This window comes from Paenibacillus amylolyticus, from assembly GCF_050990605.1.
GTDB classification, from domain to species: domain Bacteria; phylum Bacillota; class Bacilli; order Paenibacillales; family Paenibacillaceae; genus Paenibacillus; species Paenibacillus amylolyticus_H.
The window spans coordinates 6339619-6397289 of sequence record NZ_CP158832.1 but is presented as its reverse complement, the minus strand read 5'-3'; the positions used below and the strand labels follow the sequence as shown (position 1 = coordinate 6397289).

General features: G+C 48.2%; 51 protein-coding genes and 1 pseudogene (2 of these 52 only partly in view). 38 read left to right on the top strand and 14 right to left on the bottom strand.

The genetic code is table 11. The annotated features are described in order from the left end of the window. From ABTV53_RS28190 to ABTV53_RS28170, 5 genes are all read left to right on the top strand, one after another. Nucleotides 1-46, top strand: partial view of a zinc ribbon domain-containing protein YjdM gene (locus ABTV53_RS28190; RefSeq protein ID WP_433748938.1) — the 3' end only. It extends 296 nt beyond the left edge of the window; only the last 46 of its 342 coding nucleotides appear in the window; its start codon lies off the left edge, out of view; the stop codon is at nt 44-46. A 147-nt stretch (nt 47-193) separates the two neighbouring features. Continuing rightward, nucleotides 194-1006, top strand: coding sequence for a class I SAM-dependent methyltransferase (locus ABTV53_RS28185; protein WP_433748935.1), 813 nt, complete (start codon nt 194-196; stop codon nt 1004-1006). 112 nt (nt 1007-1118) lie between these two features. Continuing rightward, nucleotides 1119-1376, top strand: a complete 258-nt coding sequence (locus tag ABTV53_RS28180; RefSeq protein WP_433748932.1) for a hypothetical protein — start codon at nt 1119-1121, stop codon at nt 1374-1376. Next, nucleotides 1373-1534: a hypothetical protein gene (locus ABTV53_RS28175; protein WP_433748929.1), complete on the top strand. Its 162-nt coding sequence runs from the start codon at nt 1373-1375 to the stop codon at nt 1532-1534. Before ABTV53_RS28180 ends, ABTV53_RS28175 begins: the two co-directional genes overlap by 4 nt. Before the next feature lie 155 nt (nt 1535-1689). Then, a complete protein-coding gene (locus ABTV53_RS28170) occupies nt 1690-2751 on the top strand; it encodes an LLM class flavin-dependent oxidoreductase (protein ID WP_091035571.1) in 1062 nt (353 codons plus the stop codon). A 132-nt stretch (nt 2752-2883) separates the two neighbouring features. Here the strand turns inward: ABTV53_RS28170 and ABTV53_RS28165 are convergent, their stop codons facing one another. Then, a complete protein-coding gene (locus tag ABTV53_RS28165) occupies nt 2884-3543 on the bottom strand; it encodes a TetR/AcrR family transcriptional regulator (RefSeq protein ID WP_133386313.1) in 660 nt (219 codons plus the stop codon). A gap of 249 nt (nt 3544-3792) precedes the next feature. Between ABTV53_RS28165 and ABTV53_RS28160 the strand changes: the two genes are divergently transcribed. Then, nucleotides 3793-4608 carry an SDR family NAD(P)-dependent oxidoreductase gene (locus tag ABTV53_RS28160; RefSeq protein WP_433748924.1) on the top strand — a complete coding sequence of 272 codons (816 nt, stop codon included), beginning with the start codon at nt 3793-3795 and terminating at the stop codon, nt 4606-4608. Nucleotides 4609-4763: 155 nt separating this feature from the next. Here ABTV53_RS28160 and ABTV53_RS28155 read toward each other — a convergent pair whose 3' ends face one another. Together ABTV53_RS28155 and ABTV53_RS28150 are read right to left on the bottom strand one after the other, a co-directional pair. Further along, nucleotides 4764-6071 carry a VWA domain-containing protein gene (locus ABTV53_RS28155; RefSeq protein ID WP_433748922.1) on the bottom strand — a complete coding sequence of 436 codons (1308 nt, stop codon included), beginning with the start codon at nt 6069-6071 and terminating at the stop codon, nt 4764-4766. A gap of 102 nt (nt 6072-6173) precedes the next feature. Further along, on the bottom strand, nt 6174-6638 hold the full coding sequence (locus tag ABTV53_RS28150; protein WP_433748919.1) for a DUF4385 domain-containing protein: 465 nt from the start codon (nt 6636-6638) through the stop codon (nt 6174-6176). Nucleotides 6639-6734: 96 nt separating this feature from the next. Between ABTV53_RS28150 and ABTV53_RS28145 the strand changes: the two genes are divergently transcribed. The 3 genes from ABTV53_RS28145 to ABTV53_RS28135 all read left to right on the top strand — a co-directional run bounded on the left by ABTV53_RS28145 (nt 6735) and on the right by ABTV53_RS28135 (nt 9182). Next, complete coding sequence (locus tag ABTV53_RS28145) at nt 6735-7202, top strand: YfbM family protein (protein WP_433748916.1); 468 nt, start codon at nt 6735-6737, stop codon at nt 7200-7202. Nucleotides 7203-7337: 135 nt separating this feature from the next. After that, nucleotides 7338-7466 (top strand): hypothetical protein, encoded by a 129-nt coding sequence (locus tag ABTV53_RS28140; RefSeq protein WP_433748914.1) that lies wholly within the window; start codon nt 7338-7340, stop codon nt 7464-7466. A 258-nt stretch (nt 7467-7724) separates the two neighbouring features. Beyond that, complete coding sequence (locus ABTV53_RS28135) at nt 7725-9182, top strand: copper amine oxidase N-terminal domain-containing protein (protein ID WP_433748911.1); 1458 nt, start codon at nt 7725-7727, stop codon at nt 9180-9182. Nucleotides 9183-9305: 123 nt separating this feature from the next. Here the strand turns inward: ABTV53_RS28135 and ABTV53_RS28130 are convergent, their stop codons facing one another. From ABTV53_RS28130 to ABTV53_RS28120, 3 genes are read right to left on the bottom strand one after another with little or no spacing between them, the layout of a single operon-like run. Then, nucleotides 9306-9764: an N-acetyltransferase family protein gene (locus ABTV53_RS28130; RefSeq protein ID WP_433748908.1), complete on the bottom strand. Its 459-nt coding sequence runs from the start codon at nt 9762-9764 to the stop codon at nt 9306-9308. Then, nucleotides 9761-10681 carry a D-alanine--D-alanine ligase gene (locus tag ABTV53_RS28125; RefSeq protein WP_433748906.1) on the bottom strand — a complete coding sequence of 307 codons (921 nt, stop codon included), beginning with the start codon at nt 10679-10681 and terminating at the stop codon, nt 9761-9763. Before ABTV53_RS28125 ends, ABTV53_RS28130 begins: the two co-directional genes overlap by 4 nt. Before the next feature lie 12 nt (nt 10682-10693). Next, complete coding sequence (locus ABTV53_RS28120; protein ID WP_433748903.1) at nt 10694-12145, bottom strand: PLP-dependent aminotransferase family protein; 1452 nt, start codon at nt 12143-12145, stop codon at nt 10694-10696. A 672-nt stretch (nt 12146-12817) separates the two neighbouring features. On the opposite strand from ABTV53_RS28120, the gene ABTV53_RS28115 reads away from it, so the two are divergent. From ABTV53_RS28115 to ABTV53_RS28060, 12 genes are all read left to right on the top strand, one after another. Continuing rightward, the gene (locus tag ABTV53_RS28115; RefSeq protein WP_433748900.1) at nt 12818-13174 is read left to right on the top strand and encodes a nucleotide excision repair endonuclease; all 357 of its coding nucleotides are present in this window, start codon (nt 12818-12820) and stop codon (nt 13172-13174) included. 208 nt (nt 13175-13382) lie between these two features. Beyond that, nucleotides 13383-14129, top strand: a complete 747-nt coding sequence (locus ABTV53_RS28110; RefSeq protein ID WP_433754361.1) for a Bax inhibitor-1/YccA family protein — start codon at nt 13383-13385, stop codon at nt 14127-14129. Between the two features lie 297 nt (nt 14130-14426). Next, nucleotides 14427-15641 carry an AraC family transcriptional regulator gene (locus tag ABTV53_RS28105; RefSeq protein ID WP_433748897.1) on the top strand — a complete coding sequence of 405 codons (1215 nt, stop codon included), beginning with the start codon at nt 14427-14429 and terminating at the stop codon, nt 15639-15641. A 51-nt stretch (nt 15642-15692) separates the two neighbouring features. Next, on the top strand, nt 15693-16742 hold the full coding sequence (locus ABTV53_RS28100; protein ID WP_433748894.1) for an ABC transporter substrate-binding protein: 1050 nt from the start codon (nt 15693-15695) through the stop codon (nt 16740-16742). Between the two features lie 272 nt (nt 16743-17014). Further along, nucleotides 17015-17875, top strand: a complete 861-nt coding sequence (locus ABTV53_RS28095) for an alpha/beta hydrolase (protein WP_433748891.1) — start codon at nt 17015-17017, stop codon at nt 17873-17875. 14 nt (nt 17876-17889) lie between these two features. Next, nucleotides 17890-18675 carry a 2,3-dihydro-2,3-dihydroxybenzoate dehydrogenase gene (locus tag ABTV53_RS28090; protein WP_433748888.1) on the top strand — a complete coding sequence of 262 codons (786 nt, stop codon included), beginning with the start codon at nt 17890-17892 and terminating at the stop codon, nt 18673-18675. A gap of 26 nt (nt 18676-18701) precedes the next feature. After that, a complete protein-coding gene (gene dhbC / locus ABTV53_RS28085; RefSeq protein ID WP_433748886.1) occupies nt 18702-20045 on the top strand; it encodes an isochorismate synthase DhbC in 1344 nt (447 codons plus the stop codon). 3 nt (nt 20046-20048) lie between these two features. Beyond that, on the top strand, nt 20049-21665 hold the full coding sequence (locus ABTV53_RS28080; protein ID WP_433748883.1) for a (2,3-dihydroxybenzoyl)adenylate synthase: 1617 nt from the start codon (nt 20049-20051) through the stop codon (nt 21663-21665). Nucleotides 21666-21878: 213 nt separating this feature from the next. After that, on the top strand, nt 21879-22877 hold the full coding sequence (locus ABTV53_RS28075) for an isochorismatase family protein (protein ID WP_433748880.1): 999 nt from the start codon (nt 21879-21881) through the stop codon (nt 22875-22877). 14 nt (nt 22878-22891) lie between these two features. Further along, on the top strand, nt 22892-30118 hold the full coding sequence (locus ABTV53_RS28070; protein ID WP_433754360.1) for an amino acid adenylation domain-containing protein: 7227 nt from the start codon (nt 22892-22894) through the stop codon (nt 30116-30118). A gap of 12 nt (nt 30119-30130) precedes the next feature. Then, the gene (locus tag ABTV53_RS28065) at nt 30131-30367 is read left to right on the top strand and encodes an MbtH family protein (protein WP_433748877.1); all 237 of its coding nucleotides are present in this window, start codon (nt 30131-30133) and stop codon (nt 30365-30367) included. After that, complete coding sequence (locus ABTV53_RS28060) at nt 30364-31845, top strand: MDR family MFS transporter (RefSeq protein ID WP_433748874.1); 1482 nt, start codon at nt 30364-30366, stop codon at nt 31843-31845. The genes ABTV53_RS28065 and ABTV53_RS28060 overlap by 4 nt, the downstream gene beginning before the upstream one ends. A 147-nt stretch (nt 31846-31992) precedes the next feature. Here the strand turns inward: ABTV53_RS28060 and ABTV53_RS28055 are convergent, their stop codons facing one another. The 3 genes from ABTV53_RS28055 to ABTV53_RS28045 all read right to left on the bottom strand — a co-directional run bounded on the left by ABTV53_RS28055 (nt 31993) and on the right by ABTV53_RS28045 (nt 34314). Next, entirely contained in the window at nt 31993-32307 is a 315-nt protein-coding gene (locus ABTV53_RS28055; protein ID WP_124116796.1) for a DUF2628 domain-containing protein, read from the bottom strand. Between the two features lie 289 nt (nt 32308-32596). Next, on the bottom strand, nt 32597-33283 hold the full coding sequence (locus ABTV53_RS28050; protein WP_433748870.1) for a 4'-phosphopantetheinyl transferase family protein: 687 nt from the start codon (nt 33281-33283) through the stop codon (nt 32597-32599). Nucleotides 33284-33441: 158 nt separating this feature from the next. After that, a complete protein-coding gene (locus ABTV53_RS28045; protein WP_433748868.1) occupies nt 33442-34314 on the bottom strand; it encodes an arylamine N-acetyltransferase family protein in 873 nt (290 codons plus the stop codon). A gap of 286 nt (nt 34315-34600) precedes the next feature. On the opposite strand from ABTV53_RS28045, the gene greA reads away from it, so the two are divergent. From greA to rlmN, 3 genes are all read left to right on the top strand, one after another. Beyond that, nucleotides 34601-35077: a transcription elongation factor GreA gene (gene greA, locus ABTV53_RS28040; RefSeq protein WP_062836673.1), complete on the top strand. Its 477-nt coding sequence runs from the start codon at nt 34601-34603 to the stop codon at nt 35075-35077. Between the two features lie 237 nt (nt 35078-35314). Continuing rightward, nucleotides 35315-36670, top strand: a complete 1356-nt coding sequence (locus ABTV53_RS28035; protein WP_433748865.1) for a sodium-dependent transporter — start codon at nt 35315-35317, stop codon at nt 36668-36670. 178 nt (nt 36671-36848) lie between these two features. Next, nucleotides 36849-37943, top strand: coding sequence for a 23S rRNA (adenine(2503)-C(2))-methyltransferase RlmN (rlmN, locus tag ABTV53_RS28030; RefSeq protein WP_433748862.1), 1095 nt, complete (start codon nt 36849-36851; stop codon nt 37941-37943). Between the two features lie 161 nt (nt 37944-38104). On the opposite strand, the gene ABTV53_RS28025 is transcribed toward rlmN, so the two are convergent. Then, nucleotides 38105-38545 (bottom strand): GNAT family N-acetyltransferase, encoded by a 441-nt coding sequence (locus ABTV53_RS28025; protein WP_433748859.1) that lies wholly within the window; start codon nt 38543-38545, stop codon nt 38105-38107. Between the two features lie 186 nt (nt 38546-38731). Between ABTV53_RS28025 and ABTV53_RS28020 the strand changes: the two genes are divergently transcribed. Next, nucleotides 38732-39172, top strand: a complete 441-nt coding sequence (locus ABTV53_RS28020) for a MarR family winged helix-turn-helix transcriptional regulator (RefSeq protein ID WP_433754359.1) — start codon at nt 38732-38734, stop codon at nt 39170-39172. After that, on the top strand, nt 39169-39360 hold the full coding sequence (locus tag ABTV53_RS28015; protein WP_433748856.1) for a hypothetical protein: 192 nt from the start codon (nt 39169-39171) through the stop codon (nt 39358-39360). The genes ABTV53_RS28020 and ABTV53_RS28015 overlap by 4 nt, the downstream gene beginning before the upstream one ends. A gap of 198 nt (nt 39361-39558) precedes the next feature. Here the strand turns inward: ABTV53_RS28015 and ABTV53_RS28010 are convergent, their stop codons facing one another. Continuing rightward, the gene (locus ABTV53_RS28010; RefSeq protein ID WP_433748853.1) at nt 39559-40341 is read right to left on the bottom strand and encodes an ABC transporter ATP-binding protein; all 783 of its coding nucleotides are present in this window, start codon (nt 40339-40341) and stop codon (nt 39559-39561) included. Between the two features lie 78 nt (nt 40342-40419). Then, a pseudogene (locus tag ABTV53_RS28005) lies at nt 40420-40773 on the bottom strand (MFS transporter); the annotation flags it as partial. A gap of 316 nt (nt 40774-41089) precedes the next feature. On the opposite strand from ABTV53_RS28005, the gene ABTV53_RS28000 reads away from it, so the two are divergent. From ABTV53_RS28000 to ABTV53_RS27950, 11 genes are all read left to right on the top strand, one after another. Beyond that, entirely contained in the window at nt 41090-42007 is a 918-nt protein-coding gene (locus ABTV53_RS28000; RefSeq protein WP_339238694.1) for an ABC transporter permease, read from the top strand. A 29-nt stretch (nt 42008-42036) separates the two neighbouring features. Further along, nucleotides 42037-42918 carry a carbohydrate ABC transporter permease gene (locus tag ABTV53_RS27995; RefSeq protein ID WP_253441921.1) on the top strand — a complete coding sequence of 294 codons (882 nt, stop codon included), beginning with the start codon at nt 42037-42039 and terminating at the stop codon, nt 42916-42918. 68 nt (nt 42919-42986) lie between these two features. After that, a complete protein-coding gene (locus tag ABTV53_RS27990) occupies nt 42987-44582 on the top strand; it encodes an extracellular solute-binding protein (protein ID WP_433748851.1) in 1596 nt (531 codons plus the stop codon). Between the two features lie 39 nt (nt 44583-44621). After that, nucleotides 44622-45584, top strand: coding sequence for a LacI family DNA-binding transcriptional regulator (locus tag ABTV53_RS27985; RefSeq protein ID WP_433748848.1), 963 nt, complete (start codon nt 44622-44624; stop codon nt 45582-45584). 45 nt (nt 45585-45629) lie between these two features. Beyond that, on the top strand, nt 45630-46742 hold the full coding sequence (locus ABTV53_RS27980) for a glycoside hydrolase family 88/105 protein (RefSeq protein WP_433748846.1): 1113 nt from the start codon (nt 45630-45632) through the stop codon (nt 46740-46742). Further along, nucleotides 46739-47833, top strand: coding sequence for a pectinesterase family protein (locus tag ABTV53_RS27975; protein WP_433748842.1), 1095 nt, complete (start codon nt 46739-46741; stop codon nt 47831-47833). The genes ABTV53_RS27980 and ABTV53_RS27975 overlap by 4 nt, the downstream gene beginning before the upstream one ends. A gap of 343 nt (nt 47834-48176) precedes the next feature. Beyond that, the gene (locus tag ABTV53_RS27970; RefSeq protein WP_433748839.1) at nt 48177-49748 is read left to right on the top strand and encodes a chitinase; all 1572 of its coding nucleotides are present in this window, start codon (nt 48177-48179) and stop codon (nt 49746-49748) included. Next, nucleotides 49749-51848: a glycosyl hydrolase family 18 protein gene (locus ABTV53_RS27965; protein ID WP_433748836.1), complete on the top strand. Its 2100-nt coding sequence runs from the start codon at nt 49749-49751 to the stop codon at nt 51846-51848. It abuts the gene before it with no gap. Nucleotides 51849-51927: 79 nt separating this feature from the next. Beyond that, on the top strand, nt 51928-52299 hold the full coding sequence (locus ABTV53_RS27960; RefSeq protein WP_433748834.1) for a GNAT family N-acetyltransferase: 372 nt from the start codon (nt 51928-51930) through the stop codon (nt 52297-52299). 740 nt (nt 52300-53039) lie between these two features. Further along, nucleotides 53040-54449 carry a transcriptional regulator gene (locus tag ABTV53_RS27955; protein ID WP_433748831.1) on the top strand — a complete coding sequence of 470 codons (1410 nt, stop codon included), beginning with the start codon at nt 53040-53042 and terminating at the stop codon, nt 54447-54449. A 371-nt stretch (nt 54450-54820) separates the two neighbouring features. Further along, nucleotides 54821-54997 carry an aspartyl-phosphate phosphatase Spo0E family protein gene (locus ABTV53_RS27950; RefSeq protein WP_433748828.1) on the top strand — a complete coding sequence of 59 codons (177 nt, stop codon included), beginning with the start codon at nt 54821-54823 and terminating at the stop codon, nt 54995-54997. A gap of 139 nt (nt 54998-55136) precedes the next feature. Here ABTV53_RS27950 and ABTV53_RS27945 read toward each other — a convergent pair whose 3' ends face one another. Both ABTV53_RS27945 and ABTV53_RS27940 read right to left on the bottom strand, forming a co-directional pair. After that, nucleotides 55137-55994 (bottom strand): aldo/keto reductase, encoded by an 858-nt coding sequence (locus ABTV53_RS27945; RefSeq protein ID WP_433748825.1) that lies wholly within the window; start codon nt 55992-55994, stop codon nt 55137-55139. A gap of 194 nt (nt 55995-56188) precedes the next feature. Beyond that, a complete protein-coding gene (locus ABTV53_RS27940; protein WP_150365152.1) occupies nt 56189-57403 on the bottom strand; it encodes an MFS transporter in 1215 nt (404 codons plus the stop codon). A gap of 164 nt (nt 57404-57567) precedes the next feature. On the opposite strand from ABTV53_RS27940, the gene ABTV53_RS27935 reads away from it, so the two are divergent. After that, nucleotides 57568-57671 carry the 5' portion of a winged helix-turn-helix transcriptional regulator gene (locus tag ABTV53_RS27935; protein ID WP_017691613.1) on the top strand. 292 nt of this gene lie beyond the right edge of the window, so only the first 104 of its 396 coding nucleotides appear in the window; it begins with the start codon at nt 57568-57570; its stop codon lies off the right edge, out of view.

Genomic DNA, 57671 nt, shown 5'->3' with positions numbered 1-57671 from the left:
TCTAGGTGCAATGAAGTTGAAATCGGAGTTTGTGAAAAAGATATAAGATCGAGAAACGTTCCGTTCCGCATCCAATGGGAATGGAACGTTTTTTTGTTTGACAGGAAATATTTAGTAGATATATACTGGTTGGAATTTAATTTTTGAACATCGTTAGGTGGTCTACATATAAGAAAAGGCAGGTGCCAGAGCGATGAAGAGAGATCATATTATTAAATATTATTCCGGGTTTGATGAATGGGGCAGACTGGAGCGGGAACCAATTGAATTCATCATTAACATGCATTACATCAGGGAGCATCTCCCCGCTACTGGTTGTATTCTGGATAATGGCGCAGGACCAGGAAAGTATGCCATGGAGCTTGCGAAGCTGGGGTACCAAGTCACTTTATCCGATCTGACACCATCCTCCGTGGATACTGCGCGGCAAAAGGCTCAGGAGTTTGGTTTGACACAGCAATTCGATGGATTCCATGTTCTCGATGCAACTTCACTCTCCGGTATGGCTGACGAAACATATGATGCTACCCTTATGCTGGGGCCGTTGTATCATCTGCAGACAGAGGAGGAGCGGACGGCTGCTGTACGGGAATTGTATCGGGTGACCAAGCGAGGAGGCGTGGTATTTGTAGCGATGCAAAGCCGTATGCGCATGAGTATCAATTCGCTGCAATCCCCGCAGCATTGGAAGCCGAATGATCATATGGCAGCCATCCGTTCTTTTGTGGAAAAGGGTATATTCGATCATCAGGATCAAGGACGATTTACGGGAGCATACTATTTTAATATTCAGGACGTTACACCCTTCATGGAACAACATGGATTTGAAACCATTGATTTAATTGGTTCATCCAGTCTTAGAGCCATGCTTACCGAAGAGCAGTTGGATTACTGGAAAGAGCGTGGCGAGTATGATGAACTCATTCAATATATGATTGAAGCCGCCAAAAACCCTTCCATATTGGGAATCTCGTCTCATCTGCTGTACATTGGGAGAAAGAAATAATAGATTTACAGGCAATGCTCTAAAAAATGTATATAGTTTAGAAAATTTCAGACCATGGAATGCTGTTTGCACATGATATAATATTTCTATCAAATGGTCTGGAGGTGTCACTATGCAATGGAAGGAAGTTCAGGAGCGATTCCCAAATGAATGGGTCGTTTTTGAGGCAACCAAGGCGCATTCAAGAGAAGGCCAGTGTTATATTGAAGAGATGGCTGTTATTGATTCATTTGATGATTCTACAAAGGCACTAAAACGTTATGGTGAATTGCATCAGGAAGATCCCAAACGGGAATACTGCTTTTTTCACACTTCACGTCCAGAAGTTGTGGCAAGAGAACGATATGTTGGCATAAGAGGTCCTCGATGAAAATTTCAGATGGAACAACGATTAATAATTTTCAGATTGAAATAGGAAATATGGATTATGGTCTAGAGATTGACGGAATTCTGGGGTTTAATTTTATGAAACAGACTGGTGTTGTAATTAATGCCAACCTGATGGAACTAAGTATAGATAAGCCATAATTTATAGAAAATAAACATAAATGTGCCCTCTGGAAACAGAGGGTACTTGTGTTTTTCACCAAAATAGTTCAATATTAAGATACATAACAAAAGGTGATCTACTTACAATAGGTTAGATGAACGACGGATCGCTTCATACCAGGGAGGAACAGACAATGGAAATCGGAATTAGTACATTTGTGGAGACAAACCCGGATGTAAAAACAGGAGAACTTATCAGTCATGCGCAGCGTATTCGGGATGTTGTTGAAGAGATTGTTTTGGCAGATCAGGTGGGTCTGGATGTATATGGCGTGGGAGAACATCATCGTGCTGACTACGCCGCTTCATCACCAGCTGTCATTCTTGCAGCCGCAGCTTCACAGACCAAGAATATTCGCTTGACGAGTGCGGTAACCGTGCTGTCATCGCATGATCCGGTACGGGTATATCAAGATTTCGCGACACTGGACGGCATTTCGAACGGACGTGCAGAGATTATGGCAGGGCGGGGATCATTTATCGAATCGTTCCCACTGTTCGGCTATGATCTGAACGACTACGATGAGTTATTCGACGAGAAACTGGATTTGCTGCTCAAGCTGCGTGATTCGGAAAAAGTAACCTGGGAAGGCAAACACCGCCCTTCCTTTAACAATCTGGGCATCTACCCGCGTCCGGTACAGGAAAAACTTCCGGTATGGATTGGCAGTGGCGGTAATCAGGAATCGGTAGTTCGTGCAGGACTGCTCGGTTTGCCACTGGTGCTTGCCATTATCGGTGGTCGTCCGGTGCAATTCGCACCACTGGTGGAACTGTACAAGAAAGCAGCTGCACATGCAGGACATGATGCTTCCAAGCTGACCGTTGCTTCTCACTCTCACGGCTTCATTGCCGATACAACAGACGAAGCCGTGGAGAAATTCTTCCCGCCAGCGCAAGCGGTCATGAACATACTGGGTCGTGAACGTGGATGGGGACACTACAGCCGTGCGACATTTGATGCGGCGCGCAGCCTGGAAGGTGCATTGTATGTAGGTGATGTGGAGACCGTAGCTCAGAAAATTATTTACCTGCGTAAAGAAGTCGGGATCACACGCTTCATGTTGCACACCCCCCTCGGCACAATGCCGCACAACGAGGTTATGAGAGCAATCGAGCTGCTTGGTAAAGAAGTCGCTCCAATTGTGCGCAAAGAAATTGCACGTTGGGAAGCTGAGAACCAAGAGGCACGTTAATCGACTGAAACCGTTACGGAACTAGATAGAGTCAACCAAATAAAGGAGCATGCCCTAGGCGTATTACGCCAATGGGCCTGCTCCTTTTTCGTTTATCTTCTAAAAGTATCTAAAACAGCACAGGTTTAATGCCTATCCATTCGCAGATGTACTCACAAGGGAGTGTATAACCATGGATAACGTATGATCATAGAGGGTTTTGGCAGCTTCTTCGCTCTCAATATGGCCTCCCAAATACAGATGAATAACACCGTGTAAGGGAGCCCAGATCATCCGAACTGCAAGCATGGGATCTTGTACCTGAAGCATTCCCTGTTCAATGGCTAACTCCACTAAGGCAGACACTTGCTTCAGTGCAGTCGCTGTTCCCTGTAAGGTTTCTCCATCTGGTTTGAATTCGGAAAAAGATCCTCCAAACATCAGCTGATAGAAGCTGGATTGAGAAATGCCGAAGTCCCAGTAGACGTAGGCCAGATCACGGAAATACTGTTCGAACGATGCCTGCCGGGGTATAGTTTCAAATCGCTGGGCCATGAGGGAGCATCCCTCTAAATACAGATGTTTGGCTAACCCTTCTTTTTTGCCAAAAAGGTTATATATGATTTTGGTGGAGCACTCCATGCGTTCAGCTACACGGCGTACCGTGACGGCTTCTGGTCCATGCTCTTGCAGTAAAGCAGCAGCAGCATGCACAATATTTTGCCGCAGATTATCCGAGTGCTGGAGTCTGGCTTCCTGAAAGGTTGTTACCGTATGTGCAGATTCTGTGGAACCCGAATTAAGATCCTTCATTGATTTCATCCTCGTAACCGTATTGTTGTTGAACAGAAACTACGTTTCCTTTTCTTAAGGTCATTCTACTGTTTTACGCCGGATGACGTCAATTTAATCCGAATTTAATAAGTAAGCACCACGTTCTAGATTTAAATTTAACAAATGTATTTGACAGCGTCATGGATTTTGGTTACGATGATTCTATACAGAAACAGTGTTTCCTAATAAAAACAAGTGTTCAAATTATGCATAGAGGATGGATGAGAGATGATAAAAGAACAGCATCAATGGGTACTTATTACAGGTGCTTCTTCAGGTATTGGGGAAGTTTTTGCACTCGAAATGGCTTCCAAGGGTAAAAATATTGTGCTGGTGGCCAGAACAGAATCCAAACTGAATCAATTGGCAGAGCGTATAGAACGTACATATCAAGTAAGGGCTGAGGTGATCGTATCGGATTTGTCTCAAGTCGATGCACCTCAGAGGGTATATGAGGAATGTCAGAATCGGGGAATACACATCGATATGCTGATCAACAATGCGGGATTTGCTACCCATGGATGTTTTGAACAGGTGGATGGTTCCCGCCAGCAGGAGGAGATTATGTTGAATGTGCTCGCCTTGACAAACATGACGCATCTTTTCTTGCCAGGCATGTTACAGAAGCGAAATGGTGCTGTCATTAATGTCTCTTCGACGGCTGCCTTTCAACCTGATCCATATATGGCTGTGTATGGAGCGACAAAGGCATTTGTACTTTCTTTTACCGAGGCATTATATGAAGAAAACAGGAAGCGTGGCGTTCAGTTTTTGGCACTATGCCCAGGCTCAACCGAGACTTCGTTCTTTGATGTAGTGGGCGCTGATGAAGCTTCGGTGGGTAAACGTGATACCCCTGAGCATGTCGTGGCGGTGGCCATGAGAGCACTCGAGTCAGGCAAACCTTATGCTGTGCCGGGGGCCGGTAATTACTGGACAGCGCAGTTCACCCGCCTCGTGCCACGCAAGTTGATGTTGCGAATCGTAGGAAGCATGCTTCGTCCACGTTCCAAGGGGGGGAAAGCAGAAAAGGTACAAGCCTGATTAGTGGTGTGTGTGGTGGTTAAGTCCGAAAGTAAAAGTAATAGTAAAAGTAAAGTAAAAAGAAAAACGCTGTCAGTGAGGTATTCACTGGCAACGTCTTTTAATGAATCGAGATTTCGTTCAATCTGATATCGTGGATTATGTAATCGGAAGTTTTAGGCCAGAATACCTTTGGCTCGTGCTTCTTTAATCCAGCCTGGAAATTCAGTAAGCAGCCGATCATACAATTCTTCATCGCTGATCTTGGAGATGTCGTCCAGAGCAAAAAAGTCAGCATTATCGATGAAACGTCCAGTCATGTCATCGAGCTTCTCCAGAACACCGTAATTGGCTTGTCCCAGGCCAACGAATTGCCAGAACAGATTTTTGGTTGAGCTTTCGGTAATAAGCCGCATAATCTTCCCTTTTTGACTGACTCCGCCATCGCTAAAAAAGATAATATACGTTGGAATGTTCACATTGGGTTCCTCGATCGTGTATTTGCGAATGACATCCTGCATCACAGGAGGTTCATTGTTGGTACCGCCTTTGCTTCCCAGCGTATATGTGCGTTCAATATAATTCTCGAAATCCTTGGCGGTGACGCTAGGTGCACGCAAGAAGTCTTTGGCGAAGAACCAGACATCCAACTCTCCGTTATCGTCAAAAGCTGATGCAATCGCCAGGATACGTTCGAAGGCTTCTTGCACGATGCCTTTTCGATACAGATGGTACATGGAGCCTGATGCATCAAATACGACGGCAACACGTGCCTGTATTGGTTCGATCTTTTTCTTTTGCAGAGACAGGGTTACTTTATGCTTGAGGAGATCGATCTTGGTCAGGTTCAGCGGCGGATGATTCGTGTTTGGTGCAGCAACAGGTGCCAAGACTTCTGGAGAGGCCGCTGCTACTTCGGCTTGTGCGGTGAGAAGAACCTGTTCGGCTTCCGATGTGTCGTTACTCTCAATTTCAACACCGAATGACTCTGCCAGCGGCTGCAATCCACCAAAGAAACCACGTCCAATCGCACGAACTTTGAACCCGTCACGATACTTATAGATTTCAATAAAAATAAGAGCTGTTTCCGCAGTCACCTGCGTGATCTCATAGATGATTCGCTGGGAACCCGCTTGTACAATCGCCTGACATGTCTGAACATCGGTGAAAGTACCTCCCGCATCCATTGTAGCCGTGAACACACATTTTTCCACAGGAGCCTGCCGTAATTGATTTGTATCCAGTACAAACGAGGATTTCAGTTCCTCTGCCTGTTGCAAAAGCACACTTTGATGGGGATCGGCCTTCTGATTATAAAATACAAAATAGTCGTCAGATGGGACTTTTCCCTCTTCGTTCACCATAAAGCAGCTAACATCCAAGGGAGAAGGAGATGATGTACATTGAATGGTTACCTGAAGTTGGGTGGATTCGTTGATACTGATATTCTGGCCTGTGTTTAAATGGATGAACGAATCTGTCATAATCGGATGCCTCTCTTCTCCAATATAATGGTTGAAAATGAACAGTAATAAGATCGATTCTGAGACAAATGTTTCCATAAGTCAATCGTTTACCCGATGTTCTTACGTCTGCTCTGACTCGTACTTTTCCCGATGCTCCTTCTTCATCTTCACATAGTCTGGATCCGTCTTCGCAATCTCCCACTGCGCTTTGAATATAGCTGCCGATTCTGCCTTCACCTCATCATTCTGATAGGGCAGGATCGAGCCATCCTTCTTCGAATATTTGCGTCCTCCTTTGTGATTCGTATATCGTCTGGCCCGTGTATAGCCCATCTGGAGAAATTTACGAGCCATATCCATACCAACGAAATCCCCCTTTTTCTTATACTCCAAAAATAGTTCATAGATCTTCTCCGATGACTCTGTCGCAATCTCTGGTGTTTTGAATCGCCAGTGTGGCAGAATCTCCCCTTTGTATGGTTCTACCATCAGAACTCCCTGCTCACCCCGGCCTACGGTGTACAGCTCAGGATGTTTGCGCAGATCGAGCTCTTCATAATTGAGGCTGTAATCAAATTTTTTCATTTGTATGCCCTCCTTGATAAGAGTTACCCCGATTCTGATCCAACATGCAAGGTTAATGGGGAACAACAGAACCAATTACACAGGAGGGATAACGGTATGGGAATGTCCGGCAGATATCTTGTGGTAACGAAGGAGCTAGTTGAATCCATTAAGTCAGGTGAAATCAGTGTGCATGATTGTGCAGTAGATCTGGATATCGATAAGACATGGCAGATGCTGCAGTTCACGCTGAACGGTAACTTGTTAGAAGGGGAGCCTCCCCTGGGATATGTGGTGCCTCTCGCAGGTGAGCAATACGTGGGAAACTATTCGGACATGGATCTGTTTTTGCTTAGTAACGAGCAGGTGCTGGAAGCCTACATGGCGTTGGAGCAGCTCACACAGGAAGAATTAAAGCAGCGGTATAGTCTGGACCAGATGATCGCAGAAGGTGTCTACCCTGTTATGGAAGATTGGGATTCTGAAGAGACATTTCAGGAAATCGTTCAGACCGTGGATGATATCCAAGCCTTGTTTCAGGCCACGGCTGCAAGTGGGAACGGCATCATCTTTTATGTTTTCTAAATGAGCACTAAAATTATGATGGGGATTCTATGGCCCACACTGAGGCAGGTTTGAACTAAGCCTATTCGGGTTATTGATAGACACAAGGCCCAGGCCTGATAACATCACAATCCGGTAGAAGAGAGGGAATGCGATATGACACAGGATCAGAACGAAGAGAACAAAGCGATTCAAGAGGACGAGCCGGATCAATTCGAGACTCCCGCAACTGCGGAAGATGAAGAAACGGATGAGAAACTCGCAGAAGATCAGGAGCAAGACTAACTCCCAGCATTGCATAATGGAGCAGGATGTTTTATCGAAACATACGATATGATGAAATATAGATAGACCAGAGGTCGGACATGTTCCAGCCTTTTGGTTTATTTTTTGCGTATCCATTTACAAGAATTACCTATACCTTCATAATGGGAATGAACCATATTTTTCTAAGGAGGAGATCATATTACGAATCGAAAGTTAATCCAATGGATGGCAGTGCCACTAGTATTATTAATGGTTGTTCTTACAGGATGTCAGGCTGTGGGTGGAGTAGACGTTGGCAAAGCAATGGCCAACGGCGCGAGTATCAAGTCCGGTGAATCCAAACAATCCATGAATATAAACATAGAACCGGCTACGGAATTTGCCACAGATAAAGACCTTGAAATGATTGAACTCATTAATTCCATATCCCTGGATATTGATCAAGCCAAAATGAAAGATGCGAAGACAGCATCGATCAAAGGTACACTGAGCATGGAGGGAACGAAGTTACCTTTCCACCTGTCCATGAATGAGTCCCAATTGGTCATTGATCTGGACGGAGCCCAGAAACCTCTGTACATGTCTCTGGATACGTTCCAGAATGCACAGGCTCTTCCAATGGTGGATACGAAGGCTCTGGAGAAACAACTCGAGGAACTTTCCCCGAAACTGTTCTCTTTTGTCCTGAAGCATCTGTCCAATCCGAAGAACATCTCCGTAACACCGGTACAGGAATCCGTGAATGGCGAAGCACTTAGCCTCTCCAAGCTGCATCTGGAGATTAGTGGTGAAGAGATGCTTGCCATGGTTAAACCATTCCTGACGAGTATTTCGAAAGATGAGCAGGGACTGAAAGAACTGATCGGAGATCTGTATGATGTGTTCTACCCTGTACTGGAAGCTGTGAATGAGGTTGAAGGCGGGGGAGATGAAACGCTGAATTCGATCGTACCTGAATCGAAGGATGAAGCCGTTGCGTCACTATATGCCATCATCAAAGTGGGACTGGACAGTATGCTGGTCAATTATGATCAGGAGCTGAACAACCTGTTGAATGAGACACCTGAATTCAAAACGGTATTTGGCACAGGTACCACACTGAAATTGGATTTCTATCTCGACAGCAAGCTGGATATACGCAAGCAAAACTTTGAACTGAAGGTAGCGCTGCCGGCTTCCGAAGATCTGCCAGTGAACTCTGTAACCGTAAGTGGAGACAGTGAACAGTGGAATATCGGTGGAACGGTTGCAGTGGATGAAGTGGATGTATCGGGCGGCGTTATGGATCTGATGAAGGATGATATTACGCCTGGTCAGATGCTGCGTAATTTTGATTCCAATTCACTGGCATATCAATTGCTGAAAGATGAAGCTGGAATCACGAGTAAAAGTGTAGTGCTCTTCCCGGATGATGAATACGCTGGGGCGATCACTGTTAAGAACACAACATTTGTTCCGCTTCGCTACGTGTCTGAAGAATTGGATGCTGAAGTGAAATGGACCAAAGGCTCGAACCAAATCGTTGTCATTGACGACATCACTGGTGATGAGATTGTTCTGACTGTAGGTTCCAAGAAGGCAACTGTTGCTGGTAAAGAAGTAACCATGGTGGAATCCGCCTATGTTGGCAAGGACGGCAAGACGTATGTGCCGCTGCGCTTTGTGGCTGAATCTCTTGGAGCTACTGTAGATAAGGAACAAGAAACAGGTTGGATCTACATTGACCGTCCTTAAGTTCTTGAAATAATTAGTAAAGAAAGACCCGACATAGCTATACTGAAGAACGCCCTTAACTGGCCAATGTGCTGAGTGGGGCGTTCTTTTTGGTATGATGTTTGGGATAACGTATCCCGCAGGTTAAGTGTGCTGTAAGGTCTGAAGCTTTTTGCTAAACCCGGTACTTCCGGCTGTGAAGCCCATCTGGCGATAGAATTCATGCGCATCTTCCCGCTCCGGGCGATTGCCACTATTTAGAGACAGGGAGTCCACGTTATGCGTGGCTGCCCATTGCTCAGCTTCAAGAATGAGCTGACGGCCGATGCCTGAGCCCCTGAACTGATCGTGTACAACCAATGCCATGATGCGGCAGTGTCTTCCGTTCTTTTCATAGAGATAAGACGTCTGCAATCCGATCAGTCCAACGACACGTCCACGTGCTTCAGCAACCAGTGTGGTAAAGTTCGCGTCCGCAGAGATATGGGTATAACGCTCTTCCATCTCGGCGTAAGTGGTGGGATAACCGAGTTGGTCCATCAGAATGACCATATCTTGCAGATCAGTAGGGGAGCTGTGTCTAATGGTTACATCCAAGCTCATTGTGGTGTCGCCTCCCTGGGTCTCTCTTTCAATGAAAGATCAATAATGGTATCCAGTAGCTCTGCAAAAGAAATGCCTGCAGCAGCTGCACTTTTGGGCAGCAGACTGTTACGGGTAAGTCCCGGCAGCGTGTTCACTTCAAGCACATAAGGCATGCCTTCCCGAATCATCATATCCACGCGAGCGTAGACGCTGCATTTCAGCACCTGATAGCAAGCCAATGCCGCAGCTTCAACGCGATGATGGAGGTCCACAGGCAATTGCACAACCTGCTCATCGGCTCCGTGGTCATCGTATTTGGAAGAATAATCGAAAAACTCTGCGTTTGAACGAATGGAGATCACCGGCAGCATTTTACCATCCAGAATGGCACAGGTAATCTCTTCACCTTCGATATACTGTTCAATCATGACCGTATCATCCCAGGCGAGGGCAACCTCTACAGCAGCGGGCAGGGCGGAAGCTTCCTGCACCACTTGGGTACCAATGCTGGAACCGCCTGAATTGGGTTTGACCACCACGGGGTACATTAATTGTTGAACAGCAGTAGAGGACAATTCCTCCATATGGCTCACCCGCAGCCATTCTCCGGTAAGTACACCTGCATGCTGCATGAGTTGTTTGGACATGTCTTTATCCATGCATACACTGCTTGCTAGCACACCACAGCCTGTGTAGGGAATACCCAGGGATTCCAATGTGCCTTGGACAGTACCGTCTTCGCCGTATTTGCCATGCAGGGCAAGCAGTGCCACATCAATCCCCGCTGACTTGTCGATCAGATCGCGCTTGGTATTCAGCTCAATGGGCACAACCTCGTATTTGTCTCTATTCAGGTTTGCCATCATCTCCTGTCCGGTGAGCAGGGAAATATCCCGCTCTGAAGATGTACCGCCCATAATCACGCCAACTTTCATGTGAAATCCTCCTTATCTCATTTGAGCTGCTGTCTCGCCAATGATGCGAATGCCTTTACGTATATGCTCATCGCTGACTCTGGAGAAACCCAGACGCATCGTGTTTACACCCTGACCGGGTTCCAGATAAAAAGTATCCCCTGGTGTGAACGTCACACCTTTTACTTTACAGGCCGCCAGCAGATCACGGGTTCTGTATTGGGACGGGAACTGCACGAACAGATGCAGACCACCCGCACCGGAAATCCGGCACATTGGCAGATGCTGCTTCAGGCAACGCACAACCAATTCATATTTTCGCTTATACTCCGCGCGAGCTCGCTTCAAATATTTCTCGAAATTACCGTTGCTCAGATATTGATACAATAACGATTGATCCAGCGTGGAGGTATGGATGCTGCGTGCCCGTTTCATACTCTCCAGATAATCAATCAGCGCCGCATCCGCAATAATCCAACCTACCCGCAGACCAGGGAACAGAACTTTGGAGAAGCTGCCCAGATACACCAGTCCATTGCCTTTGCCCATGCTGGCGATCAGGGGAGATACGTGGGAACCGGAATAGCGTAATTCTTCGTTGAATCCGTCCTCAATAATTGGAACCTGATACTTGTTCATCAACCGGATGATCTCTACCCGTTTCGCAGGGGACGTCACAATCCCGGTTGGATTGTGATAGGAGGGCACGAGATATGCCAGATCATATGGACTTGCCTCAAGTTCATGTTCCAGCTGCTTCAAGTCCAAGCCATCCGGCTCCATATTCACACCAGTTAGGTGGAACTGGTGCAGCTTCAGGTTTTTGATTGCCGTGTGGTGCGTTGGATTCTCGCAGAGCGCTTTTCCGCTTTTTTTGCGTAACGCTCCAAGCACCAGATCGAATCCCTCTGTGAATCCGTTCGTGATCAGAATGTCCTTGCCACGGAGGTCGACACCTTTGTTCTCCATATAACGTAATAAATAGTTCATCAGCGGTCTGTATCCTTGCGCATATCCGTAATTCAGCAGTACTTCGCCTTCAAGTGACATGCGATCCAGAAAAGCTCGCTTCACATTGTGCAGATCGAACAGCTTCTCATCCGGAGCTATGCTGGTAAACGATATCTCGCCGCGCTCTGCTCCGGAGCCATGCTTCATCAGATCGTACTGCTCTGCCTGAATGGCATACTCGCTCATCTCGGTCGTCCAGTCCAATTGCCAGCTCGCTGTTGCCTCAGGTGTTTCAATGGAAGCACTGACGTAATTGCCTTTGCCTTTGACGGCATAGATCAGACCTTCATCTTCAAGCTCGGCATAAGCGAGCAGGACCGTGCTGCGACTAACCTTCATGAGTGTACTGAGTTCACGGGTCGAGGGCAGCTTTTGTTTGGCTTGCAGGCCGCCTTTGAGCATCAATCGCTTCATATAATCTTTGACTTGTATATATACAGGGCGGTCCTCCGTCAATTGCAGATCGGAATACATCCCATCACTCCCTCTACTGGTATCTTGCCATATTATAAACCCCGCAGAAAGAACCACGATACCTCTGTTTCCCTGCGAGTGTGGTTGGTCGTTCGCGCAAACGCAAAAAAGCCCTGGCATTATGCCGGGGCCTGGGGGTGAAACTTGATCCATCTTCTATAGTACTGCTGCTATAACTCTACAGTTGCATTGCATGACTAGTCTCTCTAGGATCGATAGCTATCTGACCTTCTACGTGTGTCTATTAACTTCAGTACGACTATAATTGCAGGCTTTCTAGGTGATACTTAAAATCTACAGTGAATCATGAATCTGGGTCTTTCTAGGTTTGCTTGCTGCAAGGGTCGATTAGATGATGAATCCACAATCTATAAGCTAAGGTTCTTGCTAACTGTACTCTTGTCGTGATCACGTAACAGAATTCAGCATGAAAAAGAGTTTCAATCATAGGGTACAATAGACGAAGGTAGATATAAAGACGTATGTCTCAGTGCCCAATTTCTTCCTCATACCCCTATAGTACCACTTTGAATCAGGGAAGTTAACCTTTTTTTTGAAATATTTGTCGTAATAGCGAAAATTGCGTGAATTGTACTTCTTATAGAATGAAATGGTGTCCCTTTATAATATGTGATAAGATCTAAACCTATAGATAATGAGGAAGTGAGCCTATTGATTAAAATTACGGTGCCCACACCGGATGTAACCATCACGAAGCAGGCTGATCCACAGCTTAGCCACATTTATGGATTTACTGATTTTCACCTGATTACCCGGGAACTGGGCGGGATTTTCATGTTTTACAATGCCGCTGGAGAGTTGTTATTTGTCGGGAAAGCACGTAAATTAAGACCACGTATCAAAAAGCATTTTGAAGACACAGTATCACCAATGAAGAATCACCGCGAGGAAGTAACAAAGATCGAAGTATGCCTGGTTGAAGATCCGGTAGATCGTGAAATTTACGAGACCTATATCATCAACACGATGCGTGCGAAATACAATGTAGATAAAGTCTTGTACAAATAAGACGTTTAAAAAGCACATGAACATGCAATATCTGGGACATATGTCCTAAGTGTCGCGCCAGTGGGTACGGATGTAATCGAAGGATTGCATCCGATTCCTTCTGGTGCCATCCCGATCTTTTCGAGGGAGTAGCTTGTAGATTTTGAAACGTAGTACACCCAAACTTAGTATCACAGATATACCAAATACATATGAAGAGGTGATTGTGTTGATCGGTCGTAGCGGTAACCCTACACTTAAAGACAGCACGTTTGAAAACAGAGGATATGGAGAAGATCGGTATCAGAATTACATGACGATCAACGGCACGGTGAATAAAGCGTTTATTACGCTGGTTATTCTGTTGGGCAGTGCGTTTGCAACCTGGATGATGTTCTTTAACGGACAACAAGTGATGCCGCTGGCTTATGGCGGATTGATCGTCGGTTTCATTCTGGCACTTGTGATTTCGTTCAAACCCGTAGCGGCACCGTATCTGGTACCCGTCTATGCCGTGGCAGAAGGCTTATTCCTGGGTGCACTCTCAGCAACCTATGAGTCACTGTATAACGGAATTACCTTGCAGGCTGCGCTGCTGACCATGGCTGTATTCATTGCCCTGCTGATGGCATACAAAACCAGATTGATTAAAGCTACGGAGAACTTCAAGCTTGGGGTCGTGGCTGCAACTGGCGGTATCATGATTATGTATCTGCTGAGCTTTGTACTTAGTTTCTTCGGAGTTTCGATTCCTTATCTGCATGATAACAGCTTGATTGGCATCGGTATTTCGGTCGTTATCGTCATTGTGGCTGCCCTCAATCTGGTCCTTGATTTCGACTTCATCGAGGGTGGTGCTGAACGTGGTGCGCCCAAGTACATGGAGTGGTACGGTGCATTTGGATTGATGGTGACGCTGGTATGGTTATACATTGAAATTATCCGTCTGCTTGGCAAATTGCGGAGCCGGGACTAGTCCTGCTTATACCGTCATAACAAGAGTATGAACTTCATTAAAGCTAACGCGTGATACTCACGTCGTTGGCTTTTTTGGTATATATGGAGGTAGTTTATAAGCAACTTTGTGAACAGTAGTAGAGGGAATAGCGAGGCTTGAGGTGTGTACATTTTACCATATTTGAATTGACGGTCTGGAAATGGTTATGGTATTTTATTGATAATGATTATCATTTTCGTTTAAATATTGCACAAGTTGCCGGACAGTTCTCTCTACCTTTAGCTACATATCAAGCAGATCGAAAGGAGTGGCCTCATGTTACTGGAAAATGATTCGCAGATTGCTGCGCACCTGCCGGTTTCCGGCCGCAGTCCCAAGACGGATCTTGCCAACGTTAAAACATACATGGACAAACATTACGACCAGCCTCTATCGATTGCAGATCTTGCCTCGGAGGCCGGGATCAGTCCAAAATATTTTGTGGATCTGTTCAAGAAAACGTACGGACAGAGTGCAATGGAGTATCTTACTGATTTGCGCATTAATCGCGCCAAGCGATACCTGAAGGAATCCAGATACAAACTTCGCGATATTGCTCTGAGGGTGGGATATAGTGATGAGTACTATTTTAGTCGTAAATTTAAAAAGGAAGTCGGCGTATCTCCTTCGGATTATGCTAAAAACGCCAGGAAACGGATAGCCACCTGCTCCTCCAGTGTGATTGGACAACTTCTGGCACTCAATGTCATCCCTGTGGCTGCACCCATCGATCCCAAATGGACCGCGTATTATTATAATGCACATCGTACAGAGATTCAGTCCCATCTGAAATTGACGGACCCGTACACGAGCTGGCGGTTTGAGGCCAATGTGGAAAGGCTGGTCCATATTCGTCCTGATGCCATCGTAGGTACAGATCAGATTAGTGAACAGGATCAGGCCCAATTGGCCGAGATTGCACCTTGTTGTTTTGTCCCCAAACATCATTCGGATTGGCGAACACAGCTACGCATGATTGGATCATTCCTGGAGCGGGAGGAACAGGCGGAGCAATGGATACACATGTATAACCAGCGAGCAGAGAAGGCACGGGAATCGGTACAGCGGGAAGTGGGCCGGGAGAAAGTGATCGTTGTGCGGATCTACGGGCAGAATCTCTACCTTTATAGCAATCCGGGTATTGAAGAAGTGCTATATGGAGCGCTGCAACTGGACACATTCTCTGATCTTAGTGCAAATAATCCGTTAACGCTAGAGCAGCTCGCTGCAATGAACCCTGATCGCATTCTCGTAATGGTGTGTCCCGAGGCGGCTTCAAGGGCGTATTGGCTAAGCTTGCAGCATTCGGTTACATGGCGTCAGCTCAAGGCCATTCGTCAGTACCAGGTCCATCTGATTACAGGCGACCCTTGGTTGGATTATTCGGCTGTAGGCGTGATGCGTATGCTGGATGAAGCGCTACTGATCTTCACGGGATATTGTCCAAACATTTATCTGGATAACGTCCATGGTGATTCCCGGGCGAGGTGACATATAATCCTTGTATCTAAATGAGAATTTTTATCAAGGGGGATCTCACACATGTTTTACTATATCAAAAACATCGGACAACGTTCCGTTGGTAGCAAATTCCGCAGTGCACGGTTCTTAGCCCTGATCCTGCTGATGTTAATTACAGGGCTGTTGTCTGCCTGTGGTGCAGCATCCGAGAATACAGGAGCGGCCCAGGAGGAGCAACCCGCAACGGAGACTTCAACCCCGTCTTCAACCGAGACGGCTGTGCAGGAAGAGCAAACGGAAGAAACGCCGGGTGAACGCACCGTAAAAGATGACTTGGGACATGATGTAATTATTCCAGCCAAGACAGAGCGCGTGTTTGCACCATATCTGGAAGACTCCCTGCTAACCCTTGGTGTTAAGCCGGTAGCCCAATGGGCAAGCGGGACAAAAGGACATGTCTATCTCCAGGAGCAACTCAGCGATGTGCCTACACTTGATTTCTCCAGTGGTTTGCCTTCGCCGGAAGCGTTGATGTCGTATAATCCTGATTTTATTATTTTGCATACGGCCCAATATGCCGAGAATGGGGTATACGAGAGTTATTCCAAGATCGCACCGACCTACGTATTTACGAACGCTTCGGGTGATGTAGAGAAGTCCTTGCAGATCATTGGCGATTTGCTGGGCAAAACGGCTGAAGCCGAAAAAGCCATTGAAACCTACCATGCCAAGGTTGAGTCAGCCAAAGCGGATCTGGCGAAAGTAGCCGAAGGCAAAAAAGCAGCCATTATTCGTTTTGCCCCACGTGGCATTAGTATGATGGGTGGTAACTACTTCAGCGGTTACGTCGTATATGAACAACTGGGACTAGGTAAGCCTAAATTGGTCGAGTCGGAAAACAGCGCCATTGTATCTACAGAGGTATTACCCGAGATTGATGCCGACTTTATATTCACCGTGGAACAGGGCCCAGGCAGCATGAAGGAAATGACGGCAACCAACGTATGGAACAGTATGCCTGCGGTGAAAGCAGGGCATGTGTACGCTGTAGAGCCAGCTCCGTGGCTGGGTGGTGGACTGATCGCATACGGTCATGTCATTGATGATACGCTCAAAGCATTAACACAATAATTGGAATAGTGCAGCTCCCTTTGGAGTGCCGGGAACCGGATGTTAATCCAACGTTTCCAGCACACCGTGAGGGAGCTTTTTTTACGATAGAAACGTGAACATTATATGACATAAATATGGAAATATGGAGATAATCAAAATGATTTCTGGATATCGTCCATGGGACAGCCGGATCGACTCTTTTATAATTGGTAATGAGAATCAATCTCATATATAAAGTGTAGTTCAGTATTTATCTTATATAAGCAGAACACGAGGAGGACCCATCCGTAATGACGTTTCAGCCCAACCCAACCACTCCTGGCAACCTTGAGCATATCGCACGCAGTACCGTTCAAATCCCGCATGCCGAACAATGGACCATGAAATCACGTTCAGGCCATCACGCCTATCAGATCATGGTATTCAAGCCTGCCGAACCTCCGCCTCAGTCCGGTTACCCGGTAATCTACCTGCTGGATGCCAATTCCGTATTTGGCACGATGGTGGAAGCAGTTCGTGTGCAGGGACGCAGACCCGAGAAGACAGGAGCAGTCCCAGCGATTGTCGTAGGCATTGGGTACCCGATCACGGGCCCCTTTTCCCCTCATCGATATTATGACTTTACTCCAAAGGCCACAACGGAATATACCCAAAAATCCGATGGTACATCTCTTCCGGAACAAGGAGGTGCCGATGAATTCTTGCGGTTTCTTGAAGAAGAACTGAAGCCGGATATCGAGCAGCAATATCGGATTGACCAGGACAGACAGGCTATATTCGGTCATTCGCTTGGCGGGTTGTTCGTGATCCATGCGTTGTTCACGAAGCCAGAAGCCTTTCAATATTACATCGCGGGAAGTCCCTCGCTGCACTGGAATCAGAAGGTCCTACAGGCTGAGGAACAGGAATTCGTCGCAAGACTGGAACAGCATCCAGTGAACGTCAAGGTGTGGATTGGTATGGGAGAACAGGAGAAGACCCACCCGGCTCGTAACAATGATAAGGCATCCAGTCTTACGGAACGCTTATCCGCATTGAAGCAGCCGGGGCTGGATATCGCATACACCGAGTTCGAAGAAGAGAATCATGTCTCGGTATTGCCATTTTTGATTAGTCGTACGATGCGTTTTGCCTGTAGTCCGGAGTCATAAGGGAGGTACACGAGGTGAGCTACACAGGAATTGATGGAAAAGTGGCCGTGGTCACCGGTGCTGCGCAAGGGATCGGTGAAGCGGTGGCGAGATTGCTTGCCCAACAAGGCGCTATCGTTGCTCTGGTAGATCGACAGGAAGATGCGTTGAATCAACTGGTCACCGATCTGCGCAGTCAGGGCCATCAGGCAACAGCACACGTTGCTGATATATCGGATCGTCAAGTCGTTGAGGATACCGTTCAACGGATCGAAGAGACCGTGGGTCCCGTTGGCATTCTGGTGAATGCCGCGGGTGTACTGCACACAGGGGCAGTTAGTGAGCTGACAGATGAAGAATGGACGAGGACGTTTGACGTGAATACACATGGTGTATTTTACATGTCGCGTGCGGTAGTGAGAAATATGGCTGAACGCCATACAGGTGCGGTGGTTTTTGTTGGTTCGAATGCTGCGGGTGTTCCGCGAATGCATTTGTCTGCCTATGCTGCCTCCAAAGCCGCTTCGACCATCTTCACCAAATGTCTAGCTCTGGAATACGCGGATCGGCATATTCGTTGCAACATTGTCTCTCCAGGCTCAACGGATACGCCAATGCAGCGTGCCATGTGGCAGGATGAGCAGGGCGCAGAGGCAGTCATTGCAGGCTCACAGCAAACCTTCCGCCTGGGCATTCCGCTGAACAGGATGGCATTGCCAGAGGATATCGCGGACGCGGTGGTCTACCTGGTATCGGATCAAGCCAGACATATAACAATGCATGATCTGTGTGTGGATGGGGGCGCCACGCTTGGTGCCTGAATCAAGAGATATGGAGATGATGAATCATGTCAAAAGCGGGTACGGTTACTGCAACTTCCGCCATACAACTCCTGAAGCAATATCGGGAGGGGACGTCTTTTTTCTGGTCTTCACCGCAACATACCTTGCTCGCGCAAGGAGAACGGATTCGTTGGTCTCCGCTACATGAGGAGCACGCAATTCAATCAGATTCCAGCGATTCTGCTGATGTTATTGAATATAAACATAAGGAAGGGATAGATTTTTTCATAGACTATATTCAACAGCTTATGGACAAGGCCAAACGAGCTGGTCAATCGAATCCGCTGGTGGTTGGCGCCCTTCCGTTTGATCCGCTGGACGCTGCTGCTGAGCTATATGTGCCAGAGACGGTGCAGTGGGCTGAACCGCTACCCTCGGAATCACGAGCATCAATTCAGAAGCTGCCAGCAGCCGTAGGTTGTGAAATCGTCGAGGCACCTGAGGGGACAGTATATGAGCAAAGTGTAGACAATGTATTGGTTGACCTGAATCAGGGTGATCTCCACAAAGTCGTGTTATCCCGTACGCTTGAGGTGACTTCACAGACCATCGTAGATACGCATCAATTGCTGCGTAATCTGTTCAGGGATAACACGCATGGATATACATTTGCTGTACCAATGAGGGGCGTAACCCAGTCCAAAAGTACTCTAACAACGAATAATCAACAAATGAAAATAGATGAACAATTTGAAAATAAAACGATTCGCACCTTCATCGGGGCAAGCCCGGAACTGTTAGTTACCCGGAAAGGGTTAAACGTACGCGCCAATCCACTGGCAGGCTCTGCTGCCCGGAGTGAAGATCCAGCGGAAGATCGCCGCCGCGCAGAGGCTCTGCTGGCTTCAGCCAAGGACCGGCATGAACATGCCGTAGTTATTGAGGCAGTTGTGGAGGCGCTGCGTCCATTATGCCGACAACTATCCGTTCCAGCAGAACCTTCGCTGATTCAGACGGGCACAATGTGGCATTTATCTACCGAAATCCACGGAGAGCTGGCGGACGCGGCCACAACGTCGCTGGAGCTGGCTTTGGCTCTTCATCCCACACCCGCCATCTGTGGAACACCTGTACAGGCTGCGCGGGCGGCGATTAAGCAACAGGAACCGTTCGACCGGGGATTATTTACGGGAATGGTGGGCTGGTGCGACAGTGAGGGCGACGGCGAGTGGGCCGTTACGATCCGATGTGCTGAAGTGGAAGGCACAGCTGTGAAATTGTTCGCGGGGGCGGGCATTGTAGCAGGTTCTACAGCAGAAGCAGAGCTGGCGGAGACTGCTGCCAAGTTCAGAACGATGCTGCTCGCAATGGGTTTGGATTCAACCGTGTCCAGTCGGAAGGAGGAATGAGCAATGTTGTCAGGATATCAGGCTTGGCCTGAGGAATTTGCAGAGCGTTATCGGCAAGAGGGTTGCTGGGAAGGGGGTACGTTTGGAGAAATGCTTCGCCAGCGTGCTGATCTATATGGCAATCGGGTAGCCGTTATTAGTGGTGAAGATCAATTCACTTATGCAGAACTGGATGACCGGGTAGATCGATTGGCTTCCGGTTTATATGCTACAGGCATACGACAGCATGACCGGGTTATTATTCAGCTGCCCAATATGACGGCGTTTGTTGAAGCGTGTTTTGCTTTATTTCGCATTGGTGCGTTGCCTGTATTTGCTCTTCCTTTGCATCGAAAGAGCGAAATCACATATTTCGCTCGTTTCTCCGAGGCCGTAGCATACCTGATTCCGGATCAGGATGGGGGATTTGACTACCGCACGTTGGCAGAGGAGGTACAGGCAGAGGTGCCGGGCCTTCGGCATATTTTTGTGGTGGGAGAGGCCGGGCCCTTTACAGCGTTAGAAGATGTCTATGTAGAACCTGTCACGCTACCTGATGAACCGACGTCTTCAGATGTTGCTTTTCTACAGTTGTCGGGCGGAAGCACCGGGTTATCCAAGATGATCCCACGTACTCATGATGACTACATTTACAGCTTGCGAAGAAGCGTTGAGGTGTGTGGTCTCAGTCCCGAAAGCGTCTATCTGGCTGCACTGCCTGTAGCACATAACTATCCAATGAGCTCACCAGGCATTCTGGGCACGTTGTACGCAGGTGGCACGATTGTGCTGTCACGTGGATCAAGCCCGGATGAAGCCTTTCCGCTGATTATGCGCCATCAGGTAACGATTACGGCTCTGGTGCCGCCGCTGGCTCTCGTCTGGCTCAATGCAGCGGCTGCCCGAGGAACCAAGCTTCCGTCGCTCCAGGTGCTTCAAGTGGGAGGAGCCAAATTCAGTGCAGAGGTGGCGGCACGTGTCAAACCCGTCCTTGGCTGTACATTACAGCAGGTGTTTGGCATGGCGGAAGGGCTGGTGAACTACACCCGTCTGGATGATTCGGAGCATGTCATTACCCATACACAAGGGAAACCAATGTCTCCCTATGACGAGGTGCGGATTGTGGATGACGAAGATGTTGAGGTGGAGCAGGGACAAGCCGGACACCTGCTGACACGCGGGCCCTATACCATTCGTGGTTATTACAAAGCGGAGGAGCATAACGCCAGATCGTTTACTACCGACGGTTTCTATCGCACAGGCGATATTGCAAGTCTGACGGCTGACGGATATCTAGTTGTCGAGGGGCGGGCGAAGGATCAGATTAACCGTGGCGGGGATAAGGTGGCTGCCGAGGAAGTGGAAAATCATCTACTGGCCCATCCCGGTGTGCATGATGCAGCTTTGGTCTCCATGCCCGATGAGTATCTGGGCGAGCGCTCTTGCGCCTTTATCGTGCCAAGCGGTGAAGCTCTGGCAGTGGGCGAGATCAAATCTTTTCTACGCAATCGGGGCCTGGCCAGTTATAAAATTCCGGACCGGATTGAGTTGGTGGATGCTTTTCCGAAGACACAAGTGGGCAAGGTCAGCAAAAAAGCACTACGGGAAATGTTGATTACCAAGCAACCTGTATCTAACTAAGAATTACTAACAGATAACGTTAAATTTTATCAATTGAACTAATCATTTACACGAGAACGTAGAGGGCAGAAATAACCTGAAGAAGCGAAGTGTTCGCCTTTATCAGCGATCGGAAGGTTATTCTGTCATCGGAGTGGCAAGTGTAAACATTCTTTAGTTCAACTGATATGGCTGAACATGATCTGATAAATATAGCTGAAAAGAGGGATATTCATGGCACTTCCAGTGATTCAACCATATGCAATGCCTGTAGCGTCGGAGCTTCCGGTCAACAAGGTAGCCTGGACACCGGATGCGAAGCGTGCAGTACTTTTGATCCACGATATGCAGAACTATTTCATGAATGCATTTACGGCGGGAGCATCCCCGGTGGTGGAACTGATTGATCATATTGCACAACTTCGTTCAACGTGTCATGAGCTAGAAATTCCCGTAGTCTACTCGGCACAACCGGGTGGACAGACACCGGAGCAGCGTGGGTTACAGCTGGATTTCTGGGGTGCGGGAATCGATGGCGGGCCTGTGCAAAAAGAAATTGTAGAATCGCTCGCACCCGCTCCACAGGACACCTTCATGACCAAATGGCGCTACAGTGCCTTCCAGAAGACGGAACTGCTTGAGTTGATGGAACGGCAGGGCCGGGATCAATTGATCGTCTGCGGCATATATGCGCATATCGGATGTCTGATGACATCAAGTGAGGCATTTATGAGAGACATTCAGGCGTTTCTGGTTGCCGATGCGGTTGCTGATTTTTCGGAGGAAAAACATCGGATGGCGCTGACGTACGCAGCAGAACGGTGTGCGGTAACACTAACGACTGAACGTTCGATTGCGTTGCTGAGTGCGTCAGCCGCAACCAGAACTGGAGGTACAGCTACATCCGAGGTGCAGCTACAATCGGCATCCACCGCGGAGACTGGGCATGTCGTGGAAGGACGAGAAGGCGTTGATCAGGCAAGACTGGCAGCATTAAGGACTCAGATTGCCGATCTGTTACAAGAGCAGCCCGATTCCATTGGGGAGCATGATGATCTGATTCAGAACTGGGGAATGGATTCCATTCGCATGATGAGTCTGGCTGAACGTTTTCGCGCGGAAGGCGCAGAGGTTACCTTTGTTGATCTGGCGGAGCAGCCTACATTGGCAGCTTGGGCAGGACTCCTCGATAATGCCCAACCGAAAGTACTGCCGAACGGAGACTACTTTTGAGCGGGGTGGTGCAGATGTCGCATAGTCGGAACACAGCTTGGCCTTTATCTTCTGCACAGTCTGGCATCTGGTATGCCCAACAGTTGAATCCGGACAACCCGATGTACAACACGGCCGAGTATGTGGTTATTGAAGGTCAGATCCATACGGGACGATTTGAAGAAAGTGTACGCCGTACGGTAATGGAGGCCGAATCGCTCAATATGGTGTATGGCGAAAATGAGCAAGGCCCGTGGCAATCACTGCGCACCAATATGAATGATTGGACATTTCATGTCATGGATGTGCGTGATCAGGCTGATCCTCATACGACTGCGCTCGAATGGATGAAGCAGGATCTGGCGCGGCCTGTTGATCTGGCGATTGGACCACTCTTCACAGAAGCTCTGTTCCGGGTGAGTGAGGATCGATATTACTGGTACCAACGCATTCACCATATTGCGATTGATGGGTACGGCGTATCCCTGATCACACGCAGGGTTGCCAGCCTGTACTCTGCAAGCATTCGGGGAGAGGGTATGGAACAGGTGCAGGGTACGGCGGCGTTTGGATCACTGACTTCCGTTCTCGAAGAAGATGAAGCCTATTCAGCCTCCACCAACCGAAAGCAGGATCAACAGTTCTGGATCGACCGATTCGCGGACGCACCGGATGTGGTCAGTTTGGGTGAACGTGCTCCGCGTACATCAACCGAGTTCCTGCGGCAGATTATAGTGCTCACACCGTCACAGCGAGAGCAAATGCAAACAGCAGCGGGTAGATTCGGTGCGACTTGGCCGGATCTTTGTGTAGCGGCAACAGCGATCTATATGCACCGGATGACAGGGGCAGCCGATGTTGCTCTGGCCCTGCCCGTGATGTGTAGATTGGGTTCAGCATCGCTGCGTGTTCCAGGCATGGTCATGAATGTGCTTCCGCTCCGCCTGTACCTGGATTCGCAGATGAACTTGTCTGAATTGATGGGACAGATTGTGAAAGAGATTCGGACCGTACGCAAACACCAGCGATATCGCCATCAGGACCTGCGGCGGGACCTCAAGCTTCTGGGAGAGAATCGGCGTCTGTTTGGACCGATGATCAATGTAATGCCCTTCCATCATGAGTTGAATTTTGCAGGTGCACGCGGCATGATTCATAATCTGTCCACGGGTCCAGTTGATGATCTGTCGATTCATATTGTAGACCAGGGACATGGTCATGGACTGAGTATTGCTTTTGATGCGAACCCTTCGATCTATATGGACTCGGAACTGCGTAATCATCAGCTTCGCTATGTGCAAATCCTGCAATCCATGATGTCAGAAGGGACACAAGACATATCGGTTGGACAGATGGACATCCTGCTTCCTGCCGAACGGGAACAAGTGCTGGAAGGATGGAATCAGACGCATCATGCCATCGCTGAGTGGAATTCAGCAGCGCTATTTGAACAGCAGGTTCGGCGTACACCTCTTGCAACCGCAGTGACATTCGAAGGGACATCGCTGACCTACGCAGAGCTGAACGAACGTGCGAATCAACTGGCACATGAACTGATACAGACTTACGGAGCAGGACCGGAGCAGGTGGTTGGCATTGCGATGTCTCGTTCACTGGAAGTGGTCATTGCGATTGTAGCTGCTCACAAAACAGGAGCAGCCTATCTGCCGCTTGACCCTGATTATCCCAAGGAGCGCTTGATCTACATGCTGGAGGATGCCAAGCCTGCTTGTGTGGTGACAGTTATGAACGACTTCTCTCACATTCCGCAGACGTCCAGTGTACCGATTCTGGTCTTGGATGAATCGGATATGATACAGGCAGTGAGCTGCCAGATGGGAAGTAATCCCGAAGGTGATGATCTGGCAGGCATAGCTTCTCTGCTCAACCCTGCGTATCTGATCTATACCTCCGGTTCTACCGGTAAGCCCAAGGGTGTAGCTGTAACTCATCTGGGATTAGCCAGTTTGCTTGAAGATATGAAGACGAGACTACAGGTGGGTCCGCAGGATCGCTGGCTGTCGGTGACCACGATTGCTTTTGACATCTCCGTGCTGGAAATCTTCCTGCCACTGACGACTGGAGCAAGACTTGATATCGCGAAAAAGGAAACGATTCTTGATCCGGCAGCACTGGCCGGGAAGATGAGAGAACAAGAGACGACGATCATGCAGGCTACACCAACGTTATGGCAGTCTCTGGTGACCAGCCGCCCGGGAAGGTTCGACGGGCTAACGGTGATTACGGGAGGAGAGGCCTTATCTGAGGAACTGAAGCTTTCGCTGGAGGCGTTGGGTTGTCAGGTCAATAATCAGTACGGGCCAACGGAGACAACCATCTATTCTACAGCTGCATCGCTGGGGAATGAACATACAGGCAAACCATCCATTGGTGGTCCGGTTCGTAACACACAGCTCTATGTGCTGGATCAGAGCATGCAGCCTGTACCTCCGGGCGTAGCAGGGGAATTGTATATCGCAGGAGAGGGACTTGCACGGGGATATTTGGGCAGACCTGATCTGACCGCAGAACGTTTTGTCGCGAGTCCCTTCGGACAACCGGGCAGTCGAATGTATCGGACAGGGGACTTGGCCAAATGGTTGCCAGATGGTTCCATCGATTATTTGGGCCGGGCAGATCATCAGATCAAAATCAGGGGCTTCCGCATTGAACTGGGAGAGATTGAGTCGGTAATCTCCAGATATCCGGATGTAACACAGGTTACGGTCATGGCACGTGAAGACCAACCTGGGAATCAGCGTTTAGTGGCATATATTGTGGCGGATGCTGAAGAATGTCAAGTTGACATCGATCTGGCTGATATAAGAGCACATGTAGCTGATACGTTACCGGATTATATGGTGCCCTCTGCCTTTATGCTGCTTCCCGAGATGCCGCTGACACCGAACAAAAAAATCGACCGCAAACAGCTTCCTGTGCCTTCTTTGGCATCTGATACAAACGGGAGGGAGGCACGTACACCGCAGGAGGAGATCCTTTGCAGCCTGTTTGCCGAGATTTTGGGTGTAGCTCGGGTAGGCATTGATGATGATTTCTTCGAACTGGGTGGACATTCCCTGCTGGCCGGGCGAATTACAGCCAGAGTGCGTGATGTATTCGGTGCAGAACTGAATATCGGAAGTGTATTTGAATCTCCGACAGTAGCAGGGCTTGCCAGAAAGCTGGATCAGGCGAAGTCCGTCAGACCCGTTATTCAGCCTGTTCCGCGTGCGGGTGAGATTCCGCTTTCCTTTGCCCAGCGACGGTTATGGTTCCTCTATTGCCTGGAGGGGGCTAATCCAACCTACAATATTCCGTTAGTTGCCCGGTTGACCGGGAAGCTGGATGTGGACGCTCTCCGAAACGCTCTGCAAGATATTGTTGCCCGTCACGAGACGCTTCGCACATTGTATCCCCCAGATCTGGGTTCGGCGAGCCAACATATTCTCCGTGCAGCAGATGTAACAGTGAATATGAAACTTACCCGGGCTTCGGCTGAGAAGCTGCCCGAGCTGCTGGCAGAAGCATCGCGTTACAGCTTCGAGCTTAGTACCGAGCCGGGCATACGTGCGGAATTGTTCCATACGGATGCGGACGAACATACATTGCTGGTGCTGATTCACCATATTGCAGGGGATGGTTGGTCCTTATCACGGCTTATCCGGGACTTGTCGGAGGCTTATACTGCTCGTCTGCGTGGGTCTGCTCCGGCTTGGGAGTCGCTACGCATTCAGTATGCAGATTATGCGGTGTGGCAGGAGAGCCTGCTTGGGGATGAGAAGCGGCAGGACAGTCTGATCGCGAGGCAGTTAGCGTTCTGGACTGACCGGCTCGCAGGCTTGCCAGAACAAGTCACGTTCCCGGCAGATTATGCCCGTCCAGTGGTGTCCAGTTACCGAGGCGGGACGGTGCCATTTACGATCAGCCAACGTCTGCATGAGCAACTTGCGACAGTTGCCAGAGAACATAAAGTCAGTCTGTTTATGCTTCTGCATTCAGCGTTATCTGTGCTGCTTACCCGAATGGGTGCAGGGACAGACATTGCGATAGGCACACCGATTGCCGGACGGAGTGACGATGCGCTGGATGATGTCGTGGGGATGTTCATCAATACGCTTGTCCTGCGTACAGACACTTCGGGCGATCCGACCTTCCGAGAGCTGTTGGCCCGCGTGCGGGAAGCAGATCTTGCTGCTTATGAACATCAGGAGTTACCGTTTGAACGGCTGGTCGAAGTGCTGAATCCGCCCCGATCCCGTTCCAAACATCCGCTCTTTCAGGTGATGCTGGTGCTGCAAAATACGCCAGATGTGCGTCTTCACCTGCCAGGGGTTGAAGCAGAGACTTGCATCCACGGGGTGGGTTCATCCAAATTCGATCTTACGCTTGAACTGACGGAGAAACGGGAGCAGAACGGAATTCCGGCCGGAATTGAAGGTGTACTGGAGTATAGTGCAGACCTCTACCGTGAATCGACTGCCGCAGAACTGGTCGTTCGGTTGATGCAGGTGCTTGAGGATGCTGTACAACAGATGGATGAACGCATTAGCAGATTTGACCTGGTTACACCGTCAGAGCATGCCCGGCTTGAAAAGGAGTGGACATCTACACCGGATGAAGGGCCACAACTGACTATAGCCGAGCGTTTTGAAGTGCAGGCAGCCGCTTACGCAGATTCGGTAGCCCTCCATTGTGAGGATATCCGTATGACTTACAGGGAGCTGAATGCACGGACTAATCGACTGGCGAGATTGTTGATCGCAGAAGGCATTAGGCCGGAACAGATGGTGGCATTAGCCTTACCTCGTTCGGTAGAGATGGTCGTAGCCATTCTTGCTGTACTCAAAACGGGCGCTGCCTATCTGCCACTGGACCCCAACTATCCGGCAGATCGTTTAACGCATATGCTAACGGACGCAGCGCCGAAAGTGATTATTACAAGTACAGAGGTATACGCCCTGCTGCCGCAGATTGCGAACATTGAATGTATTAACATGGACGATCTGCATACCTTGCAGCAATTGGAATCGATGGATGAGCGAAACCCGGCAGACCATGAACGGAACGGACGGGTAACTCCGCTGAGTCCGGCTTATATGATCTATACCTCGGGTTCAACAGGGAAACCCAAAGGTGTCGTGATTCCACATGCGAATGTCATCCGGTTATTGAATGCAACGCAGCACTGGTTCCATTTTGACGAGAGCGATGTGTGGACGTTGTTCCATTCCTATGCATTTGACTTCTCCGTGTGGGAAATCTGGGGCCCTCTGCTGTATGGAGGCAGCTTGGTTGTTGTTCCCCATGAGATTAGCCGATCACCTGGAGCGTTCCTGCAACTGCTTGCCGAGCAAAATGTAACCGTACTGAACCAGACGCCATCTGCGTTCTACCAACTGATGCAGGCCGACAGGGAAAATCCGGTCTGGGGACAGCAGCTTACGCTTCGCTATGTGATCTTTGGAGGCGAGGCACTGGAGCTGGGACGGTTGGACGATTGGTATGAACGCCATGCGGATGACGCTCCAAGGCTCATCAACATGTATGGTATTACGGAAACAACAGTCCATGTCAGCTACAAAGAACTTCACGCAGGTAGCGCTGCGGAGGGCGCAAGCAGCTGGATTGGATGCGCTATTCCAGATTTGCGCGTCTATGTGCTGGATGATCATCTGAAGCCTGTGCCAACAGGTGTAACTGGAGAGATGTATGTGGCGGGAGCGGGTCTGGCTCGTGGCTATTGGGGAAGGCCGGATCTCACGGCAGAGCGATTCGTCGCCGATCCATATGGTGCACCGGGTACACGAATGTACCGTACGGGAGACTTGGCAAAGCGCCTGCACGATGGTTCACTCGATTATCTTGGACGAGCTGACCAACAGGTGAAAATCCGCGGGTTCCGCATTGAACTTGGCGAGATTGAGGCTGTACTGGCCAAACATCCGGGCGTGGCTCAGGCGGCTGTTATCGTTCGTGAAGATCAGCCAGGGGATAAGCGTCTTGTGGCATACGTTGTTCCTGCACCGGATAGTGAAGCAGAACTGGAAACGGCTGCGTTACGCCGACATGCGGGAGCGAGCCTTCCGGATTATATGGTTCCATCTGCGGTTGTTGTGATGGAGATCCTGCCACTTACGCCAAATGGCAAGCTGGATCGCAAGGCATTGCCTGCACCAGAGCTGCAAGGTTCGGCTAATGGCCGAGCACCACGCAATCCGCAAGAACAGATTCTCTGTGATCTGTTTGCAGAAGTATTGGGATTGCGAAGTGTGAGCATCGATGACAGCTTCTTCGAACTGGGAGGTCATTCGTTGCTTGCGGTCCGCCTGATGAGTCGAATTCGTGAAGCGATGGGTGAGGAGCCGGGCATCGGTATTTTGTTCGAAACGGCCACAGTGGCTGGACTGGCTGAGCGATTGGAGATGGGTGCAGATTCCGGGAAAAGCTCACTGCAAGTGTTGTTACCCCTCCGGACGCATGGTCAGCATTTGCCCGTATTCTGTGTGCATCCGGCCGGAGGGCTCAGTTGGTGTTATGCCGGTTTGATGAAACACCTGGGTATGGAGTATCCGCTGTATGGATTGCAGGCAAGGGGGATTGCCGAGTACGAGGTGCTTCCGTCGACACTGGAGGATATGACGGCCGATTACATCCGTCACATCCGGTCTGTGCAGCCCGAAGGTCCGTATCGTTTGCTCGGCTGGTCACTGGGTGGCAATGTCGCTCAGGCTATGGCCGTGCAGCTTCAGTCCGAAGGAGAAGAAGTGGAGTTTCTCGCTATGCTGGATGCTTATCCGAGTCATTATCTGCCTATTCGCGGCGAACCGGATGAGGAAGAAGCGTTGACGGCATTACTTGCACTCGGTGGATATGATCCGGACAGTATTGGGGATGGGCCGCTGGATATGGCAACAGCGATGCGTATCCTTCGGAGTGAAGGCAGTGCGTTGGCAAGTTTGGATGAAGAAACGATCATGAAGCTGCGGAAAACCTATGAAAATTCCGTCCGGATCTTGGGGGCGTACACGCCATCCCGATTCGAAGGTGACCTGATCTTCTTCCGGTCCACCATTATTCCCGACTGGTTTGATCCGATCGAACCGGAGATGTGGAATGCATACATCGGAGGAAAATTGGAACGTCATGATATTGCCTGTCGTCACAAAGACCTTTGTCAGCCGGGTCCATTGGAGGAAATCTGCGGTACTCTGTCCGTCCGGCTTGAGATGCTGAACAAGAAGCGTAACATTCAACACAAATAGGAGGATAAGCTGATGAGCAACCCTTTTGAATATGAAGACAGCAGTTATTTGGTGTTAATGAATGATGAAGGACAGTATTCGCTGTGGCCTGCATCCATTCCGGTACCGACAGGTTGGACCCTGATGCTGGGGAAGGCCAAACGACGTGTATGTCTGGATTACATTGCGGAGCAGTGGACTGACCTGAAACCGCTGAGTCTCTGTGATGAAACGGGGATGCCGGGCATGATTCATGAGGTTGGTAGATGAGGTTTCGTCTGAATCCAAAGGCAATTGTGAGCATTGTGTATGTTTTGGCGATGTTTATGGTTGCCATGGATGCAACAGTATTAAACGTAGCTCTACGAACCATTAGTGAAGAACTGGGGGTTCCCCCGGCTGCTGCGGGAACCTTGAATGTGGGGTATTTGGTGAGTTTGGCGGTATTTCTGCCTGTCGCCGGATGGCTTGGTGATCGATGGGGCACGAAAAGGGTTTTCCTGTCTGCACTGACACTGTTCACAGTATCCTCTGCGCTTTGTGCAACGGCTGATCATCTAGGCACATTGACATTTTTCCGCATTTTGCAGGGAGCAGGGGGTGGTCTGCTTACACCTGTAGGGATGGCGATGCTGTTTCGGACCTTTCCTCCGCAGGAACGGGCGAAGGTATCTCGCATGTTGGTACTGCCCATCGCCCTTGCTCCAGCTCTCGGGCCGATTGTGAGCGGATTGATTGTGGATCAGCTGTCATGGCGCTGGATTTTCTATGTGAATCTGCCCGTCGGTATTCCAGCGGTGATCTTTGGCATGCTGTATCTGAAGGAGCACAGAGAACAGGGAGCTGGTCGACTGGATCTGCCGGGTTGGTTATTATCTGCGCCGGGACTCGCACTGACGATGTATGCGCTCAGTCAGGGACCACTGCGGGGCTGGACGTCACCGCTTATTATGGGAGCGGGCTTTGCAGGCATTCTGCTTCTGACGTTACTCGTCGTGGTGGAGCTGCGCGCCAAGCAGCCGTTGCTTGATCTGCGTTTGCTGAAGCACCGACTGTTTCGCTATACAGGCTTAGTATCCGTATGTGGGGCAGCCGGGCTGTTGGGTATGTTGTATGTGTTTCCGTTAATGTACCAAAATGTACTACAGGCCTCTGCTTTGGAAACCGGGTTAACTACATTCCCGGAAGCGCTGGGATTGATGATTGCTTCTCAGCTTGTCCCGTGGACTTATCCGCGGCTGGGTCCGCGGAAGCTCATCTCGATGGGCTTGATCTGTACAGCTGTTATCTTCATTACACTTAGTCAGATTACAGTGGATACGAACCCATGGTTCATCCGTTCATTATTGTTCGGTGTGGGAATTTTCCTGGGACAGACGGTAGGGGCAGTACAGATCGCTGCATTTGCCCAGATTCCTCCTGCATCCATGGGACGAGCTTCCACCTGGTTCACGGTGCAAAACCGTCTGGGGTCAGCCATCGGCATGGCTTTGCTCTCTGCTGTTCTGGCAGGTGTAGGTACAACAACGGTGACTGCGACAGGCACGATGGAGCCGAATATGCTGGCTTACCGTTTGGCTTTGTTGGGGGCAGCAGCATTTCTGCTCATCGGGCTGTGGTTTGCTCTGAAAATCCGCGACGCTGACGCGGCAGCCACGATACGGAAATCTAGCAGTCAGGGTCTCTTTCGAAGACCCAAAAAGTCTCCATCATTGGTCCAAAAATCGTCTGTGCAATCGAAAGGATAACCTTATTATCTTAATAGATACCAAAAATCCCTGACAGATTCGCCAGGGATTTTTGGTATTTATTTAAATGTGATTGCTAGTTGGTATATCTACAATAAAAATCTAAAAGCTTATAATTGCTATGATCATCCGTGTATTGCTTTGGTTTTAAGCTGCTCGAGCAATAATCTGATTATTTTCCAGAACCGCTTGAGCTTCAGCGTTTGCAGGACGGTAGCCTTTTTCGAGCAACTCTTTAATGTAGATTTTGTTGTAAACAAAAGAGAATACAATCCCACTAATCCACGCTCCGAATCCTACAGTGAAAATACCAACGGCTACGGAGATCAAGAACATGATGGCAGCCCATTTCAAATCACCACGGAACAACGCAGGGAAAAATCCGAAAAATAATGTTGTCCAGCTGAAACCTACTTTCACGTTCTTGGTTACACCTGCACTGTTTTGCAAAAAGATATGCATCTGTCCACTTCCTTCTAAAGTAATGAATCGGAGAGAGAATCGAGTACTAACAAGTATGTATTGTGAATCTAGTCATAAATACCTGATCATTATTACCTATTCTTCTTCCTTTTGGTCCTATAGTACCATTAACTGGACAGGATGTTAATCTTTTTTTGAAAATTATGGTTTTCTATGAGATATATTCTCATTTTGATTTTGATTAAAGTAAAAATAAAGGAGGGTCATTGACCGCTCCTTTTAACATAATGCCAGATGTAACAAATCTCACAACCCAACTAGCCGCACACTAAACCAACTCTGTATATAGATCCTCCAAGGTGATGATCTCGGGCTGGCTCGGCAGCTCTCCCCCAGCCGAACATGCCGCAAGCATATGTCCATCATCCAGTCGCTGACTGAGAAAGTGATATGTCTCGGCCTGTTTGCAATGCCAATCCTTCCGCTCATCAGGTAGGATGGCGAAGGAGTCCAGTGGTATGGACAACCCCATACCCACTGCCTTGATATAACTTTCCTTCAGCGTCCATAGACGGTAGAAGGTCTCCAGCCGACGATCGTCAGGCTCGGCGGCCAAGAACTGGCTCTCCATCGGAGAGAAGAAACGCTCTGCAATCTGCAAGTCAATGGGTGCTATTTTCTCCACATCCACGCCCAGTTCATCTGTACTGCCGGAGATCAGAGCAATCCAATCACCAGAATGGGAGACGTTGAATTGTACGTCCGAATGGTGACTAAGCGAAGGTTTGCCGTAGGAATTACGGGTAAAAGAAAGCTCAGCAGGTTTCAGTCCAGTTAGCTTGCTCAAAGTCAGACGAGTCAATATCTCGCCCAGCACGGAGCGATAAGCGTCAGACTGACGCACAAAACGCGAAGCCTGAGCACGTCGCTCCGCAGAAACTTGCGACAGAAAATGGTTCCAGTACGCCTCGGGCAATACTTCTGGAACTTGAAGCACACGAATAGTTATCATCATTTATCACCTGAGTACGTATTCGGCGCGGATCAATAACTTTCCTTTATATGGAATGGACCTCCAATTGATCTATATACGGATGCCCCTTAACATGAAGGCAAGCCGGTTGTCTCTCTTTTCATGTTAAGGCCTCCGGTTCTGCATCTTCCTCTTCCTCTTCATGCTTCTTGCGCTTGTTTCCATTCCGTATGTGCAGCCTGCACACGATCCCACATGTTGCGGCATTCCTGTTCACTGTAATTCACCAAGGGTTCATGGAATATATCAGTTAATACGTTACGCCACTCGGTATAACTCTGAATTTCCGTTTTCCGAATTCCTTCGATATCATGTGTTCGCAGCATACATCCACGTAGTTCATTACTACGGTTCTCATCACGCTGACGAAGCAAAAATGCGTTATGCCAAGGTGATTCGGCCGCCCGACTGTAGAATTCATGTTTGGGAATGAACTCCCCCAGATCGTGGACTACCTCGGGAGCATAGTCGACTCCTTCACTTGGCCCATTCGGCTCGTACTCAAGCCGCCATCCTCCAGCAGCAACAGATGATGGCATCAATTGGTACGTGAACGGAGCTAAACCATAGGTTCCATAACGAAGTGGCAGAGGTTCAAAGGGCATTCCGCCCAGACCTACATCTACAATCCAGCGCTCAACTGTCTTGTCAGCATCCGGCAGAAGGACAGACAGACCGAGATGGAATGAGTTCACACGGGGTTGTTCCCCATGAGGCTGTACTCCCCCGCGATGCCAATCAACCGTATAACCCAGCGAGCGGAGAAGAACACTAAATGCACCATTTAGATGAAAGCAGTATCCACTGCGCCCCTGTAATATAAGCTGAATTGAATCTTGAAGACCGATTCCTGCAGGACGACCTGCAAAAATATCGACCGTTTGCCAGGATAAATATTGTACATGTGCTCGTTGGAGTTCAAATAAGAAATCTAGTGTAGGTTCCTTTATATCATCCATGCCGATCCGTTTCAGATAGGCCTGTATTTCAGTTGGATTTAGTGGTTCAATCATTCTGATCACCTCACGTAATATAGTGGACTACGGGCAATGGTTATAAAACTTCTGCTGCCCTGAGTTCATTGTATAAGTCATCGGCTGAAAACAACATTATCAATTGAGCAGATTGTAACGGTACAATTCATGGGATAGCCTATAAAATCATCTCAAGATAAACATGCTTTTGATGTCATTGAAATACAATATATGGATGAGCTATTTCTTTTTCTGGGGTATGCTAACCCTTTGGAGTGGATATAGGTTAGAATATAGATAGATAGCAGGATTAGGAGATGGAAAAATGGCTAATGATGAAGTGATTTTGACACAGGAAGGCTTGGAAAAGCTGGAGGACGAACTGAGGGATTTGAAGACGGTGAAGCGTAAGGAATTGGCTGAGCGTCTGAAACTCGCGATCAGTTACGGTGACCTGAAGGAAAATAGTGAGTATCATTCAGCCAAAGATGATCAGGCCTTTATGGAGACCCGGATTTTGATTCTGGAGAAGATGTTGACGAAAGCAAGAGTCATCTCTTCAGACAATATAGACTCCAACAAAGTGAGCATTGGATCGACGGTGTTGCTTAATGATATTGAGTTCGCCGAGAAGATTGAATATAAAGTGGTTGGCCCTGCCGAGGCCGATGTTGCGGATAATAAAATTTCGTACGAGAGCCCGCTAGGCAAGGAATTAATGGGTAAAGAAGTGGGCAGCGTCATTCATGTCAATGCTCCGATGGGCGTTATCAAGTACGAGTTACTTCAAATTAAAGTCTAATTCAAAAGAGAGGTGTTCCGCAGTCATCAATGTGGCTGAGGAGACCCCTCTTTTTTTATGATGGTTGGACGGCTGAACTTTATCACATACTGTTTTTATGGAACTTATGAGATAAAGATTTCTGTGTGTTTTTATATGTAAAAAAATAACATTTCGACAAATTTCGAATTTCGAATGACCTGACAAGGCGAGTAGTATATAATTACGGGAAAACTTTAAAGTGATGGAGTAGATACGATGAATTTTAATAAGCCTAATCTGGATCAAGACAATGCTGGCAAAGGAGAGCGCTTCTCTCAAGCTGGATTTATCCTGGCAGCCATTGGTAGCTCGGTTGGTCTGGGCAACATGTGGAAATTCCCGTACATTACGGGGGAGAATGGGGGAGCTGCGTTTTTCCTGCTCTTCATTGTCTGTTTGCTGCTCATCGGTCTGCCAGTGCTCCTGGCTGAACTTGCAATTGGTCGTAGTGGCAGAGGAAGCGCTGCAACTGCTTTTATCAAAGCAGGTGGACATAAAGGCTGGCTCGCAGCCGGATTGCTGCAAGTGTTGACGCCGTTTATCATCCTGTCCTTTTATGTCATTATTGCGGGCTGGACATTGCAATATGCACTTAAATCCTTTAGTGGAACGTTGTTTGCCAACCCGGATTATGCCGGACAATTCAATTCCTTCGTAGGTGGCTACATGCCCATTGTATGGCAACTGATATCCGTAATCATTGCGGGCTGGATTGTAGCCAAAGGCGTATCCAACGGGATTGAGAAGTTTAACAAGGTTCTGATTCCGGCGATGATGGTACTGCTGGTCATCCTGATGGTTCGGGCAATCACGTTACCAGGTGCAGGTGCGGGGGTTTCCTTTTTCCTGAATCCCGACTTCTCGCAGCTTACAACCGAATCCGCACTGGTAGCGCTTGGACATGCCTTCTTCTCCCTGTCCCTTGGTATGGGTATTCTTGTAACCTACGGTTCGTATGTGGATAAAAATCAATCCCTCGGAGCAGCAACCTTCGCCGTCGGTGCAGGTGACCTGATCTATGCATTCATTGCTGGTCTGATCATCTTCCCAACGACATTCTCGTTTGGTATTGCACCGGACCAAGGACCTTCACTGATCTTCGTGGCACTTCCGGCGGCTTTCTCGGCGATGCCACTTGGTTTCTTGTTTGGCGGACTGTTCTTCATCCTGTTGGCTATTGCGGCATTGACATCATCGGTATCCTTACTGGAGGTTCCGGTAAAATATTTCATGGAACGTTTGTCCTGGAGCCGAAGCCGTGCGGTATGGACTATTTCGCTGGCGGTCTTCATCGTGGGACTTCCTTCGGTATTGTCAATCGGCTTGCTGCCTGAATGGACGATTGGATCGAAGAGTGTGTTCGACTGGATGGACTTTGTGGCGTCCAACATCATGCTTCCTTTGGGTGGATTGCTCGTGACTATATTTGCCGGTTACTTCTGGAAAAAGGCTGCAGAAGCTTCCGGACTGAAAGCCGGATGGTTCCGGGTGTGGCTGTTCATGCTGCGTTACGTAGCTCCGATCCTGGTTCTGCTGGTTCTACTGCACACATCCGGTATCATTCACTTCTAATGGTGAAGCCCCGATAGGGTGATATATGGTCTGTTGTGTAGATTTACCATGGATAAAACCTCTTGGAAGAAATGCAAAAGCCCTTGTTTTCCCCCGTCAATTTTGGGACAATACGGAGTAGAGGTTTTTTGGGTAGGACCGATAAGCCATATGCTTTTTGCGAAAAGAGGATTATACAATGAACAAATCATCCATATATGGATTAACATTAGAGCAATTACGTTCCTGGCTGCCGGAGCATGGGCAGAAAAAATCCCGTGCATCCCGGATCTGGGAATGGTTATATCAAGAGCGGGTACACGATTTTCCTGCGATGTCCGATGTCCGTCAGGAATGTCTGGATGTACTTTCCGAGCATTTCACCATGAATTCTCTTAGCGAACATGTGAAGCAGGAATCGGCAGATGGTACCGTGAAATTTCTGCTTCGGATGCAGGACGGCAACCTGATTGAAACGGTATTAATGCGGCAAAAATACGGACTTACCGTCTGTGTGACCACACAAGTGGGCTGTAATATTGGATGTAGCTTCTGTGCGAGCGGTCTGATCAAGAAGAGCAGAGACCTGACCGCTGGAGAGATTGTGGAACAGATTATGCATGTGCAGCGATATCTGGATGCAGCGGGTCAAGACGAGCGAGTAACCAACGTGGTGGTGATGGGGATTGGCGAACCATTCGATAACTTCCAGCACATGAGTGATTTCATCGAAGTCATTAAGGATCGCAAAGGACTGGCACTTGCCGCCAAACGGATAACTGTGTCCACGAGTGGCCTTCCGGACAAAATCAAGGAATTTGCAGACAGCAGTCTGCAGGTTAACCTGGCGATCTCTCTGCATGCACCTAATAATGAACTGCGTACACACATCATGAAGATCAACCGGGCTTTCCCAATCGAGCAATTGATGGATGCGGTGGATTATTATTTGGCTACAACGAACAAACGCATCATGTTTGAGTACATCCTGCTACGTGATGTTAACGATCAGCGTGAGCATGCTGCGGAACTGGCTGAACTGTTGTCCAGTCGCAGAAGTATGGTCAGTGTGAATCTGATCCCATACAACCCGGTAGATGAGCACAGTCAGTATCAACGGAGTACAGAAGAATCGATTCTAGGCTTCTATGATACGCTCAAAAAAAACAACATCAACTCCACTGTACGTATGGAACATGGTACCGATATCGATGCTGCCTGCGGACAGTTGCGGAGTAAACAAATGAAGAACAACGTCGCCGAATCTGAGCCAGACCGTCTGGCATTGGGATAAGATACAACGCGGAGCTGGCAAGTAAAGTTAGGATACTTGGTTGCTCTAATAGGTGCTTATACGTGCCATTTACTGTTGTTGGGTCGCGAATGCGTTGCTGAATACAAAACGCCTCTGTATATCACTGAGAAGTGATAACGGAGGCGTTTTTTGGAATTTCATTATTTCAGTTTTTTGGTCATTAGCAGATGGGGAATGCCGTCTTCCATAAATACGTCCGACGCCGGCGCATATCCGAGACGTTCGTAGAACCCGGAAGCTTGTACCTGTGCGTGCAGCTTGGCTTTCTCAAGACCATCAGCAACAGCCATCTGCTCCAGCTTGTCGATCAGCACACGGCCCAGGCCGTGTTTACGGTAATCGAGCATGACACAGATCCGTTCTAATTTGGCGACCTGTTCCACAACGCGCAGTCTGGAGGAGGCAGCCGGTACACCATCTACGTAGAGCAGAATGTGGCGCGCCTCCGCGTCTAATGTATCATAAGCGTCGAATTCATCCACTGCTGGCACGCCTTGTTCTTCGACAAAAATAGCAGTACGAATGGCGAAGCAGGCATCGAGCAATTCCTGATTATTAACTTCTACAATCGTTGTATTCATGAATGTTTCTCCTTTGGGTGATCGTAATGTGATTCTGACGTGATAAACTGGTATATAACAGGAAGTTGGAACGAAATCTCGTTCTTTTCAACAGTAGTTATACCATCAGTTATGTTGCGAATGCAACAATTTTATAGGGGCGTGATTGTGTTGACTGAGAAAAAAGAAGTGCTGCGTGAAATTGGTATGATTGCCCGCTGTCTGGATTCAATCAGTAATGTCGAGTTTCAGCATCTGAACCTGTCCCGTGGGCAATATCTATATCTGTATCGAATCTGTGAGAATCCGGGTATTATTCCGAATCAGCTTGCTGAACTGATCAAAGTGGATCGCACGACGGCGGCCAGAGCGATTAGCAAACTTGAATCCGATGGGTTTATTGTCAAACAATCGGCAATAGATAATAAGAAGAACAAGTTGTTATATCCAACAGATGCAGGGCTTGAAGCGTGGCAATTTATTCGTAAAGAGGGCGTTCATTCCGATCAGGTGACATTGGACGGTTTGACGGATGAAGAGATCGAGACCGCGGTCATGCTTCTCCGTCGAATGCGCCATAATATCGAGGTGGACTGGAAATTTGTCAAAAAAGGTGGACGGCGATCCTACATGGATATTTCGGAATGAACAGAGGAACTATCCTTGACCGCTGCACCACAGACTCTAGCCGAACCTATCTAAAGGAGAAGAGCCATTATGCCCGGGACTCGAACGGATTGGGCGGTTCTGTGAAAAAGATGCATCATTCCATTGAATCCTACTTTATGGCATTGCAGCGTATTCCACTGTTTCTGTTTTTAGGTGCCCGGAAGTAGATAATGATAAAGCGTATAGATAAATAGATGAAACGGCTAAGTTATACTCAAAAAGCAGAAAGTTCTACACAGAAAACGGTGGATAACACTAGATATAGGAGTAAAAGGCCCGAAATCTATCCACATGTGGATAAGATGTTGGGCCTTTTACTGTTATGTTTCTACAATTATGCTATTTTGCTGTGTATAACCCCGCAATTATGAATCCGCCGCAGCTCTGACATAGACACGTTCTCCATGCCGATCAACTTCCACAGGTGCCTCGAAGAAGTCGCTAAGTACTTCGGTGTTCATCAGCTTGCTAGTTAATCCACTGTTAACTATTTCACCCCGGCGAAGCAGGAGACTGTGACTAAACACAGGCAATATTTCTTCCGTATGATGGGTGACATAGATGAGCGAAGGGGTGTCTGGACGCTGTGACAATTCACGAATGCTGTCCAGCAATCGCTCTCTTGAGAACAGATCCAGTCCATTGCAAGGCTCGTCCAGAATGAGTACGCGCGGATTGGACATGAGTGCTCGGGCAATAAGAAGTTTCTGTTTCTCGCCTTGAGAACAGGTACGATATTCGCGATCCCACAGGTGCTGACAGCCCAGCGTTTGCATCAATTCCTGTGCCTGATCCAGATCATCATCCGATAGCTTGTCGTACAAGCCAATGGTGGCATGTTTGCCGCTGATCACGACATACTGCGTGCGGTCTGTACCGTGCAATTTCTCTTGCAGAGATGAACTGACCCAGCCGATGGATTTGCGAAGCTGTCTCAGATCCACATCCCCATATTCATGACCTAGCACGGATATTTTGCCTTCGGTAGGCCAGAGATAACCGGTGATCATGTTCAGGAGTGTTGTTTTGCCGGAGCCATTCAGGCCAAGCAACGCCCAGTGTTCACCGTCATTAACCTGCCAGCTCACATCGTTCAGCAGGGTAAGAGGTCCCCTTTTCCAAGTGACATGCTGTACATCAATAATCATGCGTTATTCCTTCCTTCTGTTATCCTCAATTCTCCTAGGTGTATTGTAGTCACAAAATCAATGAGGTTTCAACGGTTATCACGCTGTTCTTGGTTTGTCCTTGCGCAGAACTACAGCACACACACCAAGCAGTGGCAAAAACGAACATAACTTGATAACAAACGCTACGCTCGTCACATCAATTAAGGAACCTAACACAACCGAGCCAAGTCCAGCCATGCCTAACGACAGGCCAAAAAAATAATCCGGATACCGTTCCAATATGACGAGGAAGCAATTCCTGTGCATAGACAATGATAACGCTGAAGCCGGACATAAGGATTAGTCCAATCATTCCGCATAACACCATGGACAAGACGGGTCCCGCATAAGGTGCAGTAGGGAGAACGGTGCAGTGGCCGCAATGGAGAACCAGATCATCGGTTTACGTCCTTTGTTACGTTTCAGCATGACACTGATTTTTGTTGTTGCCAAACATTGAAGACTTTGCTAAGATGGGAAAAAGTTTATGTAAGCGTATACATTTAGAAAAAATTACAACGTTGTAATTATGGTTCTGGTAATTATTTAAAAGACGGAACTATGGTGCAAGGAGGACCATTTCGAGCAATTATCTCGTTTTATGCAGCATAATATAGGTTGTTACAAAATGTTGATGGCATGAATAACAAATACGTCAGTGAAATAAAAATTTTTTTATTAAAAAATTCAAACGTTGTAATTATGTGACGAAGGGGAGTGCTTCACGTTGAAAAAACGCATGTCTACGCTGTTCAGCCTGATCAGACGAGATAAGTATTTACTGCTGATGTTTTCACCTATCTTCCTGTATTACCTCATCTTCATGTACCTTCCGATGCCTGGCGTGCTGTTGGCATTTCGCAATTTCCTGCCGGGGCAGGGCATGCTCAGCGGGGAATGGGTGGGACTGCGCTGGTTCGAACAGTTCGTGAATTCCATTTACTTCTGGCGACTGCTACGCAACACATTTTTACTCGCCTTTCTGCCACTCTTGTTCGGTTTCTCCATTCCGATTTTATTCGCTGTCTGCATTGTGGAGATCAAGAACCGAACATTCAAACGATTTGCCCAGACGGTTACCTACCTTCCTCACTTCATCTCCACTGTCGTTGTAGCCGGTATGATTATTAACTTCCTGTCACCAACAGACGGTATTGTGAACACCCTCATCGCGAGTCTTGGTTTGGAAAAAGTGAATTTCATGATGGATGCCAGCTGGTTCCGTACCATCTTCACAAGTTCCGACATCTGGCAGAGTTTTGGCTTCAGTTCCATCATCTACATTGCAGCCATTATGGGGATCGACCCCGAGATGTATGATTCCGGCAAAATCGACGGCGTCAACAAATTCCAGGAGCTATGGCACCTGACTCTTCCCAGTATCAAACCAACCATTGTCATTCTTCTGCTTCTGTCGCTTGGCGGCATTATGAGTGTAGGTTTCGAGAAAGTATATCTGCTCTACAATGGAGCCACTTACGAAACGGCGGATGTCCTATCCACTTATGTATACCGGATGGGGATTGAGGGCCAGAATTACGGCTTCGCCACAGCGGTCGGCCTGTTTAACTCCATTATTACCTTTGTCCTTGTGTTTGCTGCCAATTCCATGACCCGCCGCCTGACCAAGATGTCACTCTGGTAAGACTATAACCCGGACCAAAGGAGACCTGTATGCAAAAATCGAGAAGTGACCGTTTATTCTACGGAAGTGTCTATCTGCTGACCATACTGGCGGTTGTTGTCACGTTGTATCCCTTTCTGTACGTCATTAGCATTTCATTCAGCTCGGTGGATGCCATCGACAAACAAAAAGTGGTATTGTGGCCCGTTGGCTTTACCCTGTCAGGTTACCAAATGGTACTGCAATACAAGGAGTTATGGGTTTCGTTCTACAACACTCTCTGGTACACCGTGGTAGGCACACTGTTGAACATTGTGGCAACATGTCTTGCCGCGTTTCCATTATCCAGACAGCAATTTTTCTTACGTCGTAAGCTGAATTTTTTCATCGCTTTCACCATGTATTTCTCGGGTGGGCTCATTCCGGTCTACATGCTGATTACTTCGCTTGGGCTGTACAATACCCGCTGGGTCATGGTGCTGCCTGTGTTGGTCATTACGTTTAACGTCATGATCTGCCGCTCGGCGTTCGAAGGCATTCCGAATGAGATTTTTGAAAGTGCCAGTATCGACGGGGCCAATGAGATGACGATGCTGTATCGTCTGGCGGTTCCCATCATCAAGCCAACACTGGCTGTGCTCACGCTGTACTATGCAGTATTCCACTGGAACAACTTTTTCTCGGCCCTGTTATATCTGGGCAAACAGGATATGCAGCCCTTACAGATGTTCCTGCGAAGGGTGCTGATCATGGCTTCGCCGGAAGTGATGCAGAAGATGGGCGGTACGATGACATCCGGTGCGCTGGCCGTATCGACCCTGCAAGTTCGTTATGTATCCATTGTAGTCAGCATTCTGCCTATTGTTACGATCTACCCGTTTATCCAACGGTACTTTGTTAAGGGGATCACCCTCGGAGCCGTGAAAGGATAGCTTTACTTACTTAAGTGTCATGTCATTCAAGGGAGTTCAAAGTGGTTCATACCAAGGAGGAATGATGGATGAGATTTAAAGGGGCAGGAAGAAAAAGTGTAATGGCAGCGATACTGGCAATCAGCCTGGCGGGATGCAGCGGTGGAACAGGGGCGGGAACCGATGCGGGGAGCACCCCGTCCAGTTCGGAGCCAGCCTTCAATTATACCGGGGCAGGGCCGGTAACGGATCAACCGGATGCCAAGCTGTCTATTCTCGGTACCAACGCCTGGACGACCAACGTGGATCTGTCCACCGCAGCGATCGTTAAGAAAATCGAAGGTAATGCCGGTGTTACGGTGGATTGGGATCTCATTCCGCCGCAGAACTATGCGGATGCCGTAAATCCGAGGCTGGCTGCCGGTACCGGCTTGCCCGATATCGTGTATCTGCCGGATCAGGATCAGCTCATGAAGTACATCAATAGTGGCCTGTTTATCCCGATTGACGAGCTGGTGGAGAAGTACGGCGTGAATCTCAAAAAAATATATGAAAAGTCGCCTTCGGTCAAAGCCAGTTTAACGACGCCAGATGGTAAAATGTATTATGTCCCGCAGCAGACGCTCACCCGCAACTACATGCCGGTATTTATGGTCAATGTGCGCTGGCTTGATAAGCTTGGATTAAGCGAGCCGACCACGTTGGATGAGTTTACGGCGATGCTGCGCAAGTTCAAGACAGACGACCCGAACGGCAATGGGCAGGCCGATGAGATTCCGCTGTCCATGGAAGCAAAATTTGTTTCCATGGCCTTTGGCCCTGCATTTGGACTTGATCTGTCCAATCAGTTTTATGCAGACGATCAGGGCAAGGTGCATTTCAGCTATTATGAGCCGGCATACAAGGAGTACCTGACCTATCTGAATGGACTGTACAAGGAAGGTCTGCTTGGGGTAGATTATGCGAGTACCACGAGTGATCAGGTCACATCACGCATCTCTCAGGATGTAACCGGCGCAACGTTTAATTTCAGCTGGTACATGTCGATGGTCTACAGCCCGCTGTTCAAGGATTACAATCCGGAAGAGCCAATCATCAAAGGCATTCTGCCACTGAAAGGACCGCATGGCAATCAGTTCTACATCGGTCGTACTCCGGTTAGCGGCATCTTCGGTATCACGCGGGACAGCAAAAATCCGGAGCTCGCTTTCCGCTTCCTGGATTATGCAGTAAGTGAAGAGGCGCAGACGTATTATACGTGGGGCATCAAGGATGACACGTATAACGAAGAGAACGGCGTGAAGACATTTACGGACAAAGGCAAGGACAATGAATACATTCAGAAGCTCGGCATCGGTCCGGTGAATCTGCCGAACATTCAATCCACCGATTCTGCCGATTCTGTCGTAGCCCCTTGGCATGCAAAGATGGATAAGGAACTGGAGCCGTATGTCCGCGAACCGTTCCCGTTTGTTTATGCCCTGCCGGATGAAGCGAGCGTGGAGAGCATGGCGATGCCTGACATCACCACATATGTGGAAGAGATGAACTTCAAGTTTATTAGCGGTGATGCCAGTCTGGACCAGTTTGACAGTTATATTGAGACGTTGAAAAAGATGAATATAGAGCAGGTTATTGCGGGCAGACAGGCACAATATGATCGTTATCAGGCTGCACAGAAATAGGAAATAGGGTTTCAGGCGTATGAGAGGTGTTGATTGATTTTGATAACCATTAAAGATATTGCCAAACTGGCGGGGGTGAGCTATAGCACGGTATCCAAGGCGCTGAATGATGATCCCCGAATCAAACCGGCTACGAAGCAGAAGGTACTTGCGGTCGCGGAGAAACATCAATATCGGAAAAATATGCTGGCCCGGCAGCTCTCCACCGGCAGAAGCAATATCATTGGCTTTGTGCTGGATGAACTGAGCAATCCGTTATTCTCGAACATCTCCGGCCGTCTGCACACCGAGCTGAAGAAGCGGGGATATCAGATGATCCTGGTGGTGGCCGATGATGGCGTGGATGTCTTCAGCCAGCTGCGTGTGGACGGATGTATTCTGTGGGACTATGCCCTGGACAATCGGGATGTATTTTGGAAAAAGTTTGCAACACTCAACATGCCATGTTTTGTGCTGGGTACAGATGAATCGCCGAACTCTCCTTACATCAAGATTGATCGCAAAGAAGGGCTGTTCAAAGCAGTCGAGCATCTAAAATCGCTGGGCCACAGCCGAATCGGATTCATCGGCAACTCCCAGCATGTCAAGCTGGAGGGATACAGGGAAGCGTTGCAGCGTACAGGTTTGGCTTTTAACGAAGATCATGTGCTGCCAGCATATTCCTCCTGGGAAGACGGGTATTTTGCCATACGTAATCATACGTTTGGGCCGGAGTCGCCGACAGCTTTTATTGGGCTGAACAACCTGGTCACCCGAGGTGCACTTCGGGCTTTGCTTGAGGCTGGTTACAGCGTTCCGCGCGATATCTCGTTAATTGGGTATGATGATCTGCCGGATATGCAGTATGCCGAGGTAGCCTTGACGACGATCGGCCCGTCTCTGGATGAACTGGCCGTGCAGGCAGCAGAGCTCATCGTATCGTTGATTCGTGATGAACAGGTCGATGTTCCGGTAGTGATCCAACCCAAGTTGAACCTTCGCAATTCAACGGCAAAGTGTTAGTCATACATGTATTAGGTGGATACAACATTTAAGGAGGAATTGCTTATGCAGGTACAGACACAGTTATCCTGGTCTGAGCGAATTGCAGCAACGATCATCCGGCAATGTGACGGGGACGGTTATCATGCGTTCCCTTCGGGAAGATGGGCATACGTGGAAGGCATGACATTGATGGCGATGGCACGAACCGGGCAGTATTATGGCAAGCCAGAGTATGTTGATTTTATGAAAAAACATATGGACTTGTATATCCAGCCCGACGGCTCGATTGGTACCTATACGTTGGAAGAATATAATCTGGATCAGATCAATCAGGGGAAAAACCTGTTTGCATTACTGGATGGTGCAGAAGATCAGCGTTACGCCGAAGCGGCCCATCTCTTGGCTGCGCAGCTCGCAGGGCAACCCCGAACGTCTGAGGGTGGTTTCTGGCACAAAAAAATCTATCCATACCAGATGTGGCTGGACGGGCTGTATATGTCATCTCCCTTTCTGTCCGAGTATGCGAAGACATTTCATCACCCCGAGTTATGGGATGAAGTGGCACATCAGATTCTGCTGGTCGAACGCCAGACCCGTGATCCGCGTACAGGGCTGCTCTATCATGGCTGGGATGAATCGAAGGAGCAGGTCTGGGCCGATTCATCGACAGGTTGCTCACCACACTTCTGGAGTCGGGCGATGGGCTGGTATGCCATGGCGATTGTAGACAGCGTGGAGCATTTCCCTGTGAATCATCCAAAGCGCGGAACCATCATCGGCATCTTTGAACGGATGTGCCACGCTTTGGTACGCGTGCAGGAGCAGGAGAGCGGGTTATGGTTCCAGGTGCTGGATCAGGGCTTCCGCAAAGGCAACTATCTGGAAGCATCCGGGTCAAGCATGTTTGTATATGCACTTGCGAAGGGTGTGCGGCTGAGGTATCTGGAGCCGAATTTCAGAGCTGCGGCGGAGAAAGGATGGCAGGGACTTTCCTCCAGATTGGTGGAGGAGACGGCTGACGGCGTTCGGTTAAACGGGATCTGTCATGGCGCAGGACTAAGTCTGGACCGGGATGGCTCGTACAGCTACTATGTAAGCGAAGCGGTTGTAAGCGATTCCTTTATGGGGGTGGCCCCGCTCCTGCTGGCAGCACTGGAAATGGAGCGATTGCCATGACACAGCAGAGATTGCCGAATACAGCATTGGAATCATCTTCTCCCTGTCTGACGGTTGCTTCAGACGGGACGGGGGATTATGTGACGATTCAGGCTGCAGTCGATGCTTTGCCGGAGAATGGCAACGGAAACGTTCCGATTCGAGTGAAGGCTGGAGTGTATCATGAGAAGCTGCACATGGAGAAGCCAGGCATCCATCTGATTGGAGATGGAGCGGAGCAGACCATCATTACGTATGATGATTATGCCCTTAAGAAGTTCCCGGACGGGTCGCCATATCATACGTTTCATTCCTATACGGCTTTCATCGGTGCTGATGATTTCACGGCAGAGGGCATTTCCTTCGTCAATGCCGCCGGTCCGGGCAAGGAGGTTGGTCAGGCATTGGCCGTTTATGTAGATGGAGACCGGGCGGCCTTTCGTCGCTGTCGTCTGATCGGTCACCAGGATACGATTTTCACTGGCCCGCTGCCGGAGCAGCCCATGGATCGCAGTTACTTTGGCGGGCCACGCGATGGTGCCGAGCGGCGCAAACTGCGGCAGTATTTCGAGGACTGTTACATCGAAGGTGATATCGATTTTATTTTTGGCTCGGCTACAGTGGTGTTTAAGGGCTGCGAGATCTTTACGAAGAATCGCCTGACTGAAGCAGAGGCTGCGAATGGCCAAGTGAACGGCTGGATTACCGCCGCATCTACGCCGGAGGATGTGCGATATGGCTATGTATTTCTGGACTGTGATCTGACCAGCAATGCTCCGCCGCAGTCGGTGTATCTGGGCAGACCCTGGCGTCATCATGCCAAAGTCTGTTTCCTCAACTGCTGGATCGGCGCTCATGTGAAGCGCGAGGGATGGCACAACTGGAACAAGACAGATGCAGAGCAGACCGTTCAATATGCGGAGTATAACAGTGCCGGGCCTGGTGCCGGACGTGCTGCTGAACGTGTCCCGTGGGCCAAAATACTGACTGAACAGGAAGCGGCGGAGTACTCCATAGCCCGTGTGTTATCCGGGAGTGATGGCTGGCAGCCTTTTGAAGGGGGAGGGGAGCATCGGCGGTTAGATACGCCCTCTTCTCTGCGAAATATATAACACAGGCTTTCTTTCTAGTCCCCTAAGGACTTGGCGGAAAGCCTTTTCGGCGTGCTATATTACATTTTTCGCCCCCAATAGAACTATTTTATCCCTTATCTCCCAAGCATTTTACTGATTAAATACAGGGTGAGGATCTGTAAATTCCCTGTAAAATTTGGTGATGTCTGCTGAAAAAGATAACGAGAGGGAAGGTCCAATTTGGCAAGGGAAGGGAGTGAAGCGACACGCAACATCAGATGGCTGAATAAGGCTGCTCTAATCGATCACAGATCAGATGCAGGTGGACGATGGATGCCTTGTTTGCAAGGTGAACGTATCCTTAATACAGGAGGGATTTTGCTTGAATCAAGCTGTTCGATTCCGCCCAGTCATTACATTTGCTTTGGCATTTCTTCTTCTTATTTCGTGGTTTGCACCGAGAGCCGATGCCGCTGCCCAGTGGCAGGCAGGCACCGCATACAAGAAAGGAGACCTCGTAACATATCAACATAAAGATTATGAGTGTATTCAGGCCCACACGGCGTTGACCGGATGGGAGCCCTCTGTTGTACCCGCATTGTGGAAATACGTCGGGGAAGGTTCGGGAGGCGAAACACCAACGCCAGATACGTCACCCCCTTCTGTTCCTGTGGGTCTGACCTCATCCTCCATCACGGACACCTCCGTTAGTCTTTCCTGGAATGCATCCACGGATAATGTGGGCGTAACGGGATACGAGGTGTACCGGAACGGTGTTCTTGTGACAAGTACCTCCACTACAACGGTTGTAGTCACGGGACTGACTGCCAGCACGACCTATGCTTTTACGGTAAAAGCCAAAGATGCCGCAGGCAATATATCTGCTGCGAGCAGCTCCCTCAGCGTAACAACTTCCAACGGTTCTTCTAATCCTGGGCCAACCGGCAGCAAATGGCTGATCGGTTACTGGCACAACTTCGATAATGGTTCAACGAATATCAGACTTCGTAATGTATCAACAGCCTATGACGTCATTAATGTCTCCTTTGCCGAACCGATTTCACATGGCAGTGGAACGCTTGCTTTTACTCCATACAATGCAACGGTAGCCGAATTCAAATCCGATATTGCCTATCTGCAAAGTCAGGGGAAAAAAGTACTGCTTTCCATGGGAGGAGCCAACGGGACCATTGAGCTTACCGACGCGACCAAGAGACAGCAATTCGAAGATTCGTTAAAATCAATCATTTCCACCTATGGTTTCAATGGTCTTGATATCGATCTGGAAGGAAGCTCCCTGTCTCTGAATGCAGGGGATACCGATTTCCGTAGTCCAACTACACCGAAAATTGTTAACCTCATCCAAGGCGTGAAAGCGGTTAAGTCACACTTCGGCGCCAATTTCATCCTGACGGCTGCGCCGGAGACGGCCTATGTACAGGGTGGATATCTAAGCTACGGTGGCCCTTGGGGAGCATACCTGCCAGTTATCCATGCCTTGCGTAATGACCTGACCCTGCTTCATGTGCAGCACTATAACACGGGCTCCATGGTGGGGCTGGATGGACGCTCTTACGCGCAAGGAACAGCTGATTTCCATGTGGCCATGGCGGAGATGCTGCTTCAAGGCTTTCATGTAGGCGGCAGCTCCGGCCCTTTCTTTAGTGCCTTGCGACCGGACCAGATTGCCATCGGTGTACCGGCTTCCCAGCAGGCTGCCGGAGGCGGGTATACCACGCCAGCCGATCTGCAGAAGGCGCTGAATTACCTAATCAAAGGTGTGTCATACGGCGGTTCCTATACTTTGCGGCAGCCTGCGGGCTATGCGGGGATAAAAGGGATTATGACCTGGTCAATCAATTGGGACGCTTATACGAATAATCAGTTTTCGAGCGCACATCGTCCGTTCCTGAACGGGCTGAGTACGCAAACGACAAAGGAGGTTGTGTATTAGATGATACCTTTCAATAAACACACTGCTTTCAAGAAGACTGCAACGTTTTTACTGGGTCTATCCCTGCTCTTATCCATCATTGTTCCTTCTTTTGTGCTCCAACCCGCTACGGCGTCAGCAGCGGATTCTTATAAAATTGTTGGTTACTACCCGTCCTGGGCTGCATATGGGAGAAACTATAATGTAACGGATATTGACCCAACCAAAGTCACGCATATCAACTATGCTTTTGCCGATATTTGCTGGAACGGTATTCATGGAAATCCGGACCCTTCGGGGCCAAATCCTGTAACTTGGACTTGTCAGAATGAAAAAAGCCAGACAATTAATGTGCCCAACGGAACAATCGTGCTTGGTGATCCCTGGATCGATACGGGGAAGACATTTGCAGGGGATACGTGGGATCAACCCATTGCAGGCAATATCAATCAGCTGAACAAGCTGAAGCAGATCAATCCTAACCTGAAGACAATCATCTCCGTCGGAGGATGGACATGGTCCAACCGCTTCTCTGATGTGGCTGCGACTGCTGCAACGCGAGAGGTTTTTGCGAACTCGGCCGTCGACTTCCTGCGCAAATACAATTTTGACGGGGTAGATCTGGACTGGGAGTATCCGGTATCAGGCGGACTTGATGGTAACAGCAAACGTCCAGAGGATAAGCAAAATTACACGCTGCTTCTGAGCAAAATCCGTGAGAAGCTGGATGCTGCCGGAACTGTGGACGGCAAGAAGTATCTGCTTACGATTGCAAGCGGTGCATCAACGACCTATGCTGCGAATACTGAGCTTGCCAACATAGCTGCCATCGTCGACTGGATCAACATTATGACATACGATTTTAACGGGGCTTGGCAAAAAGTCAGCGCGCATAATGCGCCGTTGAACTATGACCCTGCGGCTTCGGCTGCTGGGGTGCCGGATGCCAATACATTTAATGTGGCTGCCGGAGCACAAGGACATCTGAATGCTGGGGTACCAGCCGCCAAACTTGTGCTTGGTGTTCCATTCTATGGCCGAGGCTGGGATGGATGCGCACAGGCGAGCAATGGCCAATATCAGACCTGTACGGGAGGTTCTTCCGTTGGAACATGGGAAGCAGGTTCCTTTGATTTCTATGATCTGGAGACCAATTACATTAACAAAAACGGGTACACACGTTACTGGAATGATACGGCCAAGGTGCCATATCTCTATAATGCGACCAACAAGCGATTTATTAGCTATGACGATGCGGAGTCTATTGGATATAAAACGGCTTATATCAAGAGCAAAGGACTCGGCGGTGCGATGTTCTGGGAGCTCAGCGGTGACCGGAACAAAACACTCCAAAATAAACTGAAATCCGACCTGCCTACCGGAGGTACAGTGCCTCCAGCAGATACGACGTCGCCAAGCGTGCCGGGAAATGCCCGCTTAACAGGTGTGACGGCAAATTCGGCGACGCTCGCGTGGAATGCTTCAACGGATAATTTGGGTGTTACTGGGTATAACGTTTACAATGGCGCCAATCTTGCTGCCTCCGTCAACGGAACGACCGCAACCATCAGCGGCCTGTCAGCGGGTACTTCGTATACCTTTACGATCAAAGCAAAAGATGCGGCAGGCAATCTGTCTGCAGCCAGTAATGCTGTTACCGTAAGCACTACGACTCAGCCTGGAGGTGATACACAAGCGCCAACTGCACCGATGAACCTGTCATCGACAGCGCAAACGACATCCAGCATAACGCTGAGCTGGGCGGCATCCACGGATAACGTGGGTGTAGTCAGTTATGATGTGTACAATGGAACGGCTCTGGCGACATCTGTGACTGGAACAACAGCAACGATCAGTGGGCTTGCTGCGGATACCTCGTATACATTTACGGTGAAAGCAAAGGATGCGGCGGGGAATGGTTCTGCTGCAAGCAATGCGGTGACCGTGAAAACGGCAGCAGGAACGACAAACCCGGGCGTTTCCGCCTGGCAGGCGAATACAGCCTATACGGTAGGACAGTTGGTCACGTATAGCGGCAAGACGTATACATGTTTGCAGGCCCACACTTCCTTGCCTGGATGGGAACCATCCAATGTTCCTGCATTGTGGCAGGTTCAATAGTTGGGGATTTTCGTTACAACACAAACAACGACTTGGTGAGTGAGTTACCGAAAAGTTTTCCATGTAGTCACAAATAATTGTGATCCTCGGGCAAGGTTTCCACCTCCTTGATTCGGAGAATGCTAGATTATGTGACGAGATCCATTTTCCAAGATCAGAAGAGGGTACGAAGGCTTGGGCTGAAAATCAATCTGCTTATAGTTCTAATGGTGATAACGTCTTTATGGCAATAGAAACGCTTGACGGGACACTCGTTGGGAGCATTTCCACAAATAGCTGCAATCTTCGATGTGGAAATTTCAAATATGGAGTATCGATATTCCGTGAGCATTGGCGCAAAGGTTATGCATCTGATGCGATAAAAATTTTACTGCGATATTACTTTGAGGAATTAGGATATGTAAAGGTCAATGCTCATATATATGCATTTAATGACGGTTCTACAGCATAACATGAGCATTTAGGCTTCGTTCAAGAGGGAAGAATCAGAAATATGATCTTTACTAAGGGACGACACTATGACGAATATGTATATGGCCTGACTAATAAAGAATTCGATGAAATTTATAAGTAAGGAAGATATCGGACTCCTTGGTGAAGTCATTGTGATCCAACGACAGGGTTGACAAAAAGGATCGTAGCAGAGATGCTGACGATCCTTTTTGTGTTATAATTTCGTCTTCCTGATTTTCCACTCATCCACAGTATTTGCATCGATCCCGCACAATCTGGCAATAAGCAGGCCGAGGACAACACTGGGGATTTTTAACCCATATTCAATATTCTGATAATGTCGTAGGGTACACTTCATAAATTCGTTGATTTTCAGTACTAGAGATTCTTGTGTATATCCTGCTGCTTCGCGTGCCTCTATTAGTTTCACGTTATAACCCCTTATACATGGTATAGCAAAATTGTATATGAGTTACGTTGAAGTTATAACGATCCATTAGACATGATCTATAGTTGTCGTCTTATAGTTCGTTAAGTATAATTATATATGCCAACATTATCGGTTTGCGAGAAACCTATGCCGGGTGAATATAGAGGAAAGCTCTTACAATTTCTCTGTAGGAACGTCTTCTAAACTTAAATATGTTCAAAATACATTTATTGTTGACCGATGGTTGATTTCTAACTAAGATAAGTTATATATAGGTATGAAATCCTATTTTTGGTTTTGTGCGGGAGGTGTTTGTATTGGAGTCTACAAATTCAATTCGGAAAAAACTTTTGCAGCATATGCAAAGTAATCATATTATACATTCTCAATTTTCAGAAATATCGGGTATCAATTCCGGTACACTTAGCCGTATTTTGCAGGGGAATAAACCCATATCTATGAGCCAACTCGTCGCCATTACCGCAGGGATGGGGTTACCCGAAGATTTCTTTTTTGATGATTACGTAGAGGAATGCTTTTCCTCTTTGATCTCTATCAGGCGCATACGGCCGTTTATTATTCGCTGCGCTGAATTAAATCGTTTAGATTGTGTCGAACAAATTGTTAATCGTCTATTGGATGATCTCTCCTATGTCTCCGTGCTTTTTGATATAGCTGAAGAGTTATTTTCCAATAACAAACGTTTGGCTGCGGGGATTTTATACAGGAGTGTTCGTGAAGCGGAGAAGTATCAGCATTCTGAAAGGCTCGCGCTGTGCCATTACCGTTTGTTCCTAATTGATTTGGGAGAGGACCTGGAAGAGAATGTACGTGCGGCAACTCAATTTGAGTTATACGTTAATCGTCTTGATGAAGCGGATCAGCTTGAAGCATTAAAGCAATTGATGCACGTATTTGGAATGGTCCACAAATGGGCAAAAGTCGATGCTTTAGCCAAGGAAATGCATAGGATTGCAACGATTCAGTATGATTTACAACGCCGATCTGAGCGATCAGAAGAAGTCCAGAAACGGACGGAAAGACCTTTGTATTACTATATTCTGTATGCTTATCTGGCTCGGTCTACGGCCAGTGAAGAGTGTGGAGACTACAAAAGAGCATTGGAATTTGTATCCCTGTATGCAGGTGGAGAAAGTTGGGTTCATGAAAGGGATGAGGAAGCCAAACGAATTCTTGGACAATTTTCGGAATGGGCCATTGCAAACACCTTTCTCTATCGCTTAATGTCCGGAGAAGTGGGTGTAATGTACGAGTATGCTGATTACATAGCGTCCCATGAAGATGAAATATTCATTGCTGTACGGCACATGGTCCAAGCAGCGAATTTATATGGGTTGAATATTGATGGCATCCTAGATCGTTTTTCAGCATATATACCATATCAGTCGGACAAAACCGAGTTTGGCGAGTATAAGCCAACTATTCTAAAAGAGAGCTACGCCCAATTCCTCAGTGATCTAGCCGTATATCGTTTCGATGCAAGCAAGGGTGCTGATACTGCAATAAAACTTGTGTTAGAAGGTTTGAATTTATCGATTATAATTAATAGTAGTAAAAATATTATTACTTGCATGACTCTTTTTGAGCAATACAGAAAGTGTGCGGATATTGAAGCAAAGGAGAAGTTCAAAAAACTATCAAGTGAGGTGCATCGGCTCAATGCGAAAAAAAGCGTTACACTTCCTGGCTCTCTGTAGTGTTACGATTGTCGTATCTACACCAATAATATTGGCTGCAATGGGACATGGTTGGGGGACTTAATTATTATGCGGACATAGGATGTTCCTGATTTTCGGGAACATCCTTTTCTTATTTTGAGGATGGTTTCGGTATGGATTAGATCATGCCTTAAATTGGAGCGGGGAATTATCAAAAACTTCTTAAATTAGCAATCAATCAAAAGCGTCCAAGTGAATCTTCACTTGGACGCTTTTAATTGATTAATTTGAAACTGATTCAGAAAAAGATCTGGAAGAATGAAGGTCTAAATACTTTTTTTGTGCCTTTAAAATATTATTCTATTATCTGACAGCAAATCCTAAAATATCACAAAGGAGGATTGGGTTCTATGAAAAGAAGCGTGCTCATGCAATTGCGTATTGAACGTGCCAGGAATCGCCTTTACGCCCTCGCAGAAAAGCACAGGGGGGTTCAACATCCCGCAGTAATCAAACAGTCTATGATACTGGATGATTTAATTAATCAGTACAATAAAGAAGGAACACAAAAAAAGCCGATTGAGTAAACAATCGACTCTGGGCGAGAGACTTTTGCCGGGTTCACTCGCCCTTTAATTTTAACAGATCATGAGGAAAAACGGGATGAAATCTTCTAAATAAATTTCAACTTAGAATATGATGAAGCTTCAGCACTCCGATTCATTTTTAGAAATCGAAGTTGTCCGGGTCAGGTCCAACACGTACATCTTCGTTCAGGGCATTGATCTGATCCATCTCTTCATTTGAAAGTTCAAAATCGAAGATGGAGGAATTCTCAATAATCCGGTCTTCCTTGGTGGACTTCGGAATGGTAATGACTCCATTCTGCAGATCCCAACGCAGGATGACTTGTGCAACGGATTTGCCTTTGGCTGAAGCAATAGCCGTGAGCACTGGGTTGTCCAACAGCTGACCTTGCATCAGAGGGGACCAAGCTTCGAGCTGGATACCATGCTTTGCGCAGAAAGCCTTAAGCTCAACCTGAGTCAGACGAGGGTGATATTCCACCTGATTGATCATCGGTTTCACTTTGGCATCTTGCATCAGGTCTTCAAGATGATGAATCTGGAAGTTGCTTACGCCAATAGCCTTAATGCGGCCGGCTGCGTACAGTTCCTCGATTGCTTTCCAGGCTGCTTTGTATTTGCCTGCTTTAGGCCAGTGAATCAGATACAGATCCAGGTAATCCAGTCCCAGTTTGTTCAATGTAGTATCAAAGGCAGCAAGCGTCTCTTCATATCCGAGGTCTGCATTCCATACTTTGGATGTAACAAACAGTTCTTCGCGTTTCAGGTTGTTTTCTTGCAAAGCTTCGGCGATCGCTTGGCCTACACCGGCTTCATTACCGTATATTGCAGCAGTATCGATACTGCGGTAGCCATGTTTAATCGCATTTTTCACGGCTTCAATCAATTCAGATCCTTCTTCTACCTTAAATACACCAAGTCCGAACCAAGGCATAGGAACACCGTTATGCAGAGTTACTGTGGATTGTAAATGTTGTGCGGTTTGAGCTGTTGTCATGAGATTTCCTCCTTAAAGTGTGTAAAAATCAGTGATTTCAAGCTGAATTATCATTTTTTATCATACAAAATTAAATCATAGTAGATCAAATTGGGTTCAACGTATATAGTATAATAAAATACGATATGAAACCGGTTCCCCTTGAAGACTGGTATGGAAATATATCAGAGTGAGACCCAAAATCGGAATGGAAATTAGAATGAAGCTTTCTCCATGTTGACGGACCCATGTTGATCCTTGCTTTCCAGCATTTTAGCCCATGCGGTCAGGATCACAGCTACGAGAACCATCAAGGCTCCGACCCATGTCGTGTGAATCAAACCAATGGAGTCATTAATCACTCCACCCAAATAGGCACCTATCGCGATCCCTGCATTAAATGCGGCGATGTTAAAGGCTGAGGCTACATCCTTGGCCTGTGGTGCATATCGTTCAGCCAAGGTAACCACGTACATCTGAAGACCAGGCACATTCATGAAGGCTAGCAGACCCATACCCATAATGGTGAGCAGTGCTGCTAACTTGAACGGGACCGTAAAGTACATTACGCCCAGAATGATCGTCTGAATGATGAACATGTAGAAGAGGGCCTTGAGCGGGTTGCGGTTGGCTGCTCTACCGCCGATGATATTGCCCACTGCAATGGCAATTCCGTACAACAACAGAATGAAAGCTACTGTTTTCTCCGAATAGCCGCTGATATCATGTAACAATGGGGACAGATACGTAAAGACAACAAATGTTCCTCCGTACCCAACGGCAGTGATGGCAAAAGCAAGCAGCAAGCGTCCACCTGTAACCAGCTTCAGCTGATCCCGAAATGCCGTTCGTGTTCCTCGCTTCAACGTGGATGGCACGAGTATGAGGTTTCCAATCATCGCAACGATGCCAACCACAACAATCAGGATAAAAGCAGCGCGCCAGCCCCAATGTTGACCGATGAGTGTTCCGAGAGGTACGCCAGTTACGGTAGCTATCGTTAACCCGGAGAACATGATGGCAATGGCACTCGCCCTACGGTTAGCAGGTACCAGATCGGCGGCAATCGTGGAGCCGATGGACATGAATACGCCGTGTGCCAGAGCGGATACCACTCGTGCAATGAGTAACATGGTGATGCCCGTGGATAGTGCAGCCATCGTGTTACCCGCAATGAAGACAATCATGATGGCAAGCAATAGCGTTTTGCGCGATATGGTAGACGTGAGTGAGGTCAGAACAGGAGCCCCGAAAGTGACGCCTAAAGCATATAAAGTAACGGTCAGTCCCGCTGTAGTTACGGAAATGCCCAGGTCATCTGCAATGAGGGGCAGTAGCCCAACGCTGATAAATTCTGTGGTGCCGATCGCGAATGCACTAATGGCCAGTGCCAGCAGCGCCCATGTGCTGCGTTTTGAATCTTGTAACATTTCTTGCTCCACTCCCCTGAATGTAGATTTACGTACCGGCAAATGCTATTATGAGTTATTCGGTATAGATTGAATAGTACGTACTTTTTAGTACCCTACGTACTTTTTGGTGCCTATACAGCATGCGACGGATGTAATCCAATTCATCAGGGAGGAAGCAAGTGATGGTTAGAAAAAAATATAACATCTCAGTTGAAGCTACTCTAGAGGTGATCGGTGGCAAGTGGAAATGCGTCATTCTCTGTCATCTGACACATGGGAAAAGACG

Bases quoted from the DNA above. Each gene is read 5' to 3' on its own strand.
- ABTV53_RS28185 (WP_433748935.1), top strand. From the start codon at position 194: ATGAAGAGAGATCATATTATTAAATATTATTCCGGGTTTGATGAATGG.
- ABTV53_RS28180 (WP_433748932.1), top strand. From the start codon at position 1,119: ATGCAATGGAAGGAAGTTCAGGAGCGATTCCCAAATGAATGGGTCGTT.
- ABTV53_RS28175 (WP_433748929.1), top strand. From the start codon at position 1,373: ATGAAAATTTCAGATGGAACAACGATTAATAATTTTCAGATTGAAATA.
- ABTV53_RS28170 (WP_091035571.1), top strand. From the start codon at position 1,690: ATGGAAATCGGAATTAGTACATTTGTGGAGACAAACCCGGATGTAAAA.
- ABTV53_RS28165 (WP_133386313.1), bottom strand. From the start codon at position 3,543: ATGAAGGATCTTAATTCGGGTTCCACAGAATCTGCACATACGGTAACA.
- ABTV53_RS28160 (WP_433748924.1), top strand. From the start codon at position 3,793: ATGATAAAAGAACAGCATCAATGGGTACTTATTACAGGTGCTTCTTCA.
- ABTV53_RS28155 (WP_433748922.1), bottom strand. From the start codon at position 6,071: ATGACAGATTCGTTCATCCATTTAAACACAGGCCAGAATATCAGTATC.
- ABTV53_RS28150 (WP_433748919.1), bottom strand. From the start codon at position 6,638: ATGAAAAAATTTGATTACAGCCTCAATTATGAAGAGCTCGATCTGCGC.
- ABTV53_RS28145 (WP_433748916.1), top strand. From the start codon at position 6,735: ATGGGAATGTCCGGCAGATATCTTGTGGTAACGAAGGAGCTAGTTGAA.
- ABTV53_RS28140 (WP_433748914.1), top strand. From the start codon at position 7,338: ATGACACAGGATCAGAACGAAGAGAACAAAGCGATTCAAGAGGACGAG.
- ABTV53_RS28130 (WP_433748908.1), bottom strand. From the start codon at position 9,764: ATGAGCTTGGATGTAACCATTAGACACAGCTCCCCTACTGATCTGCAA.
- ABTV53_RS28125 (WP_433748906.1), bottom strand. From the start codon at position 10,681: ATGAAAGTTGGCGTGATTATGGGCGGTACATCTTCAGAGCGGGATATT.
- ABTV53_RS28120 (WP_433748903.1), bottom strand. From the start codon at position 12,145: ATGTATTCCGATCTGCAATTGACGGAGGACCGCCCTGTATATATACAA.
- ABTV53_RS28105 (WP_433748897.1), top strand. From the start codon at position 14,427: ATGTTACTGGAAAATGATTCGCAGATTGCTGCGCACCTGCCGGTTTCC.
- ABTV53_RS28100 (WP_433748894.1), top strand. From the start codon at position 15,693: ATGTTTTACTATATCAAAAACATCGGACAACGTTCCGTTGGTAGCAAA.
- ABTV53_RS28095 (WP_433748891.1), top strand. From the start codon at position 17,015: ATGACGTTTCAGCCCAACCCAACCACTCCTGGCAACCTTGAGCATATC.
- dhbC (WP_433748886.1), top strand. From the start codon at position 18,702: ATGTCAAAAGCGGGTACGGTTACTGCAACTTCCGCCATACAACTCCTG.
- ABTV53_RS28080 (WP_433748883.1), top strand. From the start codon at position 20,049: ATGTTGTCAGGATATCAGGCTTGGCCTGAGGAATTTGCAGAGCGTTAT.
- ABTV53_RS28075 (WP_433748880.1), top strand. From the start codon at position 21,879: ATGGCACTTCCAGTGATTCAACCATATGCAATGCCTGTAGCGTCGGAG.
- ABTV53_RS28070 (WP_433754360.1), top strand. From the start codon at position 22,892: ATGTCGCATAGTCGGAACACAGCTTGGCCTTTATCTTCTGCACAGTCT.
- ABTV53_RS28065 (WP_433748877.1), top strand. From the start codon at position 30,131: ATGAGCAACCCTTTTGAATATGAAGACAGCAGTTATTTGGTGTTAATG.
- ABTV53_RS28060 (WP_433748874.1), top strand. From the start codon at position 30,364: ATGAGGTTTCGTCTGAATCCAAAGGCAATTGTGAGCATTGTGTATGTT.
- ABTV53_RS28055 (WP_124116796.1), bottom strand. From the start codon at position 32,307: ATGCATATCTTTTTGCAAAACAGTGCAGGTGTAACCAAGAACGTGAAA.
- ABTV53_RS28050 (WP_433748870.1), bottom strand. From the start codon at position 33,283: ATGATGATAACTATTCGTGTGCTTCAAGTTCCAGAAGTATTGCCCGAG.
- ABTV53_RS28045 (WP_433748868.1), bottom strand. From the start codon at position 34,314: ATGATTGAACCACTAAATCCAACTGAAATACAGGCCTATCTGAAACGG.
- greA (WP_062836673.1), top strand. From the start codon at position 34,601: ATGGCTAATGATGAAGTGATTTTGACACAGGAAGGCTTGGAAAAGCTG.
- ABTV53_RS28035 (WP_433748865.1), top strand. From the start codon at position 35,315: ATGAATTTTAATAAGCCTAATCTGGATCAAGACAATGCTGGCAAAGGA.
- rlmN (WP_433748862.1), top strand. From the start codon at position 36,849: ATGAACAAATCATCCATATATGGATTAACATTAGAGCAATTACGTTCC.
- ABTV53_RS28025 (WP_433748859.1), bottom strand. From the start codon at position 38,545: ATGAATACAACGATTGTAGAAGTTAATAATCAGGAATTGCTCGATGCC.
- ABTV53_RS28020 (WP_433754359.1), top strand. From the start codon at position 38,732: ATGATTGCCCGCTGTCTGGATTCAATCAGTAATGTCGAGTTTCAGCAT.
- ABTV53_RS28015 (WP_433748856.1), top strand. From the start codon at position 39,169: ATGAACAGAGGAACTATCCTTGACCGCTGCACCACAGACTCTAGCCGA.
- ABTV53_RS28010 (WP_433748853.1), bottom strand. From the start codon at position 40,341: ATGATTATTGATGTACAGCATGTCACTTGGAAAAGGGGACCTCTTACC.
- ABTV53_RS27995 (WP_253441921.1), top strand. From the start codon at position 42,037: ATGCAAAAATCGAGAAGTGACCGTTTATTCTACGGAAGTGTCTATCTG.
- ABTV53_RS27990 (WP_433748851.1), top strand. From the start codon at position 42,987: ATGAGATTTAAAGGGGCAGGAAGAAAAAGTGTAATGGCAGCGATACTG.
- ABTV53_RS27980 (WP_433748846.1), top strand. From the start codon at position 45,630: ATGCAGGTACAGACACAGTTATCCTGGTCTGAGCGAATTGCAGCAACG.
- ABTV53_RS27975 (WP_433748842.1), top strand. From the start codon at position 46,739: ATGACACAGCAGAGATTGCCGAATACAGCATTGGAATCATCTTCTCCC.
- ABTV53_RS27965 (WP_433748836.1), top strand. From the start codon at position 49,749: ATGATACCTTTCAATAAACACACTGCTTTCAAGAAGACTGCAACGTTT.
- ABTV53_RS27950 (WP_433748828.1), top strand. From the start codon at position 54,821: ATGAAAAGAAGCGTGCTCATGCAATTGCGTATTGAACGTGCCAGGAAT.
- ABTV53_RS27945 (WP_433748825.1), bottom strand. From the start codon at position 55,994: ATGACAACAGCTCAAACCGCACAACATTTACAATCCACAGTAACTCTG.
- ABTV53_RS27940 (WP_150365152.1), bottom strand. From the start codon at position 57,403: ATGTTACAAGATTCAAAACGCAGCACATGGGCGCTGCTGGCACTGGCC.